At 53.4% G+C, this 57671-nt stretch carries 50 protein-coding genes, 1 tRNA gene and 2 pseudogenes (1 of these 53 running past the window's edge); 25 read left to right on the forward strand and 28 right to left on the reverse strand.

The features are described 5' to 3' along the window. Nucleotides 1–239: 239 nt before the first annotated feature. On the forward strand, nt 240–1355 hold the full coding sequence (locus GJA01_RS04450) for a THUMP domain-containing class I SAM-dependent RNA methyltransferase (RefSeq protein WP_062503454.1): 1116 nt from the start codon (nt 240–242) through the stop codon (nt 1353–1355). 4 nt (nt 1356–1359) lie between these two features. Here the strand turns inward: GJA01_RS04450 and GJA01_RS04455 are convergent, their stop codons facing one another. Next, complete coding sequence (locus GJA01_RS04455; protein WP_253783227.1) at nt 1360–2379, reverse strand: LysR family transcriptional regulator; 1020 nt, start codon at nt 2377–2379, stop codon at nt 1360–1362. Between the two features lie 373 nt (nt 2380–2752). On the opposite strand from GJA01_RS04455, the gene GJA01_RS04460 reads away from it, so the two are divergent. Both GJA01_RS04460 and GJA01_RS15770 read left to right on the forward strand, forming a co-directional pair. Beyond that, the gene (locus GJA01_RS04460; protein ID WP_169925626.1) at nt 2753–5155 is read left to right on the forward strand and encodes a TonB-dependent receptor; all 2403 of its coding nucleotides are present in this window, start codon (nt 2753–2755) and stop codon (nt 5153–5155) included. A 118-nt stretch (nt 5156–5273) separates the two neighbouring features. Further along, nucleotides 5274–5919 (forward strand): annotated as a pseudogene (locus tag GJA01_RS15770) (IS5/IS1182 family transposase). Between the two features lie 135 nt (nt 5920–6054). On the opposite strand, the gene GJA01_RS04465 reads toward GJA01_RS15770, so the two are convergent. The 8 genes from GJA01_RS04465 to GJA01_RS04500 form a co-directional block, all read right to left on the reverse strand. Then, the gene (locus GJA01_RS04465) at nt 6055–6834 is read right to left on the reverse strand and encodes a cysteine hydrolase family protein (protein WP_062503453.1); all 780 of its coding nucleotides are present in this window, start codon (nt 6832–6834) and stop codon (nt 6055–6057) included. Next, nucleotides 6831–7256: a cupin domain-containing protein gene (locus GJA01_RS04470; protein ID WP_062503451.1), complete on the reverse strand. Its 426-nt coding sequence runs from the start codon at nt 7254–7256 to the stop codon at nt 6831–6833. Before GJA01_RS04470 ends, GJA01_RS04465 begins: the two co-directional genes overlap by 4 nt. Before the next feature lie 5 nt (nt 7257–7261). Next, the gene (locus tag GJA01_RS04475; protein ID WP_062503449.1) at nt 7262–8890 is read right to left on the reverse strand and encodes a CocE/NonD family hydrolase; all 1629 of its coding nucleotides are present in this window, start codon (nt 8888–8890) and stop codon (nt 7262–7264) included. After that, the gene (locus GJA01_RS04480) at nt 8890–10173 is read right to left on the reverse strand and encodes a cytosine deaminase (protein ID WP_062503447.1); all 1284 of its coding nucleotides are present in this window, start codon (nt 10171–10173) and stop codon (nt 8890–8892) included. The genes GJA01_RS04475 and GJA01_RS04480 overlap by 1 nt, the downstream gene beginning before the upstream one ends. Next, nucleotides 10170–10934, reverse strand: coding sequence for an ABC transporter permease (locus GJA01_RS04485; protein WP_062503446.1), 765 nt, complete (start codon nt 10932–10934; stop codon nt 10170–10172). Before GJA01_RS04485 ends, GJA01_RS04480 begins: the two co-directional genes overlap by 4 nt. Beyond that, nucleotides 10931–11728, reverse strand: coding sequence for an ABC transporter ATP-binding protein (locus GJA01_RS04490; protein WP_062503444.1), 798 nt, complete (start codon nt 11726–11728; stop codon nt 10931–10933). Before GJA01_RS04490 ends, GJA01_RS04485 begins: the two co-directional genes overlap by 4 nt. Further along, entirely contained in the window at nt 11725–12726 is a 1002-nt protein-coding gene (locus tag GJA01_RS04495) for an ABC transporter substrate-binding protein (RefSeq protein ID WP_253783225.1), read from the reverse strand. The genes GJA01_RS04490 and GJA01_RS04495 overlap by 4 nt, the downstream gene beginning before the upstream one ends. A 124-nt stretch (nt 12727–12850) precedes the next feature. Then, the gene (locus GJA01_RS04500) at nt 12851–13375 is read right to left on the reverse strand and encodes a DUF2165 family protein (RefSeq protein WP_062503439.1); all 525 of its coding nucleotides are present in this window, start codon (nt 13373–13375) and stop codon (nt 12851–12853) included. Between the two features lie 225 nt (nt 13376–13600). Between GJA01_RS04500 and GJA01_RS04505 the strand changes: the two genes are divergently transcribed. Both GJA01_RS04505 and GJA01_RS04510 read left to right on the forward strand, forming a co-directional pair. Continuing rightward, nucleotides 13601–14437: a creatininase family protein gene (locus GJA01_RS04505; protein WP_061931086.1), complete on the forward strand. Its 837-nt coding sequence runs from the start codon at nt 13601–13603 to the stop codon at nt 14435–14437. Further along, a complete protein-coding gene (locus GJA01_RS04510; RefSeq protein ID WP_062503437.1) occupies nt 14434–15792 on the forward strand; it encodes an FAD-binding oxidoreductase in 1359 nt (452 codons plus the stop codon). The genes GJA01_RS04505 and GJA01_RS04510 overlap by 4 nt, the downstream gene beginning before the upstream one ends. A gap of 35 nt (nt 15793–15827) precedes the next feature. Here the strand turns inward: GJA01_RS04510 and GJA01_RS04515 are convergent, their stop codons facing one another. Next, complete coding sequence (locus GJA01_RS04515; RefSeq protein ID WP_062503435.1) at nt 15828–16706, reverse strand: bifunctional 5,10-methylenetetrahydrofolate dehydrogenase/5,10-methenyltetrahydrofolate cyclohydrolase; 879 nt, start codon at nt 16704–16706, stop codon at nt 15828–15830. Between the two features lie 8 nt (nt 16707–16714). Next, a complete protein-coding gene (locus GJA01_RS04520; protein ID WP_062503433.1) occupies nt 16715–17470 on the reverse strand; it encodes an IclR family transcriptional regulator in 756 nt (251 codons plus the stop codon). Between the two features lie 148 nt (nt 17471–17618). Here GJA01_RS04520 and GJA01_RS04525 point away from each other — a divergent pair, with 148 nt between their 5' ends. The 5 genes from GJA01_RS04525 to GJA01_RS04545 are packed head-to-tail and all read left to right on the forward strand — an operon-like array spanning nt 17619 to nt 22497. After that, nucleotides 17619–18200 carry an NAD(P)H-dependent oxidoreductase gene (locus tag GJA01_RS04525; protein WP_062503432.1) on the forward strand — a complete coding sequence of 194 codons (582 nt, stop codon included), beginning with the start codon at nt 17619–17621 and terminating at the stop codon, nt 18198–18200. 26 nt (nt 18201–18226) lie between these two features. Then, nucleotides 18227–19081, forward strand: a complete 855-nt coding sequence (locus GJA01_RS04530) for a bifunctional 5,10-methylenetetrahydrofolate dehydrogenase/5,10-methenyltetrahydrofolate cyclohydrolase (protein WP_062503430.1) — start codon at nt 18227–18229, stop codon at nt 19079–19081. Continuing rightward, complete coding sequence (locus GJA01_RS04535; protein WP_062503428.1) at nt 19078–19950, forward strand: methylenetetrahydrofolate reductase; 873 nt, start codon at nt 19078–19080, stop codon at nt 19948–19950. The genes GJA01_RS04530 and GJA01_RS04535 overlap by 4 nt, the downstream gene beginning before the upstream one ends. After that, nucleotides 19947–21257, forward strand: coding sequence for a lipase family protein (locus GJA01_RS04540; RefSeq protein ID WP_062503425.1), 1311 nt, complete (start codon nt 19947–19949; stop codon nt 21255–21257). The genes GJA01_RS04535 and GJA01_RS04540 overlap by 4 nt, the downstream gene beginning before the upstream one ends. Before the next feature lie 58 nt (nt 21258–21315). Next, the gene (locus GJA01_RS04545; RefSeq protein ID WP_062503423.1) at nt 21316–22497 is read left to right on the forward strand and encodes an MFS transporter; all 1182 of its coding nucleotides are present in this window, start codon (nt 21316–21318) and stop codon (nt 22495–22497) included. Between the two features lie 13 nt (nt 22498–22510). Here GJA01_RS04545 and GJA01_RS04550 read toward each other — a convergent pair whose 3' ends face one another. Beyond that, nucleotides 22511–23521, reverse strand: coding sequence for an isopenicillin N synthase family dioxygenase (locus tag GJA01_RS04550; RefSeq protein WP_062503422.1), 1011 nt, complete (start codon nt 23519–23521; stop codon nt 22511–22513). A 317-nt stretch (nt 23522–23838) separates the two neighbouring features. On the opposite strand from GJA01_RS04550, the gene GJA01_RS04555 reads away from it, so the two are divergent. From GJA01_RS04555 to nadC, 7 genes are all read left to right on the forward strand, one after another. Continuing rightward, nucleotides 23839–24846 (forward strand): ABC transporter substrate-binding protein, encoded by a 1008-nt coding sequence (locus GJA01_RS04555; RefSeq protein WP_062503419.1) that lies wholly within the window; start codon nt 23839–23841, stop codon nt 24844–24846. After that, nucleotides 24843–26201 (forward strand): amidohydrolase family protein, encoded by a 1359-nt coding sequence (locus GJA01_RS04560; protein WP_062503418.1) that lies wholly within the window; start codon nt 24843–24845, stop codon nt 26199–26201. Before GJA01_RS04555 ends, GJA01_RS04560 begins: the two co-directional genes overlap by 4 nt. A 102-nt stretch (nt 26202–26303) precedes the next feature. Next, nucleotides 26304–27374 carry an NAD(P)-dependent alcohol dehydrogenase gene (locus tag GJA01_RS04565; protein ID WP_062503458.1) on the forward strand — a complete coding sequence of 357 codons (1071 nt, stop codon included), beginning with the start codon at nt 26304–26306 and terminating at the stop codon, nt 27372–27374. Between the two features lie 98 nt (nt 27375–27472). Further along, the gene (locus GJA01_RS04570; RefSeq protein ID WP_062503456.1) at nt 27473–28357 is read left to right on the forward strand and encodes an NUDIX hydrolase; all 885 of its coding nucleotides are present in this window, start codon (nt 27473–27475) and stop codon (nt 28355–28357) included. An 80-nt stretch (nt 28358–28437) separates the two neighbouring features. Beyond that, a complete protein-coding gene (gene nadA, locus GJA01_RS04575) occupies nt 28438–29421 on the forward strand; it encodes a quinolinate synthase NadA (RefSeq protein WP_082785248.1) in 984 nt (327 codons plus the stop codon). A 2-nt stretch (nt 29422–29423) separates the two neighbouring features. Further along, nucleotides 29424–30905 (forward strand): L-aspartate oxidase, encoded by a 1482-nt coding sequence (locus GJA01_RS04580; RefSeq protein ID WP_062503416.1) that lies wholly within the window; start codon nt 29424–29426, stop codon nt 30903–30905. Further along, entirely contained in the window at nt 30902–31759 is an 858-nt protein-coding gene (nadC, locus tag GJA01_RS04585; RefSeq protein ID WP_062503414.1) for a carboxylating nicotinate-nucleotide diphosphorylase, read from the forward strand. The genes GJA01_RS04580 and nadC overlap by 4 nt, the downstream gene beginning before the upstream one ends. Before the next feature lie 49 nt (nt 31760–31808). Here nadC and GJA01_RS04590 read toward each other — a convergent pair whose 3' ends face one another. The 3 genes from GJA01_RS04590 to GJA01_RS04600 form a co-directional block, all read right to left on the reverse strand. Then, entirely contained in the window at nt 31809–33902 is a 2094-nt protein-coding gene (locus tag GJA01_RS04590) for a phosphocholine-specific phospholipase C (RefSeq protein WP_062503413.1), read from the reverse strand. Nucleotides 33903–34011: 109 nt separating this feature from the next. Then, the gene (locus GJA01_RS04595; protein WP_062503412.1) at nt 34012–34578 is read right to left on the reverse strand and encodes a hypothetical protein; all 567 of its coding nucleotides are present in this window, start codon (nt 34576–34578) and stop codon (nt 34012–34014) included. 4 nt (nt 34579–34582) lie between these two features. Further along, the gene (locus GJA01_RS04600) at nt 34583–35197 is read right to left on the reverse strand and encodes a DUF1826 domain-containing protein (protein WP_062503411.1); all 615 of its coding nucleotides are present in this window, start codon (nt 35195–35197) and stop codon (nt 34583–34585) included. 95 nt (nt 35198–35292) lie between these two features. Between GJA01_RS04600 and zigA the strand changes: the two genes are divergently transcribed. From zigA to GJA01_RS04620, 4 genes are all read left to right on the forward strand, one after another. Beyond that, nucleotides 35293–36492 carry a zinc metallochaperone GTPase ZigA gene (gene zigA / locus GJA01_RS04605; RefSeq protein WP_062503409.1) on the forward strand — a complete coding sequence of 400 codons (1200 nt, stop codon included), beginning with the start codon at nt 35293–35295 and terminating at the stop codon, nt 36490–36492. A gap of 93 nt (nt 36493–36585) precedes the next feature. After that, nucleotides 36586–37242 (forward strand): ubiquinol-cytochrome c reductase iron-sulfur subunit, encoded by a 657-nt coding sequence (petA, locus tag GJA01_RS04610; protein ID WP_062503407.1) that lies wholly within the window; start codon nt 36586–36588, stop codon nt 37240–37242. A gap of 9 nt (nt 37243–37251) precedes the next feature. Beyond that, nucleotides 37252–38436, forward strand: coding sequence for a cytochrome b (locus tag GJA01_RS04615; RefSeq protein WP_062503405.1), 1185 nt, complete (start codon nt 37252–37254; stop codon nt 38434–38436). After that, a complete protein-coding gene (locus GJA01_RS04620; protein ID WP_062503403.1) occupies nt 38436–39134 on the forward strand; it encodes a cytochrome c1 in 699 nt (232 codons plus the stop codon). The genes GJA01_RS04615 and GJA01_RS04620 overlap by 1 nt, the downstream gene beginning before the upstream one ends. Here GJA01_RS04620 and GJA01_RS04625 read toward each other — a convergent pair whose 3' ends face one another. The 4 genes from GJA01_RS04625 to ypfJ all read right to left on the reverse strand — a co-directional run bounded on the left by GJA01_RS04625 (nt 39135) and on the right by ypfJ (nt 42039). After that, nucleotides 39135–39593: a c-type cytochrome gene (locus GJA01_RS04625; protein ID WP_061930916.1), complete on the reverse strand. Its 459-nt coding sequence runs from the start codon at nt 39591–39593 to the stop codon at nt 39135–39137. A 49-nt stretch (nt 39594–39642) separates the two neighbouring features. Next, nucleotides 39643–40509 carry a cytochrome-c peroxidase gene (locus GJA01_RS04630; RefSeq protein WP_253783223.1) on the reverse strand — a complete coding sequence of 289 codons (867 nt, stop codon included), beginning with the start codon at nt 40507–40509 and terminating at the stop codon, nt 39643–39645. Between the two features lie 23 nt (nt 40510–40532). Next, on the reverse strand, nt 40533–41051 hold the full coding sequence (locus tag GJA01_RS04635) for a hypothetical protein (RefSeq protein WP_172794460.1): 519 nt from the start codon (nt 41049–41051) through the stop codon (nt 40533–40535). A 130-nt stretch (nt 41052–41181) separates the two neighbouring features. After that, nucleotides 41182–42039: a KPN_02809 family neutral zinc metallopeptidase gene (gene ypfJ / locus GJA01_RS04640; RefSeq protein WP_062503397.1), complete on the reverse strand. Its 858-nt coding sequence runs from the start codon at nt 42037–42039 to the stop codon at nt 41182–41184. A gap of 181 nt (nt 42040–42220) precedes the next feature. Here ypfJ and GJA01_RS04645 point away from each other — a divergent pair, with 181 nt between their 5' ends. Then, on the forward strand, nt 42221–43003 hold the full coding sequence (locus tag GJA01_RS04645; RefSeq protein ID WP_010503152.1) for a class I SAM-dependent methyltransferase: 783 nt from the start codon (nt 42221–42223) through the stop codon (nt 43001–43003). Between the two features lie 141 nt (nt 43004–43144). Beyond that, nucleotides 43145–43229 (forward strand) — tRNA-Leu (locus GJA01_RS04650). Between the two features lie 19 nt (nt 43230–43248). Here the strand turns inward: GJA01_RS04650 and GJA01_RS04655 are convergent. The 6 genes from GJA01_RS04655 to GJA01_RS04680 all read right to left on the reverse strand — a co-directional run bounded on the left by GJA01_RS04655 (nt 43249) and on the right by GJA01_RS04680 (nt 53442). Continuing rightward, nucleotides 43249–46956 (reverse strand): AAA family ATPase, encoded by a 3708-nt coding sequence (locus tag GJA01_RS04655; protein ID WP_062503395.1) that lies wholly within the window; start codon nt 46954–46956, stop codon nt 43249–43251. Then, nucleotides 46956–48182 (reverse strand): metallophosphoesterase family protein, encoded by a 1227-nt coding sequence (locus tag GJA01_RS04660; RefSeq protein WP_062503393.1) that lies wholly within the window; start codon nt 48180–48182, stop codon nt 46956–46958. Before GJA01_RS04660 ends, GJA01_RS04655 begins: the two co-directional genes overlap by 1 nt. Nucleotides 48183–48291: 109 nt before the next feature. Then, nucleotides 48292–49170, reverse strand: coding sequence for a formyltetrahydrofolate deformylase (gene purU / locus GJA01_RS04665; RefSeq protein ID WP_062503391.1), 879 nt, complete (start codon nt 49168–49170; stop codon nt 48292–48294). Nucleotides 49171–49276: 106 nt separating this feature from the next. Beyond that, entirely contained in the window at nt 49277–50605 is a 1329-nt protein-coding gene (locus tag GJA01_RS04670) for a DUF2252 domain-containing protein (protein WP_253783221.1), read from the reverse strand. Between the two features lie 533 nt (nt 50606–51138). Further along, the gene (locus GJA01_RS04675; RefSeq protein WP_255312263.1) at nt 51139–51915 is read right to left on the reverse strand and encodes an SDR family NAD(P)-dependent oxidoreductase; all 777 of its coding nucleotides are present in this window, start codon (nt 51913–51915) and stop codon (nt 51139–51141) included. A 234-nt stretch (nt 51916–52149) separates the two neighbouring features. Beyond that, complete coding sequence (locus tag GJA01_RS04680) at nt 52150–53442, reverse strand: NAD(P)/FAD-dependent oxidoreductase (protein WP_010503341.1); 1293 nt, start codon at nt 53440–53442, stop codon at nt 52150–52152. 443 nt (nt 53443–53885) lie between these two features. Between GJA01_RS04680 and GJA01_RS04685 the strand changes: the two genes are divergently transcribed. Beyond that, nucleotides 53886–55163, forward strand: coding sequence for an MFS transporter (locus tag GJA01_RS04685; protein WP_099282279.1), 1278 nt, complete (start codon nt 53886–53888; stop codon nt 55161–55163). 16 nt (nt 55164–55179) lie between these two features. Here GJA01_RS04685 and GJA01_RS04690 read toward each other — a convergent pair. Then, nucleotides 55180–55927, reverse strand: a pseudogene (locus GJA01_RS04690) (IS5 family transposase). Between the two features lie 174 nt (nt 55928–56101). On the opposite strand from GJA01_RS04690, the gene GJA01_RS04695 reads away from it, so the two are divergent. Further along, complete coding sequence (locus GJA01_RS04695; protein WP_062502618.1) at nt 56102–56986, forward strand: DNA/RNA non-specific endonuclease; 885 nt, start codon at nt 56102–56104, stop codon at nt 56984–56986. A 10-nt stretch (nt 56987–56996) separates the two neighbouring features. On the opposite strand, the gene GJA01_RS04700 is transcribed toward GJA01_RS04695, so the two are convergent. After that, nucleotides 56997–57650 carry a phosphoribosyltransferase gene (locus GJA01_RS04700; RefSeq protein WP_062502617.1) on the reverse strand — a complete coding sequence of 218 codons (654 nt, stop codon included), beginning with the start codon at nt 57648–57650 and terminating at the stop codon, nt 56997–56999. Beyond that, on the reverse strand, nt 57647–57671 hold the final stretch of the coding sequence (locus GJA01_RS04705) for an amidohydrolase (RefSeq protein WP_062502616.1). The gene runs 1238 nt beyond the window's last position; only the last 25 of its 1263 coding nucleotides appear in the window; its start codon lies off the right edge, out of view; it ends in the stop codon at nt 57647–57649. The genes GJA01_RS04700 and GJA01_RS04705 overlap by 4 nt, the downstream gene beginning before the upstream one ends.

Here is a 57671-nt window from a genome sequence, read left to right on the forward strand (position 1 = left end):
GTTCACGACATGGGACGAAATTTGACGGAAAGGCCGCTGGCTTCACGTTTGTGACCAACGCAGGGGGCTTCCAATAGTATGGTTATTTACGCTTCACCTGAAAAAAGAATAACGATAGCACGATAACTTTACAATCATTTCTGGTTACTTGACAAAAATTTGCCGGAAATAAGCCCATTATACCCCTGAATGTAGCAGAAAAGATTGCTCTACACGTCGCTTCCTGTCATGGAGGCCCAATGACGAAAAACAGGCACTTTGAAATTTTTCTCGCAACGTCCCCCGGTCTTGAAGACATGCTCTGCGCCGAGGTGAAACTGAAAGGGTTCCGCCAGCCCAAAGTTGTTCCCGGGGGAGTGACAATGCGAGGAGGATGGCCTGAAGTCTGGCGCGCAAACCTTTGGGTCCGGGGTGCCAGCCGGGTTCTGGCACGCGTTGCGCAATTCCGTGCTGAATATCTGAATCAACTTGAACTCCGCTCCAAGGAAATCCCCTGGAGTGAATTGCTCAAACCTGACGTGCCGTTCCAAGTTGAAGTTTCGTGCTCATCTTCGCGAATTTATCATAGCGGAGCTGCAGCTGAACGCATTTCCAAAGCCATCACGGAGACGCTTGGAGCACCAAATTCCGAAACTGCACCTGTTATTGTTCGCGCACGGATCGAGAATAATTTCTGTACGCTCAGTCTGGATACATCCGGTGATCTTCTGCACCGAAGGGGCCATAAGGAAGCCGTTAATCGCGCGCCCATGCGTGAAACAATGGCCTCACTGTTTCTGCGCAAATGTGGATACACCGGTCAGGAACCCGTTCTTGACCCTATGTGCGGATCAGGAACATTCGTTATCGAGGCGGCTGAAATCGCAGCGCGCCTTAATCCGGGCCGCTCGCGGCAGTTTGCATTTGAACGGTTTGCCACATTCGACTCAGCTGCGTGGGAGCAGATGCGCGAAGTGAAAAGCCAGCGCACCCCGGAATTTCACTTCTACGGAAGCGATCGAGACGCCGGAGCAATTGCGATGAGCAAAGCCAACGCTGAGCGTGCTGATGTTACAGCATATACAACCTTCAGTCAGGCTACTGTGAGCGATATAACGCCTCCTGCTGGCCCGCCAGGTTTGGTAATTCTGAATGCTCCATATGGCACTCGCCTTGGCGACAAAAAGAAACTGTCAGCTTTGTATAGAGCGCTCGGTACGCGATTGCTTGAGCATTTCAAAGGCTGGCGGGTAGGAATTATCACAACGGAAAAATCACTGGCTCACGCAAGCGGATTGCCGTTCCTACCAACGAGTGCTCCAATCCCTCATGGTGGATTGAAGGTCTTTCTATTCCAGACAGACGTACTGAAGTAGTATTTTAGACAAAATGGGCCGAACTATATTCTTGAAGAAAGTACTCAACTCTTTCAATAAAAAGAGACGTGAAGGGGTTTGAAACTTTCGAACGAGCAACAATCGAAACCGTCTGAGGATGAATGCCGTTTTCTCGTAATGTGAGAAACTTGAGTTTTCCCTCGGATTGTTCCTGAATAATATCGAGCGGCGTCAGAAACGTAATATTTCCCGGCACAAGAGCCATTTGTCGCATGAGTTCAATAGAGTTGGTTTCAAGAGAAGGCGTAAAGGTCAATCCCTTCGCCGTATATAGATCCTCCAGGTGAGGACGGATCGCCATACTCTCATCTGCTACTACCAGTGGCCAAGCATTACAGTCTTCAAGACTGATGGATTCCTGATGAGCAAGAGGATGCTGCGCACTCATAACCACACCGAGGGGCACACTTCTAGACGCCTGTACGACCAGTCCATTTTCTGATGGAATATCAAAACCTATTCCGATATCGGCCTGACCATTCTTGACTACTTCGACCAGATCATGCGTGCCATAGGTACTGACATGAGTTCGTACATTTTGATGCGTATTATGAAAGTCTGTTAAAGCCAGCGGAAGAAAGGTAGAAACCGGCCCCACCATTGTGGCAATCGAGAACTCGCCACGTTTCAATCCTTTCAGATCTTCCAGAATTTGGCGCGTGTGATTCATGTTCTTCAAAGTTTCACGAACATGCGCCAGCAAGATTTCCCCAGAGGCTGTCAGTACAAGCTTTCTAGGAAGGCGCTGAAAAATTGGGGCACCAAGATCCTGCTCTAACGCCAAAATTTGCCGATTGATCGCCGTGGAAGCGACGTTCAAGTGTTCTCCAGCTTTTCTTATGGAGCCGCAACGGGCGACTGTATCCAGATAGACCAGAAGTCGGCTGTGCAGCATGGTAAAACTTTCACCCAAAAGATAAACAATAGGAATATTTAAAATTTTTTCAAGATTTTGTACCGCTTTCGCACTGAGACGCCTAAAAGGGGGTAAAGCAGCTTTCAAAATAGTAGTGGCACAAAAAACACATTAGCCATTTCTGTTGGAGAGGATGTCAGAAAAATGCACTTACCCCAAGCACAACCCTTTGAGGTAACCCAACCTAAGTATATGTTATTCAATAGTTTTTTATTTGTCTGAAACTTTAAAATCTACCAAATGACTGTATTGCAAAACATTTCCGGCATTGTGTAAAAAGATCCACAAGTGTGGCATATCTCGTAAGTGATCTCTTTTTGATATCACTGCGAGGCAATTATTCGCCTTTTGAGGCAGTGCTCGATTATGTTACGAGTCCGTTATGGGAAGGGTCTTCTGATCGGAGACCAGGTCCTGTGGAGAACGTTAAGTGTCTTGCAGCAGGGGAAGCCAGCAGGTTATGTGTCCGTATCGATCTGAAAAACAGTCTTATAAGAAGGCCCTCCTTCTTGTAACGTGTCTGGCGGGTTTTGGTTCAGTATCCGTTGCTGAACCAGTTCGGGCTGCAACCAGCCACGTCAAACACAAAACAGCTCACGCTCATGGCGCCGCAGTCCAGAGCCAGCGTGCCTCTCGTGATGCCGCTGTGACTGCTACCCCTGAACACCCCAAGATGCGTCGTCCGTCGTCGATTAACTCTACAGGGGACGAACACGTAACTGTTTCTACGTCCCGTCTAGCACGTAGTCGCGGCGGCGGAATGATGCGGGTGGAAACAGCCCCTTACGCTATCCAGACCATTACCAAAGCCTTCATCGAGGCCAAGAGCCCAACCAGTACGGCACTTGATCTCATCAAAAACCTGCCAAGTGTTAACGTTTCCACACCCGATACATCAGGCATGCAGGGCGGTCGCATTCAGAGTCGAAGCCTGACCGATGCCGACATGGCCCTCATGGTTGATGGGGCACCCGCAGCCAGCGCATCCTACATGGCGGAAGATATTGACTCTGAAAACCTTGATAGCGTCAGCATGATGCCAGGGTCTTCTCCAATCGACCTGCCTGCGACATCTGCTGCTGCCGGCGTAATGAATGAAACATCTCATGATCCCGCCCACCAGTTTGGGGGGCTGATTGATTTTTCATACGGTACCAACAATTTGTCGCGCGAATTTCTTCGTGTTGAGTCCGGTGATATTGCGAAGACGGGCCTGCGCAGCTATCTTTCATTCTCCAATACTCATGCAAGATCCTGGATGGGGGCCGGCATCAATCAGCGCCGTCACCTCGACTTTGGCATTCGTAAGGATTGGGAAAACGGTTCTTATGCGAAGCTGTTCATGTCTTGGAATTACGAAGACTTCGTAATTGACCGTTATCCAACAGCCGCTCAGTTCCATCAGTATAAGGACACGGGCGTCGGATACGGACGTAAGGCTGAATTTGATCCGACCGGAAATGATTACTGGAAAAATAATATCGATCACTGGAACCAGCTGTTCCTGAGTGCACCAATTCACGTCGTTCTTACAGACAAGCTTCAGTTCGATCTACGCCCGTACTATAACTGGGGGCAGGGCTGGGATGGTTCTTCTGGTGGCTTTGCAAAAGGCACCACGAATTATAAGTCAGGTGAGACAATTGCCTCAGGTACGCCTCTGACCAGCTACTTCCAGGAAAATGGTGCACTTGATGTAGGTGCGACAGCCAAGCTTGGCTACGATATCGACAAACATAACCATCTTGATTTTGGTTATTGGTACGAAAATCAGGATTATACCCAGCACTTCCCAACCAGCGTAACAAAGGCAGACGGTTCAAATCCAAGCCCGAATGATGCCGCATATCAGGTTTACTCTGGAAGCAACCGCTCTTACCCCGGTAATACAACCGGATATGAAATTCATTCGCTATTTCTTCAGGAAACAGCGAAGTATTTTCATGACCATCTCCTGGTCAACGCTGGGTTCAAGTATGTTATGTCCAATGTCTGGTACAGAACATATCCTGGTAACAAGCAGATGGGTCAGAACCTAACTGCGCCATTGCCCCATCTCTCGATCAGCTATCACTTCAACGATCATCATCAGGTGTATGTGAACGCTGAAGGCGACTTCCGACAGCCTTCAGCTTCTGCACTCGGCAACACGACTTATACCGGAACGCTTCCAAAGAACCAGTATTCTATCAAGGAAGAACTAGGTTACCGATATAATGACAAGTATGTCATCGTTGATCTGGATCTGTTTAATTACAATATTACAAACAGACTTCTCAGCACTTATCTGGGTAATAATCAGAGTGGCGTCGTCAATGCTGGTAATCAGACCGCACGCGGCTTTGACGCAATGCTTTCCACGCAGCCGATCTACGGGTTTAGCCCCTATGTATCGTTTGAGTACCTGAATGCCCGGATGGATACCAATATTGCAGCATCCGATGCTTCGGGAAATCTGACTGCGTTTCGGACAAAAGGAACACAGGCTCCTCTCTCGCCTCACGTCATGGCAAATTTTGGCCTGACATATGCTCATGAAGGCTTCTTTGCCAACGCCACCCTTCATTATACCGGCCCGCAATCTGTCTCTATCGCCGGAGATCAGCGCATTCCGGGTTATGTGACCAATACATTGTCTCTAGGGTATCACTTCAAGCCAGTGTGGTATGCTAAATCTCCCACCATCCGCTTGAACTTTACTAACCTGACAGGCTCCATTGTTCGTACTGGTGTAGTCGGCGTAGCCACAAATACACAGGCAGTCCGCTTGATGAATGGCAATCTTTCCAAAACGGGTTCAGGCGCCCAGTTTTATGTTGAGCCGCGCTTCAGCATGACTGGAACAATTTCCACAGCGTTCTGATAAATATTTTTACCAAACAAATATCCCCTGAAAATTCAGGGGGTATTTGTTTATAAACCCATTACAATTTAATAATAAAAATGCAAAACAATCGCTGCTTATCTAACGTGGCGAGCAGGTGACGCGGCTTAGGTTGTATTTTCCAAAGAGCCATGACAAGACCCGAGTAGATGATCGTCAGATGCTAAGCTAAATATTTTCATCAATCGCAATGGGCTTTGTTGGCGGAACTCAGTGGTATCACAAGGGCATTCTTCCCGTGGATGATGGAAGGTATGGTTGCTCACGAGCTCTTCGATCGCAAGACGATGATCGACGCGACCTATCTGAAGGCGCATCGTACGGCTTCCAATCTGCAGGTAAAAAAGATACGGGTCGTCTGATCGGCCCGAAAGGCGGAATGAACACCAAGTTTAATTCCATTAGCCCATTAACGGTGCGAACAATCACCCTTTGAGCTTCTTCATGACTGCAAGGGCAGACCATTAATTATATCAATGCCGCCGCTTTGTTCGATAAGTGCTGAAGGTTCAACGACTGCTCGTCGACCAGACTATAATGCCGACAGGTCCAAGGGTTCCTTGCAGGAAAAAGTATCAAGCCCTGTATTTAGAGGTAAACATCCTGGAACAGCGCCCTCAAATACGGCAAGCGCCGCTACAAACGTATACAGATCATGTTCGAACGTCTTCAAGGACTGGCACCGCGTTACAACCTTCTTCTACACGGTTATACTCGCTACCCCAGTAATTTTCGGAATCTAATCCATGAAGACGACAGCAAAGATGCAGGGTTATCACGTAACTAAAAGTAAAAAATTTTAGGAAGCCTCAGGATAGTGGAACACGTTACGGTATATGCTCACATATGCCCTTTCGACTTCCTGCGTATTTGAAATATTATGCTTCAGTTATAAGTTTGGATTTCAAGTTTTTCACAAGATCAGATCCGGATGCGACAAACCCATAACATTGCCGGACATTGTAGAGTGTAGCCTGCTCACAAAACTCCGGAGAGGTTGTCGCTGAGCAATCATTGAGAAGAATACAATCATACCCCAGACACCCTGCATCCGTGAGCGTACTTAGAACGCATTGATCGCTGTTGACGCCGGCAAAAAGCAGGGTCTCCACACGCAGGTTTCTCAGGATCCCTTCAAGAGGAGTATCCCAAAAGCCACTCATCCTGTATTTTGCAACATGAATATCCTCTGCCTCGACGTGTAGTTCGTCGATAATGGCAGCATTCCAGCTCCCATCTTCAAGCACTTTCCTGTCTGCTGCGCCCAATGCAGATCCGATGCCCTTATTTTCCCCGGCCGGATCGTAAACATGCAGCACTGAGGGAGGCAGGTTGAGTTTATCCGGACGATTGCCCCAGTTCAGCCAGATGACCGGAACATCATGCTCTCGCAGGACAGGAAGGAGCGTCTGTAAAGGCTTGATGGGGCGACGCGCGGCAGAAATATCGACACCAATAGAGGCGAGCCAGCCTTCAGAATGACAGAAATCGTTCTGCATATCGATGACGATGATCGCAGTTTTTGCCAGATCAAGAGTCAGACTTTGTGGAACGGATGGAAGACTGACAGTTCTGGATTTACGGTCTGGTCGTAGCAGACTGATAGAAGCCTCTGTGGCACCCCAACTGTTAGCATATGTGCTACCCAGACGTCTCATTGACTCCCTCCGCAGAGTACAGCCAGGTCTTGAGCGTCCAGCTTAACGGGAATACCGCTACGAATTAAGTCGCCAAAAGCTTCATCCGGTGTCATGACAGTCAGCGTATAAAGCTTACTGGTGCCAGTGTTCTCCAGAACATGTTCCGAGCCAGGTTTAACCAGAAGAGCGTCTCCGGCTTTCAGCTCACAGCTTTTGCCGTCACACCAGGCGCGACCCGTACCCGAAAGAACGAAAAACATTTCGTCAGCGTCTGTATGTGTATTCGGAGGCGTGGCTCCTCCGGGTTCAAAGATTTCCACGACTGCGATGGAAGAATAATCACCAGCTTTCCTATCAAACAGGATGGCAAAGTAATTGGTTGAGTCCGGCGCAATCCGGAAGGCTTCAACACTATCGGGGCTGCATTTTGCAAAAGACATGAGAGTTAGCTTTCCTGTTTGAGCCAAGGAAGAAGAAGATAGGTGCCGGAACCGCATTTCAGATGAACTGTTGTGACCCGCTGCTGATCCAGCGTCGCCGCGATGGGGCTGCCGCCTGTACCGGGATTGATCGGAAAGACCGGAAAGCAGGCGAGGGAGAGGGACAGCCTGAGCCGTTCACCCTTTTTGAGGGTCAAGCATGTGCCACGCATCGGAAGGAGAGTCTGACCGGGCTTAGCCAAGGCATAGCCTTCGGCAAGCGGGTGAACCTTTCCGTGACTGTCCACACGAGACAGAGTGGCGTGGATATCGAAGCTCTCGTATTCGCTTTCGAACTCGAAACAGCCTGTGACAGTCCCTGCCAGAAGTCTGTCCGTCTCCTGCAGGGGTGTCGTAAAGGTCAGCACGTCTGACCGAGCGTCTGTTCGCGCCCGATCTATGGGGCCGCCGGGAAAGCCAAAGCTGCCGCCACACGGCGCTGCCGGACGCCACGGATCAAGAGTGAGGCTTTCCGACAAAGCCAACACATCATCAGGCACCGCATGAGCCAAGGCGCCATCTCGGGTATCAATGGCGGCGCGCCCACTCCCATATGGAAATGCCTGTGTGTTTCCTTCTGGAAGGTCTTGCAGATCCTGCCACTGGCACGCCCCCATGTCGAAAAGGCGGACAGGAGCAACCTGCTGTTCAGGTTCTGATTTCAGCCATTGATCGAAGAACCTGATCTGTTGCTGATCAATGTCTGTAATCGCATCGTCACCAACGTCCACATCCCCGATATGGCGGTCCCAGGGGAAATGCGCCCATGGTCCGACAATGAGCCGGGTCGGCGTGTGGGGAGAAAGCGCGCGATAAGCTTCGAGCGTTCCAGGGAGATGACTGTCATACCACCCGCCGATCAGCAGGACCCCTGGTGCTAATTCTGCAATATCGCTTAAGCGACTAGCGGGAGAGATTTTGTCCCAGTACGCATCACCGGGAGGCGTGTCTCGCCAGCAGGTGTAATGACTATACTTGGCCAGTAAGGCGTCATGCGCCGGAACGGTAGGCTGACGTCCATTGAAGGACGTCCCGCGGCTGGCAGCAAACAGGATCTGCTGAGCCTCGTAGTCTCCCTTGAGACGGGCCGTTTCCGCCGCGAGCTGTGTGGCCCATCCGATGTTCGCACGCATCGCGAAAGCGCCATTCTCGTACGCCCAGTCACGATCCAATTGCCAGCCAATCATGGCAGGTGCAATCGCCTTCAGCGCCTCAGGCTTTTCGCCGGCTGCCAGTAGCTGATTGCTCCCTTGGAAGGAAAAGCCAAACATGCCGACACGGCCATTGCTTCGAGGAAGCGAAGCGGCCCAGGCAATCGTATCGGCGCCATCTTCTGCTTCATGCTCGAAAAGAATGAACTCACCACCTGAGTCTCCACGACCACGGACGTCCTGCATGACGACAATATAATCGTGACGGGCATACCATTCGGGCGGCGCATAGCAGAGAGACGTACCAATCTTCCGACCATACGCCTGACGCATGAGAAGAACGGGGAAAGGACCATCTCCTTCCGGCTCCCAGATATCCGCCACAAGACGAATACCATCCCGTGTCAGCATGGCTTCCGTACGACGCGGCTTGAGAGCAACCATCAGAGATCTCCTCCGAGAGTTTCGTAGGCTGGAGGGACGGCGTCGATGATGCGCCCGGCTCTCAGAACCGTGCGGCCTGTCTGATTGCGGCTCATCCACTCGTTCATGTTGCGGGTCGGAAAAACGATAAGATCGGCCACGGCACCTTTCTCAAGACGATGGTTGCGTCCCATCCAGTCTCCCGGCCGGGTGTTAACGGACTGCACCCAGGGTCGGCTGGTATGGTCGAGATGCCCAATGCGTGTGCCGCCCTGAAGGATTTCATGCATGTCGAAATCCCCATAGGCGTAGAAGGGGTCACGCACATTGTCGCTCGCCAGCATGACCGGCACGCCTGCGGCATCCAGTTCCTGCAACAGTGTCACACCCCGCCAGCGGGGGGTTCGACCGGGAGTCCGATCCTGAAGATACATGTTACAGAGGGGGAGGCTAACTATACCAATCCCGGCTTCGGCCAGAAGAGAGATGATGCGTATTTGAGCGACGTCATCCTGTACGGTCAGGCTGCAACAATGCCCGCACAGGATCTTATGGCGAAAGCGATGCCTGAGTGCTGCCTGAGCAACCAGTTCGAGCGCGGTACCACCTGTTTCGCTGTTTTCATCGACATGCAGGTCCAGTTCCAGCCCATACTCCGTCGCCAGACCGAACAGCACGTCCAACGCGTCTTCCGTCGTGTTGTGCTTCATCAGAACGGCACCGAGTACGCCGCCTTCTGTCTCCGCAACACTGCGTACAATACCGTCCCGGTCTTCGCCCATATAGCGTTCCGGCATCGTGAGGGAGACGCCCTGAAGCGCGATCTTTCCAGCCCATTTCTTTTGTAGTCTGCGGAGAAGGGGCCAGACCCGGGCTCCATGAACACCGAACGTATCCAGGTGGGTCCGGATCGTGCTTGTGCCATGGGCATAAGCACAGTGCAGGCTGAACTCCATGCGGCGTTCTACATCCGCTTCTGTCCAGTAAGCCTCCCGGTCTTGTGTCGTCGCCTGAAGCGCACCCATGAATGTTCCATCGGGATTGGGCGTCCGATCCCAGATGAAGGCCTTGTCCAGATGGGTGTGACTATCGGCAAAGCAGGGCCAGACCATTTGCCCCTTCAAGTCGACGTTTCCCGAGGTATGGGGAAGTTGGCCTGCCGGGACGATCTCCGCGATGTGTCCGTTCTCGAGTGCGATATCGCAGAGCTTGCTGCCTGCGAGTGCTGAAGGAAGCAGATCTTTCGGAATGCTCGCATTCAAAAGGCCAGAGAGAGACTGGCCAGCGGGAAAAGAAAAAGTCATGGGCGGTGTCTCAGAGCGAAGCGTTGCAGGCTGGCGGCGGCGGCGTAAAGAACGAGGCCAGCGACGGTAATGAGGAAAAGCGCCGCGAACATGCGCGGAATATCCATCTGAAAGCCCGACTGAAGGATCTGATAAGCCAGACCGGCTGAGTTACCGCCTGTTCCCGCAACAAATTCGGCAACAATCGCGCCGACCAGGGAGAGGCCGGTGGCAATCCGCAGACCCGCCATGAACATGGGAAGCGCGCTGGGGATGCGAAGCCGGATCAGCGTCTGAAGACGCGAGGCCTTGTGCATCTGGAAGTAAGCAGCCAGATCAGGATCAACGCTCCGTAGCCCCTGGAGTGTGTTGGAAATGACCGGGAAGATCGCGACCAGAGCCGCACAGGCCGTCAAAGCAAGCGGCGTGTTGTGGATGAGGATGATGATCAAAGGCGCAATCGCCACAATCGGCGTGACCTGCATGATGACGACGTAGGGCATCAGGCAACGCTCGATAAGAGGACTTTGCACCAGCAGGAATGCGACGAGCACGCCCCCCACAACAGCAGCGATCAAGGCAGCGAACGTGATTTCCAGCGTGATGAGCAGGGCATGGAGCAGCGCCACGCCATCGAGCATCAGGGCGCGCCATATGGCCGATGGCGATGGCATCAGATAGGGCGGGATATGCCAGAAACGGCAGATCCCCTCCCAGATCCCAAGAATAATGATACCGAGCGTGACGGGAGCCAGTAGCGAGAACGTGCGAGAGGACATCATGCGCGCATCTCCTGCTGGATCATGCTTTCGCGACTGGCGTCTTCCAGAAGAATGGCCAGTTCCCGACTGATCCCCGCAAACTGATCCGACAGGCGAAACTCTTCATTGCGCAGGATGGACTGATCGATCTCGTACTCGGCATGAATACGACCCGGACGGGCTGCCATCACCATGACGCGGCTGGAAAGAAAAGCCGCTTCATGCAGGGCATGGGTTACGAACAGCGTTGTGAGGCCGTCTTCATAGCAAAGCCGCGCCATTTCTTCGTCCAGACGATTGCGCGTGAATTCATCCAGAGCACCGAATGGCTCGTCCATCAGGAGAAGGTCAGGTTCCGTGACAAGCGCCCGAGCGATGGACACACGCATTTTCATGCCGCCGGAAAGCTGGGCCGGGTAATGTTCCGTGACGTGCCCCAGGCCTACGCGTTCCAGAGCCGCCAAAGCACGCTTGTCCGCCGTGGAGCGGTCTACTTTTTCCAGATCGAGAGGCAGACGCACATTTTTCGCGATCGTCGCCCAGGGCATCAACGTGGCATCCTGGAACACAAACGCCATGCGGCGCCCCTTGCGGCCGACGTCGCCAAAATTTCCACCCCACCAGTTCATTTTGCCACCGGATGGTGTGTGCAGATTGGCGATCAGCTTGAGAAGGGTGCTTTTTCCACAACCCGATGGGCCAATGAGCGTGACAAAGTCTCCTTTTTCAACCGTGAGATCGACGGGAGACAGTCCGCGGACGCCATTAGGGAAAACTTTTTCAATGCTCGCGAGGGAAAGGACGGGACTGCTCATGCCGGAACCGTCGCCAGACCACCGCGGACACATTCAAGCGTGTAGGCACTTTTCCATTGCGGGTTTTCTGGAACAAGCTGAGCGGCGAGCTGGATATCGTAAATGCGCTTCCAGCGTTCATCATTCATCGTCATGATAGGGGCTCCAGGCATTCCAAGAGCCTTGATTTCTTTCAGCTTCTGACGAGACCAGACGAGCTGATCAGCGCTCATATCCGGATTAGCCTTGCGAATGGCGGCATCGCCCTTACTGGCATCTCCGAAGATGTAGCGCTTCCAGCCCTCGCTGCTGGCAGCAATGAATTTCCGTAATTCCAGACCACGCTCTTCAAGTGTCTTACGAGACACCATCAGAACGTTTCCGTAAGCCGCGTATCCAAGATCATCCAGAAGGAAGAAATTGAAAGGAATGCCCGCCTTTTTCGCACCGTAAGGCTCGGATGAGACGAAAGCCTGCATGGCCATCTGCGGATTGAAGGCGAAAGGTTGAAGATTGTAGGTGTAGGGGTGAACCTGATCTTCGGTGAAGCCGTACCGTTTTTTGAGCCATATCCAGAAACTGGCGCGGCCTTCCGAACTGATCAGAATGGGATGGCCCTTGAGTTCGGCAATGTCGTGGATATCCGGGTGGGTCATCAGGCCACCGACACCCTTTTGAAAGGTCGTGCCGATCGCGACGGCCGGGATACCCTGAATGGCGCAGCGGATCGCTTCTTCGCCCTGCATGATGGCGATGTCACACTGACCGGCCATCAGAAGCTGTGTCATGTTCATCTGAGGGCCGCCCATCTGAATGGAGACATCCAGATCTTGCTGGGCGTAAAGGCCATCTTCTGACGCCTGATAGTAGCCACCATGCTCTGCCTGTGCATACCAGTTGGTCAGAAGACTGAGCGGCTTCGTCGCGGCGTTTGCTCTTGCGGTGGGCAGGGAAGACAGAGCTCCCGCAGCCATGATGCCCTGAAGCATACTGCGGCGGTTGAGCCTTGGTAATGTCATGCGCTGCCTCCCGACTTGATTTTTATAATCAGACCGTAACGGCTTTTTCGTTCCGCTGTGAAGACTTATTCTGCTGCCGGACCGATACCTTTTTCACCTCTTTGTGCACGCAAAAAGGATGCACTCAGTCTCCCTGCTGCGTGAAGACACACACACCTAGCATTGTCATGAAGAAACGGAACGCCGCTTCCTGCCCATTCCAGACATGGGACTGCCACATCGCAAACCATTCACCACCGACAACAGAAAAACCGAAGAACCAGATCATGAAACCCAATGCGGTCGCGACAGGAACCAGCGCACGGGCAGAGCGAAACTCTTCAGCCGGCGCTTTGACCGCCTGTGCCATTTGCAACGCAGCGAAGGAAAAGATGGCACCAGTCAGGAATTCCGCTGCGATGATCAGAACATAAAAGATATGCCAGAGTACGGGGGATGAAACGGCCCTCCATCTCAGCGCATTGCCCGGAAATGTTGTATCCATAGACAGGACATGACGGACAAACTCATAGTTTGAGCCGTAATCCATCATATTGTTCACAGCCACCAATAGCCCAAACACTCCAAGAGACGCGACCATGACGGTTTTAGACGCTCGACTCAGGAATATGGCGCGAGTGGGATTCATGGGCGAAGAAAAGAGTGACATGCCAGACCTTCCAAGGGATTTTCAGGAACGCTAGCGGAATGTCCGAGCAGTTTGTGCGCTTTTTTTTGCACTCATATGATCGAAAATAGATGCTTTAAAAGTTGCAAAGTTCCTGTTTCTCATATCTTTTCGTTCCGGGATAATATCATATCGGAACAGGAAATTTGTCGGCCCGGCTTGACCGGGATGCGTCATTCCACACGACGAACAACGGAAGCCAAGCCCATGACAAGCAGCCCCGAGACGGTTTTCTGGCCCAAGAAATATTGGTGTGACATGATTTCCCGCCAGTTCCGCCATCTTCCGCCAGAAACAGTGGCGATTTTGCCGGTGGCTGCTGTTGAACAGCATGGCCCGCATCTGCCAGTCTATGTGGATGCCTGCATCAACGAGATGCTGCTCGACAAGGCTCTCGAAGCTCTTCCTTCAACAGTTCCAGCGACCGCGCTTCCGATCCAGGCTGTCGGAAAAAGCGAGGAGCATGTGGCGTATCCTGGTACGTTGACGCTGAGTGCTCAGACCCTGACACAGGTTCTGATCGAAATTGGCGAGAGTGTTGCGCGTTCGGGTGTAAAGCGTCTGGTTCTTCTGAATTCCCATGGTGGACAGCCACAGATCCTTGATATTGTTGCAAGAACGCTTCGTCGAACGCATGGAATGTTTGTTGTTTGTGTGGGCTGGTCCCGGTTTGGTGTGCCGGATGGCATGTTCACAGCCGAAGAGCGCCAGTACGGCATTCATGGCGGCGACATCGAAACCTCTCTGATGCTGCATCTTCGGCCCGACCTCGTCGATATGAGCCGCGCAGACAATTTCGAGCCCTGGCCACAGAAACTGGCCGAGACCGCGAAGTGGCTGGAAGCAGAAGGCCGTGTCGGTTTTGGCTGGCTGACCCATGACATTCATCCGTCCGGGGCCGCTGGCAATGCGGGCATTGCGACGGCGGAAAAGGGCGAGGCCGTTGCCAACCAATGGATCAAGGGTTTCCTTGAGCTTCTTGCAGAAATTGCAGAATACCCACTCGACCGCATTCGCCCCATCACTGAGGATCTTGGCCGATGAGCAGTATTGAAACCTTCCTCTCGTTGCTCGGTGACATTCCTGTTCAGACGGTTCCGGCTCTCGTAAAGCGCAAAAGTCGTGATTTCTACTGGTACAGCCCGATTCTGAAGCGACAGCTCGACAGCTGTTTTGCGGATTGTATCGTGATGCCGCGTAATGAAGAGGATCTTCTCAAGATTGCCTCTGCGGCACGCGAAACAAAGACACGGCTGACCCCACGTGGAGGGGGCACCGGTAATTATGGTCAGGCCGTTCCGATGGAGGGCGGGGCTGTCATTGAAATGACAGAACTGAACAAGCTGCTCTGGGTCAAGGATGGCGTTGCACGCGTGCAGGCTGGCATGAATATGCTGGATCTGGATCGAGCCTTACAGGAGCAGGGCTGGGAAGTCCGCATGTATCCCTCCACCAAGCGGACAGCCACGATTGGCGGCTTTATTGCGGGTGGTTCAGGTGGCATTGGGTCAGTTCGCTGGGGTGGCCTATCATCTCCGGGAAATGTTCTGGCCCTGCGTCTGATGACACTTGGTAAAGAGCCCGAAGTTGTAGAGCTACGGGGCGAGGATGCTCGCAGTGTTCTGCATACCTATGGAACGACCGGCCTGATTACTGAACTAGAAATTGGAGTGGAACCTGTCGTGAACTGGCAGGATATGGCCGTTTCGTTCGCTTCCTTCGAGGAGGCTGCTGTTTTCGCAAGAGACATTGCCTTGCAGAGCGGGATTCAGAAGAAACTTGTCTCTGTTGTGGATGGCGACCTACCGCCGTTTTTTGCCTCTTTGCGCGAGCACGTCCCAGAGGGATATTCCCTTGTCATTCTCATGATTGCTCCGGCAGGGATCGAGACCGTCAAGCTTCTGGCAACAAAGGCTGGTGGTAAGCTCTGTTACGAAGCCAACACGCGGGACATGGAAAACACGTCCGGCGCAACGCCGTTGTATGAACTGACGTGGAATCACACGACACTTCAGGTGTTGAAGAAGGACCGTGGATATACCTATCTCCAGTGCGGGTATCCGGCAGATGGCACACTCGACAAGGTTGCGGAAATCCGGGCACTTTTCCCTGATGAACTGATGATGCATCTGGAATTTTTCCCGATGGGTGGTCATGTCAGTTGTGCAGCTCTTCCGGTCATTCGCTTTACGGATGAAGACCGCCTCAATCACATCATCGCGGAACATGAAAAGCGTGGCGTGAACATTGCCAATCCTCATGTAGTGACGATCGAGGAGGGCGGCATGCATCGTGTGGCCTCGCCGGATCTGGCCGCTATCAAGACGCGTTATGATCCGATGCTTCTGCTTAATCCGGGCAAAATGTTCAGCGCCAGAACGCTGGAGCCTCAGGATTAAGGCAGAGGGCCGGGAAGATCATCTTCCCGGCTTTTTTATCCCTGACGAGGCAAGTTCGGGAAGGTAAAGCTCACCCCCATACGATCAAAAGCGCTTTTGGCTGTATTAGCCAGAAGGGTGCACGTTGTGAGCGGTCCGACGCCGTCTGGAACTGCTGTAACGGCCGATGCGATGTGATCGACGGACTCAAGATCTACGTCTCCCACAACGCGCCCCTCTGCCGGGCAATAACTGATCCCGATGTCAATCAGGATAGCCCCCGGCTTGATCCACGCTTTGTTTACAAGTCTGGCCTTGCCAACAGCCGAGAACAGGATGTCTGCATGACGGCAGTGAAATTGAATATCCCGCGTATCAATATGAACCACGGAAACTGTCGCCCCTCGATCCAGCAAACACATCGTCAAGGGGCGTCCGACGACTGCTGAACTTCCGATAATGACGCAGTTTTTTCCGCGAAGGTCGCCTGCAAGATATTCCGCCGCCATCAGTGCTCCAGTGGCAGTGCAAGGTTGAAATCCAGGAGTTCCAGCCGTCACTTTCCCCAGATTAAGCGGGTGGAGACAATCCACGTCCTTATCAGCAGAGATGGCAGCAAGAACGGCATCGCGCGAAATCCCATCTGGGAGAGGAAAGAGCACCAAAATGCCATCTATTCGCGGATTTACACCCAGTTCCCGAACCGTTTTGCAGAAGGCACTCTCATCCTGTCCTGTAACATCGACAGCTTTTATGGTGATGCCGCCGTGCTCTCCCAGCGCCGCAATGCGCCGGATATAGGCCTGCGGGCCGGCCTCTGAAGAACCCGTAATCACCGCAAGTGTAGGTTTCGTGCCCGGATGAATACTGATCTGGGCTTTGAGCATTCCCAGATAGTGTTCAGCCAGGTCAGACGTATGCAAAATGGTTGTCATATGCGGTCTCACAGGGCGCTGACGAGATACGTCGCGCATCGCTGAAGGTGAGGGACAAGAGAATGCCGGATCTGTACAGCGTCGTAGCGGGTTGCCGGGAAGACAATGCTGAGAGCGCCAGCAACCTCTTTATCGAGGTTGAAGGCGGGCACGCCAAGAGCCCGTAGATCGCCCTGCGGCGAAATATCCTTAAGAGCAAAGCCCTGCGCTGCAATTTCCGTCAGGTGACGCGTCAGTTCATCATGCTCTGTTTTGGAAAGTTTGGCGGCCAGGAGAACCTGCTCCTGCGTTGCTGAAGGCAGAAAAGCACATATGGCCTGACCCGTGGCCGTCGTTGCCAAAGACATGCTGCTGCCAATGGTATGGCCCGCCATTTCTGCAGCTTTGTCTGCAGGATTATGAAACACATAAATCGCCTCCATCGCATCAAGAAGTGCGAGAGAGATCGATTCACCCAGCGCCAGAGATTCTGCCCGCAGGACAGGACCGACGAGGTGCCCGATTGAACGGCTTTGCAGAAATCCGAGACCAAGCTTCAAAGCTCGCGCCGTCAAACGATACCGCTGCTCTACTCCTTTGACATAACCGAGAGATTCGAGAGTGCGAACCAGACGCCTCGTTGCGGCCCGTGTGTGTCCTACTTTCCGGGCAACATCTGCAACAGTCATGTCCGTCTGACCGCCATCAAATGCCCTTAGAACTTCAAGGCCTTTAGCGAAAGTCAGGGAAATTTCCGTTTCAGGGACGGGTAGGGGCTGATCCATGGGAAGACGGTCCTTGGCAGAAAACCATGCATGATGTTGCGAATGTCATTGCAGGCTGAAAACGATTATGCCTAAAATAAATAAATCGAACAAGTGTTCGTATATCGAACATATTGTTTCTAAAAAACATCCAATCAGGAAGCGCCTTGTGAAAGTCCACGTCATTTTTGCCCATCCCTTGGAAGACAGCTTCAATGCTGCCTTATTCAGACTGGTGACCCAGACACTGGAAGCGGAAGGGCACGAAGTGGACAGTCTGGATCTGTACCGGGATAATTTTGACCCTGTGCTCAGCCCGCAGGATCGCATCGAATACCATGACGTGACGATCAATCAGCACCGTGTGGCCGATTATGTGAAGCGCCTGCAAAGCACGGATGTTCTTGTTCTATGCCACCCGGTCTGGAACTTCGGCTGGCCCGCGATCATGAAGGGCTATTTTGATCGCGTTTTTCTACCGGATGTATCCTTCAAGCTGCTCGACGGTAAGCTCTCACCTGGCTTTACGAACATCAAGAAAGTCATGACGGTCACGACATATGGATGCCCCCGCCACAGAGCCTTTGTTCTGGGAGACCCGCCACGGAAGAACGGAACCCGTTTCCTGCGCGCCGTGATGAACCGTCGTGTCAGCGTGGATTATCTGGGGCTTTACAACATGAACAACACGACGCTGGATGCCCGCCGGACTTTCATGAAAAAAGTAATCCGTAAGCTGAAAGCCATCTGAACCGGCTCTTTGCAGGAGGACATGCTGTGACTGCTCGTTTCTTTGATCTGGAGGCTATGGGGCTACGGCTTCTGGAAGAGAGCCGTAGCAGAGCAGTGACGCTCCAGAGACAGGGTATCGTCCCTTGTCTTGCTCTTGTTGAAGTGGGAGACGATCCCCAGAGTGCAACCTATGTGACTCGCAAGATCGAAGACTGTAAGAAGGTTGGGATTGACGTCCGAAAGGTGGTTCTTCCACAGTCGGTCACGCAATCCGCGCTTCTGGCGCAGGTCCAGATGCTGGATGCAGATAATGCTGTCAGTGGTATTCTGGTACAACTCCCTCTGCCATCTCATCTGGATGAAGGCGCGGTCATTCAGGCCATCAGCCCTCATAAGGACGTTGACGGGCTCCATCCCGTCAATCTGTTGTCCCTGACCACTTCTGAGCCATCCGTTATTCCCTGCACCGTAAGAGGCATTGACGCTCTCCTCTCAGAAACTGGCTTCATCCGTGATGGGGCGCGTGTTGCCATCCTTGGAAGGGGAAAGCTTGTTGGGCTGCCTGCCAGCCTCTTGCTCTCTGGACAATCGCGCAATACAACCATTACGATATTGCATCGTAAAAGTAAAAATCTGAGAGATATCCTGAAAAATTCTGATATCATTATAGCAGCAGCTGGCTCCGCTCATCTGGTTACACCGGATATGGTCGGAGCAGGGGCTGTTGTGATTGATGTCGGCATGAGATGGCCGGAGGGCACCCTCCGTGGGGATGTTCATCCAGATGTCGCCGAAGTCGCAGGATGGATGACACCCCCTGACCGAAGCTTTGGCGTCATGACGCGCATGATGCTTCTGAAAACCGTTCTGGATCTTGTTGAAAAGAAGGGGGCCGCATGATCAGATCACTTGATCAGGTTCGTGCAGATCTGATGAGAGAAAGCTCAATCGAGCTTTTGCCGTCCCGTATTCTTGAACTCTCAGGAGTTTTGCCAGACCTTGATCGCGGCTCGCGAGTTTTTGTGACATGGCTGCCCGGCGTACCGTTCGTCGATGTTCTCGCCGCCTGTGACCTGTTAAAACTCTGCGGGTATCTCCCGGTCCCACATGTTGCCGCTCGTTCGATAAGAGACACTGAGCATCTCCGGGACATCTGCGCCGCACTGATCGAACGCGACATTCCACGCATGCTTCTAATCGCAGGCGGGGCAGACAAACCTGCCGGGATTTTCACAGACACCGTTCAGGTTCTGGAAACGGAAATTCCTGCCCAGGCCGGGATCAGAACGGTCTATGTGGCAGGCCACCCGGAGGGGCACCCACAGGCTTCGGAGAAGCAACTGGAGCAGTATCTGCTCCGGAAACAGGAGCTGGCCCGGGCGCAGGGTCTGAACATGCAGATTATCACGCAGTTCTGCTTCGATGCAGCGCCAGTTCTGGATTGGGAAAAGCGCCTTAGGGCCGCAGGGATAAAATTGCCAATCAATCTTGGCGTGTATGGCCTGACGACACCCAAGACGCTGGTTCGTTACGGTTTGGCCTGCGGTGTCGGACAATCCCTGCGCTTCATGCAGAAACAGCGCTGGAAACTGCATCGCTGGTTCACTCCCTGTAATCCGAAGGGTATGGTGGATGCGATCGCTGGATCCATTGCTGAAACCCCGGATACACTCTTCCACGGATTACACTTTTATCCGTTTGGAGCCATCGCCCGTACGCTCGAATGGCGCCGTAACCTGTCCTGTTCAGGCACTGGAGAACCGTCATGACGCATAAGCCCTTCGTTCTCACATCCATGGCAGCACTCCTTATACTGGGAGGATGTGCGGAGACGGGAGACAAGGCTCCTGTGTCTCATGACGAACACCTTAGCAGTGATCTCTACGGAGACGGCGGCGTCAGCGCGTTTTATCGTCCCCAGACAGCCATTCCGTCGATGCCGGGCCAGTTGATCCAACAGGAAGATATGGATCCGACAAAACTCCCAAAAGGCACTAGCCGTGGAATCAGGATCCTCTACTCCTCGACGAACGGTCTGGGAAAGGGTGACCCGGTTGCAGTTTCCGGACAAATTCTGCTGCCACAAGGCAAGATGCCAGAAAACGGTTGGCCGGTTGTTGCCTGGGAGCATGGAACCACAGGCATTGCGGACGTCTGCGCTCCATCTTGGCGGGGATATTCCAGCCGTGACAAGGCCTATCTGTCTCGCTGGCTCTCTGAAGGCTTTGCTGTGGTCGCCAGCGACTATCAGGGGCTGGGCACACCGGGGCCACATCCTTATCTTCTGTACCGACCGGAGGGGTACAGCGTTCTGGATGGTCTGCGCGCATCTCTAAGCGGACTTCCGGGACAGATCAGGAACTGGATTGTTCTGGTCGGCCAGTCTCAGGGCTCTGGGGCTGCATTGGGCACAGCCTGGCTGGCTCCTTCTTACGCCCCAGACCTGAAAATCCACGGCGTCGTCGCAACTGGCCTTGTCACGGGCTTTGCGTCTTCGCCGACGGCCAAACACTCCCCCATCCCGGAAGTCTACACAGACGCAACGAAAATGGACTCTGCTTTCGCCATGCTTCGGGTGGAGGGATCGGATCAATCTTTACATCCGGAGACGGACAGCCAAGCCGTTATGACCGATGCCGGTCACAAGATGTCTGAAATTGCGCGCCATGCCTGCCTACACAATCTTTTCGACAAGGCTGACGAGATGAAGGTGCAAAGCGATGCCTTGTTCAATGACAAGCTACCCACTTTTGAGACCGGGCATGACAGCGCGTTCACCATTCCTAACGCCCGGCTCAACTTTCCTGTCTTCGCTGGCACCGGATTGGCGGACGGTGAGGCGGGTGTGAATGGTCAGTACAATGCCGTGGCAGCAATGTGCGACGCCGGGACGCATGTTCTGTGGCAGCGTTATCCGGGCGTCACGCATAATGGCGCGGTCAATGTCTCGCTGAAGGACTCTGTTCCCTATGTGAAGAGCCTTCTGGCTGGGCGAACGCCTCCACAGAACTGCTCTGCCATCACTGTCCCTGGACCTGTCGAAAAGCCACTTCCAAACATTCCATGGAACAACTGAGAGCCTGAAAACGCCCCGTAGCCAAGCCGGTGGCCGGCTCTTTCTAGGATATGAGACCATGCAGACCACGGATGACAGATCAGGCTATCACCTCTTTCTCGTTCTGATAATTTACGTCTATTCGGCCGTATCCATGGCCGTCGTGGGGTTGGTGGTTCCGTTTATCAGCGCCATTGCGGAAGCAAGGCACGTCTCGCCGGGACCGGTCGGAACGAGCCTGTCGTTCTTCTCCGTTCCAGCAGCGTTCACGTCGTTTCTTTTCGGCATGATCGTTGATCGCATCGGGGTGAAAAAAGCTTTTCCGATTTCCATTGGACTGACACTGATCGGCGATACGCTTTTGCTGTCCACCTCCACGCTTTGGAGTCTACGGATTGGCCTGATGCTTTGCGGATGCGGTTTTGCTTTCGCGACCGCGGGCTCTCCTGTTCTGTTTATGCGGTATCTGCCGGAGAAAAGCCGATCCCGTGCCCTGGCATTCTGGTCCACCTTCGCTCCTGCGGGATATTCTGCGGGATTACTCCTCGCTATTCCGTTCCTTGCAGGCGGACGATGGCAGGCAGCCTGCCTGTCCCATATAGTGCTAATGCTGGTCATTCTGGCGGTCGGCATTCTGACTTTGGCCAGACTGAAAGAGCCATTAACGGCGGAAATTTTTTCCGGCCCCGTTAAAAAACTCTCCCCCTGGCTGGTGACCGCACTCGGCCTCTCGGTCACGCTCCCGAATGGTATCGCGTATGGGACAAGCCTGATTGCGCCATCCTATCTGGCACGTGTGCATCATGTCAGTCTGGCGGCGTCTGCGGCCGAAGTGGCAATCGTAAAGATCGTCGTGATGATGGCTGGAGGTCTGATCGTCAGTCTTTGTGTGGGGACGGAACGTCGATCCCGCATCATGTTCTGTGTCATGGCGGCGATCGGCATGGCCGCACAGTGGATGCTGCTTTTCCCCGGCAGCACGATGGTGATCGCCTCTCTCGGACTGTTCATTTGGACTTTCGCCTATAGCGGCCTGAGCGGAGCAGGAATGTCCCTGCTACCCGTCGTTGCCACAGACCGGAAGACGCGTGGCGCAGTCGCAGGCACAGTCGGGCAGTTCATTTCTGTTTCAGCCGTCCTGATGCCTTATCTTTATTTTTCCACCACACTCTGGACCAGCTATGCCCTGTTTGCATTCTGCGCCCTGAGCGTGGGCTGTCTGACCATTTTTCAGGTCAGGCAGCATCGCGTCGCAGCCTAAAGGTCCCGCCGCGTTATGAAGGCCTGGTTTTTTGCAACGCGGCGAAATTGGCCTGAAGGCGCTCAAGAAGATAATTCTGGGCCGAGATAGGCGCGTATTTCTTATCCGGCCCCTGAATGATCGCATCGCGGTTAGCCTGACAGAAAAACGGAATGGACAACCGTTCTCCAAGATACTCACCGGGTTTCGGCATCCGCACACGGTGCAGGGTGGAGAGGAGTTTGTCATCACTCCAACGCATGAGCATGTCACCAATATTGCAGGTCACGTAACCGGTGGCTGGCTCAACGTCCGTCCACGCCCCACTATCAACATCCTTCCCCGGGCAGACCTGTAATCCGCCTTCACCCGCTCGTTGATGCAGCAGGGTCAGGCAGTCAAAATCTGAATGTGCTCCGGCGCGCCAGTTTTCGAAGTCTGCAGGCTTGGCATTTGCCATGTTCATGTAGTGGATAAGGCGCAGGGTACACTGATAATCTGGCGAAGAAGGTTCATGCCGCGATGTGAAAAAATCCTCATCGAAGCCGAGCTTCATCGCAAAACACGACAGGATTTTCATTCCCAGCACCCAGTTCTGATGTTCGAACTGCGTGAGAAATCCTTGAAAACCGGCAATATCCGCATCGTGCGGCCACAGCCCCGCCATGCGCGGAAGCGTAATCTGGAAGGACTCTTTATGATCAGGCGTACCCGTTGAGGGCCGGACCTGTTCCCGAAACTCCCAACCGGCATTGGTGCCGGGTTTCAAGGGGAATGCCGCTTTTGTCTGTGTCGGAAGAGCAAAAAACTGCTCGGCCAGCGAAAACGCCCGATTAATATCGTCCTGCGAAATGCCGTGATTATAGACCTGGAAAAAGCCGATTTCCGTCGCAGCAGCCCACAGAGCATCAGCTATTTCCTGCTTGCGCTCTTCGAATGACGACAGGTCAATTCTGGGAATATCTCTGACGATACTGGTTCCAACTCCGCCAATGCGGCGCTCGGTCTCAATTTCACTCATGAGTGTCTTGGCTGAGGTGCTCATCTGCTCAGTCTCTCCTTATGCCTGACGAAAGACAGCAGGGACCACGCGTAAAATGAATGGGGGACAAACGGGGGATGACTCCGAACATATTCCTCCATCCAAGCCTGTTGCGCAGACCTGCTGGAGCAATGCCCAAAATCTTCTTGAAGATCCCGACCGCTTATACTCGTTCAAAATTCAAAACATATCAAAGACCGCGCTGTCAATTCCAAAGCGTCGTCATCAAAACAGCATCAGATCAAACGCAAATAGAGACTTCCGGAAAAATCATTTCGGTTCATAAACTGTGTGCATAGCGAATGGGAGAATGTCCCCTTATGTCCAGAATCATGCTTGGTCGCCGCCAGTCTCTCCTCGGTTTGACCGCCGGTCTTGGCGCGCTTTCCATGCCGTTCGTTCAGACAGCACGTGCTGCTGGCACGCCCGTAAAGCTCGTCACATCATGGTATGCACAGGCAGAATTCGGCGGTTTTTATCAGGCGCTTGCCAAAGGATATTATGCACGGGAAGGGCTGGACGTCACAATTGAGGCAGCCAGCCCGCAGATGAATGTTCCGCAACTTCTTGCAGCCGGACGAGCCGACTTCATTACCGGATATGACTTCCAGCTTCTCTCTGCTGTCGCGTCTGGTATTCCCCTCGTTGCCGTGGCGAGTACGTTCCAACATGATCAGCAGGGGCTGATGACGCACGCCGGAGTTACTGATCTTCAGCAGCTTAAGGATCATCCCATCCTGATTGCCTCGTCGTCCCATGCGACCTTCTGGCCATGGCTCAGGAAACGCTTTGGCTATGCGGAAGAGCAGGCGAGGCCTTACTCTTTCAACCTTCAGCCTTTCTTTTTTGATAAAACCATGGCCGTGCAGGCTTACGCGTCATCCGAGTTGTGGGATGCGAAATTGAAGTACGTGCCAGTCGAGTTCTTTCTGTTCAAGGATCTGGGATATCCGCCATATGGCGCCCCAATGGTCACCACCCAGCAGATGGTGAAGACAGACAAAAACAAGGTGAACAGCTTCGTAAAAGCATCGCTACTTGGCTGGAGCGACTATTTTCAGGATCCCACTCCGGGGAATGCTTTGATTCTGAAAGCCAATCCAAACATGACGCCTGAGCACCTGACATTCGGTTACGAAGGGCTGAAGAAAGCGAACGTCCTTCTCTCTGACGATGTCCGGACAAAAGGGCTGGGCGCAATGACGACTGCCCGATGGCAGGCGACACGGGATTTCATGGTCAATCAAAACCTTCTCCCAGCTGATGCAGACTGGAAAAGCGCCTTCACAACAGAATTTGTAGATAACCTCCGGATCATGCCCACATGACGCTCCTTATCCACAACACCTGCGGTATTCTCACCGGCCTGAAAGGTGACGCAGCCAGAAGAACGGGAAGTCTTCGCATCCGTGATGGAAAAATTGTCGAAATCGGTGACCTGTCTCCTCATGACGGAGAAACAGTGCTTGATGCGAAAGGCGGCGTTGTCTCACCCGGCCTGATCAGCACGCATCACCATCTGTTCCAGAGTGTTCTCAAGGCAGTCCCGACGGCCATCAATAAGCCGCTTGAGCCTTGGCTGCGTCTTGTTCCTAACACCTACTGGAGCCGTATCGATGAACGGGCCCTGAATGTTGCTGCGCGGATCGGGATGGTGGAGCTGCTCCTGTCAGGTTGTACGACAGTCGCGGATCATCATTACCTGTTTGCAGACATGTACGCTTATGACCCCACTGCAGTTCTGTTCGATGCTGCCGAAGATCTGGGCCTTCGCTACGTTCTGGCGCGGGGAGGAACAACACGGACCAGAAAATTCGATACGGACGAGGTTATTCCTGCCCCGACGGAAACCTTGGATACCATGCTCAAGCGCGTCGATGCGCTTGTCAGCCGGTATCATCAGTCCGGGCCGAACGCGAAACGCCGGATTGCTCTGGCACCCAATACGCCCACGTGGGGCGTCACGCCTGATGAACTACGCCAGATGGCCGTGGCGGCACGAAGTATGGGCATTTCCCTGCATTCGCACCTGTCGGAGACGGAGAATTACGTCAGGTTCTGCCTGGAAACATACAATATGCGGCCTGTTCAGTTCGTGGCGGAGCATGGCTGGGTCGGAAATGATGTGTGGTTCGCACATCTGGTCCATCTGGATGAGAGCGAACTCAGGCTTCTTGCCCAGACGGGCACCGGCATGGCGCATTGCCCACAAAGCAATTGTCGACTTGGTTCAGGAATTGCGCCCGCGCCCGCTCTGGATGCCTTGGGAGGGCGCGTCTCTCTGGCTGTTGATGGTGCAGCGTCCAATGAAGCGTGTGACATGAGTGCAGAAATGCATTGCGCGTGGATGGTCCATCGCGCGGTTCAGGGAGCAGGAGCAGTGACCGCTGAAGACGTCATGCGTTGGTCCACCTCTGAAGGAGCTGCCATTCTGGGGCTTTCGGATGTGGGTCGGATAGAAGTGGGAGCGACGGCAGATGTGGTCATTCATGGTCTGGATGCCCCTCGGTGCGCAGGGATGCATGATCCGCTGATAGCGCCGGTCGTCTCTGGGGCTACGACTGTTCGGCATGTCCTGATGGATGGAAAACCCGTTGTGGTGGACGGAATGATTCCAGGGCTGGATCTGGAAGCACTCCTGGCAGAAGCGAAAAGCGTTGTAGGGTGCCTCGCAGTGTCGTGACGGGAAGCAATACAAGGCATGACCTATGGCTTCAGGCCATCCTCTGATAGTCTTGCTGTTTTCATTCGAATTCCCATCTGTCTTCCCAGAAAAGGAAATTCCATGCTGACCTGCGTTGGTTATGCCGCTTCCAGTCCGACGTCTCCGCTGACGCCATTCGCATTTGAACGCCGGGACTGTGGTCCAATGGATGTTCAGATTGACATCACCCATTGCGGTGTCTGCCATTCTGACATTCACACAGCCCGAAGCGAGTGGGGACCAGCGTCCTATCCGGTTGTACCCGGTCACGAGATCATCGGGCGTGTCAGCGCCGTAGGGCGTGACGTCACCCGCTTCAAAGCTGGGGATCTGGTCGGTGTGGGCTGCATGGTTGATTCATGCCGCTCCTGTGCGTCCTGTGAAGCTGGGCTGGAGCAGTATTGCGATACCGGCCCAACCTGGACCTATAACAGCCCCGATACGGCGTTCCCCGTAGAAGGTGCCCACACATACGGCGGATATTCTCGTGCGGTTGTCGTGGATGAGGGATTTGTTCTTCGAATTCCCGAAAATCTGGATCCAGCCGCTGCGGCACCTCTTCTCTGTGCGGGTATTACGACCTGGTCTCCACTGGCGCACTGGAAGATCGGTGCTGGCCATAAAGTCGGTGTTGTCGGGCTTGGCGGCCTTGGACATATGGCTGTCAAATTTGCCGTGGCACTAGGGGCCGAAGTGACACTGTTCACGACGTCTCCCGGCAAAATCGAAGACGGCAAGCGTCTCGGCGCACACCGGGTTGTCATCTCCCGTGATGCCGATACCATGGCAGCAGAAGCGAACCGGTTTGACTTCATTCTGGATGCCGTCTCCGCCGACCACGACATCAATGCCTATCTCGCGCTCCTGAAACAGGACGGGCACATGGTTCTGGTCGGTCTTCCGGAAAAGCCGATGTCCATCGGGGCTTTCAGCCTCGTTGCAAAGCGCCGCAGTCTTGCAGGCTCGGCCATTGGTGGCATCCAGGAGACGCAGGAAATGCTTGATTTCTGCGGGAAACATAACATCACCAGCGATATTGAAGTCATTCGGATGGAGGACATCAACAATGCCTATGAACGCGTACTGCGTTCCGATGTGAAGTACCGGTTTGTGATCGATATGGCGTCCATGCCAGCAACACTCGAAGGCTGATGTCGTTGTGCGAAACAGATGATTTCCAGTCTGTTTCGCAAACATTGAACGTTATGAGCGTGAAAACTGATCCTGTGGTGAAAAGGCACGATCTCGGCATGGATCACCACGTAGCAACCTGCCGCGCCGAACTGGTTGCCGTTCTGACAACATTGCGGAACGGCATGCCAGAAGTACTGACCCTTCAGGATGGCCATTGCCTGCCAGCCGGGCCTTTGGAAACCGAGCATACTTCTCTTCAGCGCGGTTTGAGGCACTGGGTCGAGCAACAGACAGGCTTTCGACTGGGGCATGTGGAGCAGCTATATACGTTCGGGGATGCGGCACAGGCCCAGCAAGACAGGCTGGTTCGTATTTCCTACATGGCCCTGACCCGCGGCGGACAAACACAGAGTGGCTGGCAAAGCTGGTACACTTATTTCCCATGGGAAGATCGCCGTACCAATGCCTGCCACACAAGCCTTAAGACCATCCAAGATCACCTGAAAAGCTGGGCTGGCGATCAGACCGACAGGCTTGAACGCTGCAATCAGGTGTTTGGGCTGAATGGTGAGAACTGGAATGACGATACCGTTCTGGAACGCTATGAACTGCTCTGGGAAGCGGGGCTGGTTCCGGAAGCCGGGCCGAACAGCGTACCGCAGATTAATGGCCAATCCATGCTTTGGGACCATCGCCGCATTCTCGCGACAGCACTTTCACGGCTGCGCGCAAAAATTCGCTATACGCCAGCCGTTTTCGAACTGGTTCCCGAAGAGTTTACTCTCCTGCATCTTCAGCAAGCCATGGAAGCTCTGTCGGGTCGTCTCATGCACAAGCAGAATTTCCGACGCCTTGTGCAAAATCAACAGCTTGTAGAAGAAACGGACCGCTACGAAAGCGGTGTGCAGGGACGTCCTGCACGGCTCTACAGGTTCCGCCGGGAGAATTCTGAAAACTGTTATCTTTCGGGTGCCGAGCTCCCTTTGGACTACATCTCCTGAAAATGTGTTGCGTGAAAGCATTGCTGATGGAGTAAGATACTATATGCTCAATTAGAGCATAATAGATCATGGAGTCCATCATGGGCGGTCCAAATGCCTTGCAAAGCCGAGACAGGCTGTACGAACCCGTCTCCCGCCTGATGGCCTGGGAGGACTGGGAGAGGCTTTATGCGGATGATATCGAAGCCATTCTGCGTTTGAAGCAGGAGCGGAATGCCGTCATTCTCGCTCACAATTATCAGACCCCCGAAATCTTTCATTGCGTGGCCGATATCCGTGGAGACAGCCTCGCCCTTGCGCGGGATGCTCAAAATTTGGATGCGGATGTGATCGTCATGGCAGGCGTTCACTTCATGGCAGAAACCGCCAAGCTCATGAATCCCGACAAAACCGTTCTGATCCCCGACGAGCGGGCGGGTTGCTCGTTAGCGGAGAGCATCACGGCTGAAGACGTTCGGAAAATGAAAGAGCGTTATCCAGGCGTTCCGGTCGTGACTTACGTCAACAGTACCGCGGACGTGAAAGCCGAAACAGACGTCTGCTGCACGTCTGGAAACGCGAAACGCGTTGTCGAGAGCCTGAACGTGCCGCGTGTCATCATGATCCCGGATGAGTTTCTGGCACAGAACATCCAGAACGAAACCGGCATTGAAATGCTGACCTGGCCGGGCCACTGTGAAGTCCATGAGCGCTTTACGCCACAGGAAATCCGCCAGTATCGGCGCATGCATCCGGACGTGACGGTCATAGCCCACCCGGAATGTCCGCCTGAGGTGGTGGCTGAAGCTGATTATTCAGGCTCGACAGCCAACATGATTGACTATGTGGCCACACAGAAGCCGGAAAAGGTGCTGCTCGTGACCGAATGCTCGATGAGCGACAATCTGGCGACACTCAATCCAGAGACGGAGTTTGTGCGCCCATGCAACCTGTGCCCGCACATGAAGCGCATTACGCTGGCTGGCATTCGTCGCGCTCTGGAAAATATGGAAACACCTGTCACCATTCCTTCCGCCCTTGAAGCACCTGCCCGAGCGGCCGTAGAACGGATGCTGGCAATCTAGCCATGAGCAAGGCTCTTCTGAGCGCTCTAGCCGGCCAGCCCGTGATTGTTGGGGCAGGATTGGCCGGCCTGTCCGCTGCACTCCATCTGCGCCAACCCTGCGTCATCCTCACACCGTCACCATTAGGACTGGAGGCCACCAGCTCTCTGGCGCAAGGAGGGATCGCGGCAGCCATCGGTTCGAATGATTCACCGGAGTTGCATGCAGCGGATACGCTGGCTGCTGGCGCGGGTCTGAGTGTGCCTGAGGTTGTGAGACGCGTAACAACCGCAGCGCCTCAGGTTATCCAGACTCTGCTGGACTGGGACGTTCCATTCGCGCGGAAAGACGGAGTTCTCGACCTGCATCTGGAAGCTGCACATTCCCGCAAGCGTATTCTGCACATCGGAGGCGATGGGAGCGGGGCGGCCATTATGCAGACGCTCATCAGACGCGTGCAAGCCCGCAAGAACATTACAGTGCTGGAAGGCACCAGTCTGAAGGCGCTGATGGTTCAGGATGGCCGCCTGCGAGGTGTCCATACATCCGCAGGTTTCCTGCCCACATCTGCGTGTCTCGTAGCCTCAGGAGGAATAGGGGCGCTCTACAACGAGGCGACCAGTCCATCCACAATAAACGGATCAGGTCTTGCTCACGCTGCTCGAGCGGGCGCACGGGTGGCTGATATGGAGTTCACCCAGTTCCATCCTACAGCGCTGAAAACTGGTTCGATGACGGGACGGCGCCCACTTGTCAGTGAGGCCGTTCGAGGTGCTGGGGCCATTCTTGTAGATGAGAGAAACGAACGTTTTACGGACGAGCTACAATCCCGGGATGTCGTGGCCAGAGCCATTTTTGCTCATATCTGGGAAGGGCATGACGTTTTTCTGGATGGGCGCCGTCTGCGGGGGACAGTGTTCAGTCAGCAGTTTCCGGCCATTACCGCAGCCTGCCATGCCATTGGTGTCGATCCAGAGAAAAGTCCCATCCCGGTAAGTCCAGCGATGCACTATCACATGGGCGGCCTGGATGTGGACGCGCGTGGACGCACCTCTGTTTCCGGCCTCTGGGCGGCAAGTGAAGCAGCCTGCACCGGTCTTCATGGTGCAAACCGTCTGGCCAGCAATTCCCTGCTGGAAGCCTTCCTGACGGGGCAATGGGCAGCGGAAGATATCGACCATTTCGGCTATCAGCACATACCCCTTCGCTCTGTACCGACCCGTCAGGCTCACTCGCAGTTTTCAGGCCAGATACCGAAACTCATGAGCGAGTATGCTGGAATTCTCAGAGACGAAACCGGCCTTCAGACGCTCCTTCATGCAGCCCTACCGGACGTCGAAACAAGCGATGAAGCCCTTGTGGCGGCCCTTGTGGCTCAGTCCGCGCTCAAACGACGCGAGAGCCGAGGAAGTCACTACCGGACAGATTATCCTGAAATAACAGATCCTTACAGAACAAGTCTCACTTTATCAGATCTCCCTGTTCCTGAAAGATTACTCTCATGACATTCCAGACTTTTCTGCCAGATCTTCTCTGGGAGCCTCTGGTCCGTACAGGGCTCCTGGAAGACCTTGGAACGGGCGGCGATGTCACGACGCAGGCGCTACTAGACCCGGACCGACCATTGCAGGCCATCTTCCGTGCCCGAAAAACGGGTGTGCTTGCGGGCCTGAAAGGGGCTGAACTTTCTTTCACGCTCCTTGATAAAAGCGTTCGGTTCCTGCCTCAGAAAAACGATGGGGAACAAATCGTTGCCGGTGATGTTCTGGCAGTTGTCGAAGGAGTGGCTGGAACCATTCTCGCTGGCGAGCGAACCGCCTTGAACCTTCTGTCTCATCTCAGTGGCATCGCAACAGCCACGCGCGAAATTGTGGATGCAGTTCGTGGGACCGGCGTACGCATCTGCTGTACGCGCAAGACGCTACCCGGAATGAAGACCGTTCAGAAATATGCTGTTCGGGCCGGTGGAGGATCCAGCCACCGCTACAGACTGGATGATGCTATCCTGATCAAGGACAACCATCTGGCACTCTGTGGCGGCGTGTCTGCTGCTCTTGCCAAGGCCCGGAGCCGCGCGGGTCATCTCATGAAAATCGAGCTTGAGGTTGATACACTGGAGCAGCTTGAAGAGGCTTTGTCCGCAGGGGGAGCAGACGCGTATCTTCTCGACAATATGAGCCCGGACCAGTTGCGTCAGGCTGTCAGGTTAATTGATGGACGAGGGGTCGCGGAAGCATCAGGCGGCATCACCCCTGAAACAGTTCGTCCGATTGCGGAAACCTGCGTCGATATTATTTCCCTCGGCTGGCTGACTCACACCGTCAGGGCTCTCGATATCGGACTGGATATTGAGGGCTAAGAACGGCCTCTTGAGGACTACCCGGAAGTAGTCCTCAAGAGGTTTATGCTCAGCCGTTGGTTTGCTGAGCCATGACCGCACCCATGACAGGGTCTGTAATACTGGCACGGCCGGTTTCCACATGACCTGCGAAGCGTTGATGATTATCGGTTTCTCCATCAACCAACACGCTCACATCATACCATTGATGGCTTGAAGTCAGATCGAGAGGCACAGCCAGTGCCTGACCAGCTGCTATGGAAAGCGACCTGTCTTCCGCACCGTAAGCGTTATCCTTGAACAGGATATTCTTACTGACCGTACCAGTATTCCTCAGGTCAAGAACAAGCTGTCCTGTTTCTTTCTGGTGGTGAGCCCGTAGCACTAGCGTTGATGGGACAGCACGCTTGAAATATCGCGCGAAGCCATTCGGGCCGAGCACCGTGAAGTCATGCTGGCCTTCATGCGAAATATCCCAACGATCCTTGACGGATTTACCGGGCTCCACCGTATGACGGCGCGGCGTTTCGGTTGTTCCGTCCCGATAGACATAGAAGCTGGCACCGACCGTTCCCGTATTCCGAATCTCAAACGCCACCGCGTCAGGGGTGTCTTCAACCAGATCCACAGCCAGATTGTATGGCAACGGACGGGCAGGGCGCGCGCCACGCTCCTGATCTCCGATATCGTCAACTGTGCTCTGATGAGGAATGACCGGGTTGGGCAGCTTGCAGGAAGCGTCCGCGATTTTCTTGTATGCAGCTGTATCGGGGAGCGGGACTTTCACGTGACTCTTGCGAGAGAAGTCAAACGCGCTTGTCAGATCGCCGCAAACCGCACGACGCCAGGGCGTAATGTTGGTTTCCTTGACGCCAAACCGACTCTCAATGAAGCGAATGACCGAGGTGTGGTCAAAGACTTCCGAGCAGACAAAGCCACCAGTGCTCCACGGGGAAATGGCAAAGGCAGGAACGCGCGGACCAAGGCCATACGGCAGATTGTCAGGCTTGTAGCGCTGTGTTTCAAAGTTCTGGAGATGCCTGTGGATCTCACCTTCAGTGGACACAGTACTCAGGCCGGGCAGAACCGGGGTAGGAGGCTGTGGCGGCGGCATGTGATCGAAATAGCCGTCATTCTCGTCATACATGACCAGAAAGACTGTCTTGGCCCAGACGTCAGGATTTGCCGTCAGGGCATCAAGAGCATGGGCAATAAATGTTGCCCCGTATCCCGGTGTCCAGCGCGGATGTTCGGAGTAAGCTGCTGGAGGCAGTATCCACGAAACCTGCGGAAGCTTGTCGGCCAGTACATCCTGTTTGAGATGATCCAGTGTCCGGGCCGTCATGGCGCGATCATGTAGCGCGGAGCCTAGCTGTGCCTCAGCAAAATTCTTGAAACACATCAGCACGTTGGTACCGAAATTTCCGTTTTCGATATCCGCGCCAGAAAGACCCTGCTGATACACCTGCCAGGAAACACCGGCATCCTGCAGACGCTCCGGATAGGTTGTCCAGGTAAACGGATCTGGCACCTTGGGGTAAAACTCCCGGTCTACCCAGTCCACGTTGTCGAGAATTGGGCCGCCACCCGTGGCATTCGGATCGACCATCCCGGACATCAGATAGAAGCGGTTTGGATGCGTCTGGGTTGGTGTGGAGCAGAAGTAATGGTCGCAGACCGTGAAGGCATCCGCCAATGCATAATGGAAGGGAATATCTTCGCGCGTGTAGTACCCCATCGTCATATCTTTTTTGTGACGAGGCCACTGATTGTTCCAACCCTTGTTGATCGCCGCGTGCGTGGGCGACCAGCTATGGTCAAGGTCGATAACGCATTCCGCGCTGGACGTCTGGGTTGGGAGGTGAAACGGCGTAATCCAGCCGTTTTCGGCCTTTTGTCGTTGCTGCCACCAGATGGGTTCACCGCCGGGGCCGCGAACAACATGCCGATCTCCGTAACCACGAACGCCTGAAAGATGGCCAAGATAATGGTCGAATGAACGGTTTTCCTGCATCAGCACGACAATATGCTGCACATCCTCAAGCGTTCCGCTCTCACGGTGCGCAGGAATGGCGCGAGCACGCTGGATCGAGGGCAAAAGAGCGCTCAGGGAAAAGCCGGCACCAAGGCCCAGAAGGCCGCGACGGTCGAGTTTTACGGTCACCGGATCATCTCTTTCGAATAGTCAGAACTGGACGCATCGTTACCATGCCTGATGTTTGAAAATCACGAGGCAAGAGCACGATATTTTATGTTTGTTTTGTGAATGGGCTTTAGAGAACAGACAACGCAAGATACACAGCCTGTGGACTAGCCTCGCAACTGACGCGCACCCTGTCCCCACTCCAGGAAGGAACGAACGCAAGATCAAAAGGAGATAGGCTACTGGTCGGATCGTAGCCATTGAACGTGCCCGACTTCCAATGGAGTTGCCCGGATCCATAGCAGCAAAACGCTCGCAGCTTGGCTTTCCCGAACGGCTGCTCTGGCTGTTGTTCTGATGTCAGCCGCAAGACCATCCGATCTGAGACAGCAAATGCGGCTGCCAGAGCTGCTGTCTGCTCGACATCTTCAATCATGAAGGCCGGATAGCGCTCACGGATGGCGGACCTCTTCAACTGACTCAGAATATCATTGAGTGTTCCATCCAGAAAAAGATCTTCTGCAGGAAGCTGATGACCCTGCAATCTCTGCTGCCAGTCGTTCGGCACTTTCCGGGTCCAGACAATCATATCCAAATCCGTCCTGGCGAGATCTACGAGAATTTCCGGTCGACTTGAGGCTCGAACACGCGGAGCATCGGCGAGGACAGGATCAGGCCAGCTTTCAATGACAAACATGATATTAGGCCGCAATCATTACAGGAGCGTCCATGGACGCTCCACACGCACCAGCTTCGTCAATTGTCAGAAGAAGCCTCTGGCGTTTCTCAATCGGAAGAGCCGATAAACGTGGCGAGCGATGGCGGACACTGGTTGCTTCAGACCATCCCGGAAAATGCTTTCCTTTGAGAAAAACAACGGCTCCATCCGGAGCCTGATGAATGGTCAAACCTCCATCTGCCGTCCATTCAACACCAGGGCCGACATAAGTGCGGAGCAATCGCAGCCCCACACAGTCAACATGGAATTTTCGGCAACTGTCCGTTGTCACTTTTTCAAGCCGAACGCGTAACGTTTTATGCCCGGAAACCTCCTGATATCGACTTGCAAGATCAATCATATCCGCCAGCAAAGGGAGGGTTTCATCCGGGAAAGCTTGCGTAAGACCACTACAGATTGTCTCCAGCGTCCCTTGAGCCATGGCCAGACGCGCACCATTCCGGAGATGACTCTCAAAGGCTCTTCTGATGGCTTCAGTAAGTCTTTGAGAATGAACGGCAATCGTGCGTTCCGGGGAGAGTATTTCCCTGAAAGACGATTGGCTGACCAGTTGGTGACGCGTCGGGCATGATGACATCGCAACAAAATCACTCTACACATTGATATGTTATATCATAACTATATAAGCCTTTCACGCAAGACCGTTCATTCCATCAAGGAGCTTTTGTCATCATGGATGACCGATTGCCCGTTACCGTTCTCTCCGGCTTTCTTGGAGCCGGAAAAACAACACTTCTCAATCATATCCTGAACAACCGCGAAGGGCGGAAAGTCGCCGTCATCGTCAATGATATGAGCGAAGTGAACATTGACGCGGATCTGGTGCGACAGGGAGGGAGTGATCTCTCCCGTACGGATGAGAAACTCGTCGAAATGAGTAATGGATGCATCTGCTGCACCTTGCGGGATGATCTTCTGAAGGAAGTCGATCGACTGGCTCGTGAAAAGCGGTTCGACTATCTGCTGATCGAATCAACAGGCATCGCAGAACCACTGCCTGTCGCCGCAACCTTCGAGTTTCGGGACGAGGACGGCCGTAGTCTCAGCGATATTGCGCGCCTCGATACCATGGTGACAGTTGTGGATGCGGTGAATTTGCTCCGCGATTATGGTTCAACAGACTTCCTGAAAGATCGGGGAGAGGTCGCAGGTGAAGACGACGAACGGGCACTTGTTGACCTTCTTGTGGAGCAGATCGAGTTCGCCGATGTGGTGCTTCTGAACAAGGTTGATACTGCAACACCTGAACAGAGGGACGCAGCTCGACTCATCATCAGATCTCTCAATGCAGATGCCGAAGTCCTCGAAACCAGTCAGAGCACTGTTTCTTTGGACAAAGTCCTGAACACTGGACGTTTCGACTTTGATCGGGCTCACCAGCATCCGACGTGGTTCAAGGAACTCTATGGTCATGCCGACCATGTGCCAGAAACGCAGGAATACGGAATTTCGAGTTTTGTTTACAGAGCCCGTCGTCCGTTCTCCCCACAAGCCTTTGCACAATTTATCGAACAGTCATGGTCAGGCGTTGTGCGCGTCAAAGGCTATTTCTGGCTTGCAACACGACCGGACTGGGTTGGTGAACTGAGCATTGCCGGTGCGCTGGCCCGCAATCAGGCTGCAGGGCGATGGTGGAGCAGCGTGCCGCAGGATTCCTGGCCTGATGATGACGCCTGGCGCGCAACACTCGCAAAATACTGGGACGATACATATGGAGATCGGAGGCAGGAACTGGTCTTTATTGGCGCAAACATGGATGAAGCAGATATTCGGGCCGCATTGGATAACTGCCTGATGCCAGAAAATGCGGATGGCATTTTCATGCCCTGGCACTATGACACTCTCCCGGATCCATTTCCTGTCTGGGAATAATGACAATCATACGAAAACAATAAACCGCTTTGAGATTGACACCTCCCATGGTGCACTCCGATGATTGGGGCCGGTCCATTTCGAGCGGAACCCATGACACAAGACGATGCCTCCCTGACTTCTGACACCCCCCACTCCAAACCAGAGCAGGGACCTCGACGCAGGGATGTGCTGGCTACCGTGACTGTTGGCATGGGATGCGCTGGCGCATGTGCCCTGGCTTATCCCTTTCTGGACAGCCTGAACGGAACGCGCAGTAACCGTGTTGGCGAGAGCGACATTCTGGACGTGGATCTCTCTCTACTAAAACCGGGCCAGCAGAGTGTTGTCACATGGCGGGGCTGGCCCGTTTTTGTGCAGAAAAGAACGCCGGAAATGCTGAAAAAACTTCAGGATCCGGCGCTGCTTCAAAAATTGCGTGACCCTGAGTCCCGTATCCCGCAACAACCCAAAGATGCAGCAAACTGGCATCGGTCCATTACCCCCGACATCGGCGTCATGATCGGGATCTGCACGCATCTGGGCTGCGTTCCAACATTTGATGCTCCAACACAGGCCGAACCCTCCGGGAAATACCTTTGCCCCTGTCATGGATCGCAGTTTGACAGCGCTGGTCGAGCTTTTAAGGACGCGCCTGCGCCGTACAATCTCCCGGTTCCGCCTGTGACGATGATCTCTGACAAACATCTGCGTATCGGCGAGAGTAAAGGCGATCCTGACTTTGATATCGCCAATATCCGACAAATCTGAGCGCACCCCATGACTGAACGTCCGCAATCCGTATCGACATGGTTGAATACCAGACTTCCAATCTTATCTGCTTTTCGGCGTGAGTATGTTGAATTCTCCATGCCGCGGAATCTCAATTATCTCTGGAATTTCGGGGCTTTCGCTGTCGTTTCGCTGACGCTTCTGATCCTCAGCGGTATCTTCCTCGCTCTCAATTACACACCGACGCTTGCCGACGCCTTTTCAAGTGTTGAAACCATCGACCGGCAGGTCGCATCAGGCTGGCTCATCCGATCTGTTCACATGGGCGGCGTATCCATGCTGTTCGCAGCCCTGTATGTGCATATTGCACGCAGCCTGTATTACGGCTCCTACAAGGCGCCGCGTGAACTGGTCTGGCTGACAGGGTTGGGACTACTGCTTCTGGTTATGATTACGGCGTTTGCCGGTTACGTTCTTCCCTGGGGACAGATGTCTTACTGGGGTGCGACCGTCGTGGTGAATGCCGTCAATACAGTTCCACTTGTTGGAAAACCTTTGGCATCCTGGCTTCTGGGCGGGGAAGGACTGGGCAATGTTGCGCTGCACCGTCTCTTTGTCCTGCACTTTGTCACGGCATTTTCGATCATCGGCGTCATTGTCCTGCATGTCGCAACTCTACACGTTACAGGGTCCAATAACCCGACCGGCAAGGATTTGACGGAGCCTGACCAGACCGTGCCGTTCCACCCCTATTACACGACGAAAGACGGTCTGGGTCTTTGCCTTTTTCTGTTGGTGTATGCGGCGCTGATTTTCTTCGCGCCTGACTTTCTGACGCTGAGCGACAATTATGTTCAGGCCAACCCGCTCATAACACCTTCGGATATTACACCTGAGTGGTATTTTGCCCCGTTCTACGCCATCCTTCGGGCCGTCCCCTCAAAACTCGGTGGTCTTATTCTTGCAACAGGCAGCATCGTCATTCTGTTCGCGCTACCTTGGCTTGACTCTTCGACGATCAGATCAGCCCGTTTCCGACCTTGGCTCCGAGTGGCTCTGCCTCTTTTATTTCTTGCTTTTTTGGCTCTTGGTCTGGCGGGGATGAGCCCTCCAAGTCCTTTCTGGCTCTGGATCAGCCGTGCCGCTGTCGCGTACTGGTATGTCTATTTTCTGGGCCTGCTTCCTATGATTGCACGTCGAGAACAGGCCAGCCGCCGAAAAGAGCATTTTTAATGAGACGTCTCTTTATAGCCAGTATGCTGGCGTTTCCGGCTTTTGCAGCTCATGCCTCTACACCTGAACAGCGAGGCCTCGAGGTTTTTCGGCAGGTTTGCAGCTCATGCCACAGTCTCAATCATGTTACGTATGCCGATCTGGGAGAACTGGGCCTGTCTGTCTCGGATATCAAAGCCTATGCTGCCCAGCATGAAATCCCCGATGGCCTGGATGATGATGGCGATCCAAAGACACGCCCCGCTCACCCTTCAGATGTTATCGGTTCTCCCTACCTTACAGCCGGTATGGCACGCATGGCCAATCACGGCGGTCTTCCACCAGATTTTTCACGTCTGGCTATGACACAGAAAGGTGGGATCAGGAGAATTATTGATATTCTTGTCTCTTATACATCCCCGCCAGAAGGGAAAAAACTTCCCCCCGGTTCGTATTACAATACCGCGATGCCTCATCTTCACATCGCCATGCCTCCGCCACTCCATGACGGACAAATCAAATATACTGATGGGACAAACCCTACCGTTCCGCAGATGGCGCACGACGTTGGAGCATTTCTCTCATGGGCAGGGCATCCACACCTTCATACCAGACATAGGACGGGACTGTTCGTCCTGTCCTATCTGGCTATCCTGAGCGGCTTTTTATTTGTTCTCAAACGACGGGTCTGGGCAAAACAAACAAAGAAACTGCCTTGATCAGGGCAGGGGATGCAGAGCATCCAGCGCTTCACGCTCTGCCAGAATATCCTTGGCTTTTTTGGGAGTGTCGCGCTGCGACTTGAAATCGTCTGCAGAAAAAACCGGTGGCGTACCAGGCGTATTTAACGAAGAAACATAGGTTAAAACTGCCGCCAGATCCTCGTCACTCAGGGATTTGAAGGATGGCATATAGCCCATGTAGCTCACATCTGAAGCTTCAAGCGGTCCATGAAGACCGTTCAACAGAACATGAATCAGATAGGCTTTGCCCTCAGGGGAGCCCGCGATCTTACCAATCCGACCACTAAGGGGAGGAAACTGGCTAGGAGAACCAATCCCCGCAGCTTGATGGCAAACGCTGCACCGACTGTTGTAAATTGCCAGACCATCTTCTGCATGAGCCACGGAGAGTGCCGCCAAAGCAGCTGTCAGAAAAAAGGTGGTACACTTGAGCATAGACGTCACCCTGAATGTCCTATCAGCAGATCATGGACGCAATGATCCTTCATTGTGCAATCCTGACAGGGCATTGTTCGGCAGGCAAGGCGAAGTCCTGACGTGAGAGAAATGTCTGATCCGTTAAAAGAGACAGAAAAGCCGTAATGCTGGCTATTTCTGTGTCAGATAAAGCATCTGTATTCGGATGAGCCTGAATGGCAGCCGCCAAAGTAGCCGCGGACCCATCATGCAGATACGGGGCTGTGACTTCCACATTACGAAGAGACGGCGTTCTGATGGGGCCATCCTTGCGCTTTCCCAGAACGTGAAAATGGTGATCCATGAACAATGGTGGATTATGACAAACCGAGCATTTTCCTTGCCCGAAAAATAACATCTCCCCACGCTTCTGCTCGCTTGTCTCCTCATGATCCGGCTGATCCCAAACAGCGTGGTTTGACACCAGGGTGCGCTCAAAAGCCGCAAGCGCTGTAGAGAAGTGCTTCATGTCCATAGCACTCTCTGGAAATGCGATTGAGAAAAGAGCCCGATAGCAGGAATTTGCCGAAAGTCGCTGATTGAGCTCGGCCATATCGGTCATGCCCATCTCAACAGGATGGTTCCCGCTTAGGGGAATAAAGATCTGTCTTTCCAGAGAAGTGACGTGTTGATCTGTCCATGTCAGGCTATGGAATAATCCTACATTGGCGAGGGAGGGAACATTACGGATACCCTGTTCGTCCGTCACGCCGGGATGTGTGGGATTTCCATCAGAAAAAGCATGTCTTTGCTCATGGCAGGTAGCACAGGACATACTCCCATCCAGAGACAGGTCTGCATCGTAGAAAAGACGATGCCCCAACTCTGTCTTAGCCCTCTCGGGAGACAGAGAGGCTGCACAAGCCATTGCTGGCAGGCAGCTCACTGTCACCATGAGAAAAAACAGACCAGAAAACGTCACGGAACAGAGGAAACCATAACGGGAATATCTTGCTGCCCACTTCCGGCAAGCTGTAGCGTGTAAGTGCCAGACTTAAGTGGAAAATCGACCATCTTGCGAATACCGGAACAATCTGGTCCGTGCTGATGGTGAGTCGAACTGGCTGGAACAGTCCCTTGCAGGACATCAATCCATGTCTTGTTTGGGAGCATAACCCTGTATGTCCCATCTTTAGGCGCCTCAAAAACCACCATGCCACTGAAACTGACACTTCCGCCTGGCTCTGCCGGACGCTCTACAAAATGCACATCCGGAGTGTGAGCGAGCCGGATTGTAGCGGCATGTCCCAATGTCAGCCTGCTCACAGAGAGAGCACCAGCCTGAGTTGCGGCGTTTAAAGGGGAGGGATTGCTCCATCCTTCATAGCCAGCAGGCAGGGGATGCGGACCGCTCTTGCAGCTTGCGTCGTCAGCCAGTGCAGAACCTGCATGACAGGCAAACAGAGCCATGGAAAGGGGAAGCAAAATGCGCTTCATGATGAATATCCTGATCAACGGCAATTCAAGCATGAAGCATCATATTTTCGCACTTTTCCAGACTCATGACGGCATCGAAAGATGTCATCTCATTCTGTGGCGTGCCAGTCTCAGGTACACTCGGACGATATCAAAGGCTCGGCGCGCTGAACGTGTCACAGCGATTGATGTCACCACTGCTCAGACCGCGTTTGAACCAACTGACGCGCTGGGCTGAAGTGCCGTGTGTAAAGCTGTCAGGAACGACATATCCTCTCGCCTGACGCTCCAGCCGATCATCACCAACAGCAGCAGCCGCATTCATGCCTTCCTCGATATCCCCTGTTTCGAGAAGATGTTTGGCGTCATTCGCCCGCTTGGCCCAGACACCAGCAAAGCAGTCGGCCTGAAGCTCCACACGTACAGAAAGCCCGTTGGCCCCTTTTTGAGACGCATCGCCCTGTCGGCTGACCTGTTGCATGATGCCAAGCTCATTCTGAACATGATGCCCGATCTCATGGGCAACAACATACGCTCTTGCAAAATCGCCGCCCGCTCCAAGCCGGTTCTGCAACTCCTGAAAGAACTGGAGATCCAGATACACCTTGTGATCCGCCGGACAATAAAATGGCCCAACCGATGTCTGTGCATAGCCACAGGCGGATTGTACGCCACCACTGAAAAGCGTCAGCCGGGGCTCATGATATGTGCGTCCCATCTGCTGGAAGTATGCTGTCCAGACGTCTTCCGTTGATCCGAGAACACGGGCAATAAACTGCTTGCCAGCATCATTGGCTGGACGCTGAACCTGCGCAACTGTCGAACTGTCGGATGACGGGCCAGTCTGCAAAAGGTTCAGGACGATGCGGGGGTCTACACCAAAATAGAGCGCACCAATCACGAGAATGACGCCACCAATACCGCCAATCCGCAAGGGCGTGCGACTACCCCCACCGGAACCTCTCACGTCGTCAATGTTGGTGCTTTCCCGCTGATCGTCCAGACGCATGGGTATCCAGTCCTGTTTTTACTGCCGGTAGAGAGCGTTGCCAGAAAGTGCCTGCCAACGGTTGAAAGAAACATATCCGAAAGCGGAACAACGCCTCTGCTCTCAGAAATTTTCCCAGATGAGTAAAGACTTTTTTCAGTTTTGAAGCCACAGTTGTGAGATTCACGACTGGAGCACTTTCATGCTGTCGAAATATGCCTTCCTGTGTCTGTTTCCTCTCCTGACCGTTACGTCCGCGCTTGCCGGGCCAACCCTGGATCAGGCTGTACACTCTCCGAAAAGAACGCCCGCTTTTGTAGCGCGTGATGCGGTCCGCCATCCCATTGAAGAATTGACTTTTTTCGGGTTGAAGCCAGACGCTCATGTTCTGGAAATCTGGCCATCAGGAGGGTACTGGACGCAAATTCTGGCGCCTTATTTGTATGATCATGGCACATACACCGTCGCGTTAGGCCCTGCTGACCTGAAAAAACAGGCTATCAGCAAACTTCAGTCCGAACGTCCAGACATTTACGGACGGATCAGAACCACGCAATTTGACGGGCAGCATCTGGATTTTGCGCCTGCAAACAGCGTTGATCTCGTCCTGACATTCCGCAACATGCACAACTGGATGGAAGCCGGAAACGCGCCGGAAATGCTTGCCGCCATTCACAGGGTCCTCAAACCGGGTGGCATACTGGGCATTGAGGATCATCGTGGGAATACCACGGCACCTCAGGATCCGATGGCAAAAGACGGATATGTTCGGCAGTCTTACGCAATCGACCTGATCCAGAAGGCCGGGTTCAAACTGGTTGGCAGTTCTGAAATCAATGCCAACCCGAAAGATACAGCCAACTGGCCCAAAGGGATCTGGACGCTGCCTCCCACTTACGCACTGGGAGCAACGGACCATGCAAAATATGAAGCCATTGGGGAGGGCGACAATTTTGTTCTGAAGTTCCAGAAGGTTAAAGACTGAACTTCAAATCCCGAGCATCCTGTAAGAAAGAGCCTGATACAGCCAGATCTGTATCAGGCAGCGGGGTCAACATTTTCAATGCCATAACTACAAATGCCATTGCCGATACCGAAGAGTTCGTATAGACCCACCCCACAGTCCGCGGGCATGGTGGAATTGGTAGACACGCCAGATTTAGGTTCTGGTGGCGCAAGCTGTGGGGGTTCAAGTCCCTCTGCCCGTACCATCGCATAAAATTGTCAGTCCTAATCGACGACAATCGCGATCTGGCTTTTTCCACCTGATAAAGGCGTTACCTCGATTTTTACGGGGATGCGTTCCTTGAGTTCTTCTACATGGCTGATCACACCAACGCGGCGCCCCTGCGCCTGAAGGTGTTCAAGCACAGCAACCGCCTGTCCCAGGCTTACAGAGTCCAGCGCTCCGAACCCTTCATCTATAAACAGGCTTTCGATCCGAATGCCGCGCCCGGTAGACATTTCAGAAAGTCCCAAGGCCAGCGCAAGACTGACGAGAAAGCGTTCCCCACCGGAAAGATTCTGCAATCCTCTAACCAGCCCTCCCATATCATTATCAATGACTTCGATCAGCATTTCCCCTGCGGGCGCCCGTTGAAGGGTATAACGGGGTTTAAGATCTGCAAGGCGTTCGTTTGCAAAGTCGAGAAGATGATCAAGCGTCAGGCTTTGTGCGAAATTACGGAACCTCTTTCCCTGAGCGTCACCCAGCATCTCTCCCAGCCGCTCCCAGACATGACCATCCGCACGCTTTGCTACGAGTTGCGCCCTAAGTTCAGCTGTGTGAAATCGTGTTTCGTCGTCCTGAATAATCCGCGCTTCCAATCGGGTCAGCCCGGTTTGAGCATCTACGACGGCTGCTTTCGCCTTTAGAAGCTGCTGCTCCAGATCAGCAATCTCAAAAACTGCCTGCCTGCTGGCGTCGTGCTGTGCGTAATCACTTTCACGGGGCCTCAGGGCCGCGCACGCATCACTATGGGCCTTGTTCAGTTCAAACAGCGCCCTCTCTTCAGACGTGGCATAGTCCACTCCAAGAGCCTCGGCCTCTCCAATATCTACACGGCTGAACCCCTCACGCTCCAGCCGAGCATCAAAGCTTTCGCCTAAATCAACCAGCTCTTTTCGAGTTTCTTCAAAAAGCTTTTCCGCCCCCTCACGACGCGCTCTTGCGCCCACCGCAAGCTCTGATGCAGCGTTCCTGGCATTCTGTGCCTTCTGAAATGCGTCTTCAGCGACTTTGACTGCTCCGGCAAGAGCCTCAACAACGTTGTCAACAGGTTGCCCCTCAAGCAAGCCCGAACGTCTTTGAAGCAGAACCTGATAGACATCGTTCCTTGCCTGCCAGTCTGCCTGGATCTCTGCCAGAGATGTTCTGGCTGCCTGGACTTCACCTTCAGCACGCAAATGTGCGGCATGCAGGCTTGGCCAATCACTTTCCAACTGGGAGAGCGCATCAGTCCTCTGACGCCACGCCGCAAGAGTACGAGACAGCCACATGGCTGGATCTTCTGACAGATCACGCCATGCAATGACGTCGGAAAGTCTGTCGTCCAGGCACTTTTCCAGACGCGTCTGCTCTGCGTCGACCTGAAGACGCAGTTGGCGCGCCTCTTTCATTCTGTCTTCTGCGACCCGACAATGAGTTTCAGCGTGCTCGTGAGACTGTCGGGCTGTATCGTGATGCGTTCTTGCTGTGCGCTCTGCTGCTCGAACCTCATCAAGTGCCAGTATTTTTGCATGAAGTGCCGCCTGCTCCTGACCGAGAGCCGTCAGGCGTTTTTGCGTCTCGTCGGTTAAGGCGTGGCCGGACAGCTTGTTGTCCAGACCATAAGCCCGACACTCTCGCTCCAACTGCTCCACACCTGATATCCACGCTGCCTGACAGGCCTCTTTCGCCATATTCTGGTGACGCTGCTGGTCATATAGCTTGCGGAGTTGCTCGTGCACCGTCTCACTCAGGGTCGCCAGAACCGTTGCACGATCACGCACGGTCTCAAGCGCGGTCGCAGCATCGTCTGTCCTTTTCCGCGCGGCGTCGACTGCGCCGCCAAGCATGGCATCCAATGCGTCAAGATGATGGGCCGTCGCCCCACAAACCAGGCAAGGCTCTCCCTCCACCAAGGCTGCTCGCATCATCATGGCTGCGTCACTGGTTGTATTTCTACAGTGTTCCTCCGAACGTTTTGCCTCTTTTAGAATAGCTGAAAGAATTGGGATTTCCGTCTCTAGCTGAGTGAGTTCACTCTGATAGTCTGCCTGTTCAGCAGTCAGACGCTGAATATCATAAACTGTTTTTCCATAATTCGTTTCAGAGTTCTGTACGTCTTCATGAAGACGATTTACTTCCAGATTTTTTCTCTGAATGGCTTCCAGTGCACGAAGAGATAAGGTCAGATGCTCAAAGTGTTCCTGGCGAGGCAAATCTGCTTCAGCCTGCCATGTCGCTTCCTCGGAAGATTTCAGAGCCTGAGCGGCATTTTCGAGCGCTTCTTTGGCATTTCGGGTTTGTGTTACGGCTTCCAGATGCTGACAACCCGCCAGATGTTCTACTTCTTCAAGTCCTGAGCGTTGAGAAAGCAGGGTTGCGTGAGCCTTGAAATCAGAAATCAGGTCAGCTTCAAAAGGAGACAGTTTTGCAAGGTTGGAGTGCTCTCTCAACCAGGCCGTGAGTTCGTTTTTCCTGAGTTGAACATCAAGAACCGTCTGCGTGATTTTTCTTAAAGCCGTATCAGCACTCTGAAAAATATCAGTCTGCTTGCCGAGGCTTTTCGTCGCAAGGTCGAGCCCTTCCGTGACATGCTTTAACTCCATGTCCAGTTGTCGGGCTTCGTGAAGAGCAGCAGCAGCGTCCTGCTGCGCAGACTTGGCAGCATCGAGAGCCTGTGTCGCAGTTTCAAGCTCATTTTCAGCACACGTCATGGCATGACTGACACTTTGTTCAGTCTGTCGGGCTTGAAAAGCGGCGTCTTCTGCTTGACGGACTCTGCCTTCGGTATCTTTCAGCCTTTCCCAAGCCGCCATATGGGTCAGAGCCTGCTTGTGGCGTTCCAGCGCAGTAAAGCGAGGGGCTGCATTGTCGCAGGCCTGCCGCGTCGCTTCGCAGGCCTGAAATGCGGCATCACGCTTGGCTTTAAGATCCGATAGTCTGTCATGCCAGTCCTGGGCGGTCTGAAATTGTTCACAGATCGCCAGCTTTTCGTCATGAGCGACTTTTGCCGCCTGTCGTTCTTCTTCCAGTGACTGGCGCGCCTCTGTGTCGAGGCCGTTCATCGCCGCAATCTGCCTTTCCAGAGTGTCATATCCCGCTCTAACATCACGGGCTTTCTCAAAAGCGATCCTGCCAACACGACTGTAGATATCAGCGCCTGTCAGCTTTTCGAGCAATTGTGCCCGTTCATCGCCATCTGCCTTGATGAAGGCTTCAAACTCTCCCTGAGCCAGCACAACAGCCCGACCAAACTGTTGTGCATTCAAACCGACGAGCCGCAGGATTTCCGCTTTGGTTTCTGTCTTTTTCCCGCCCAGCCGTTCCCCGGTATCAAGGCATTCCAGATCAAGCGTACTGGTTTGAAGTTTACCTTCCGCACGGTCCCGGGCGCGGCGGACGGCCCAACGACTGCGATAGCTTCGACCGTCTCGCCCGACAAAATCGAGCTCTGCGAAACCGTGGCTGGAGCCATGCCGCAAAATCGCCCGAGGATCCTGCGGGCCAATCTCATCCTGCGTGATCTGACCTGTTTTGGGAGCACTTTCCAAACGGGGAATGGTGTCAAAAAGGGCGAGACTGATGGCATCCAGAAGCGTGGATTTCCCAGCCCCCGTCGGGCCTGTAATCGCGAAGATGCCGGCATCAGCCAGAACCCCCGTATTAAAGTTGACCTCGAATGATCCAGCCAGACTGGCAAGATTACTGCCACGGATTGCAAGGATCTGCATCAGTCTGCCTTCGAAAGAATAGGATCTGCGGTTTCTGCCAGAAGCAGAAGTTCGGCGAAGGCGCATTCCAGCGCTGCGTCCGGGCTCGTGGCGTATTTCCGCTCATGAAGTGCCCCGAAAACCTTTTCGGGCTGAAGGTCGGCCAGTTCCTGTCTTTGATCCGCCAGTGATCCCAAGTGCCCGCTTTGCTGAACAACACGGTTGATCCGCGTCAGCCTAACGGATTTCCCCTCCAGCGCATTCAGTATCCGGGCTTGCAGATGAGGCTCAGCAGTCTCCATGAGAACAGAAACTTCCAGAAACGGCTGCTGATCGCGCGGGAGTGTTTCCACAGGAAGAGCCTCAAGCTCTTTCATGACAGCATCAAGACAACGCGGAGCCCCATTGGGGATACGCAGGAAAGGAACAGCCCGGGGAATTAAAAGTTCTTGGACCACCCGCGTACCCGGCGTCAGCGTTACCAAGGTTACAGAATGCTTATAGTTGCGTTCCGTCACGGAGAGCGGGAAGGGAGAACCTGCGTAGCGAACCAGTGACGGCCCAGCAATCTGCTGCGGTCGATGCAGATGCCCGAGAGCACCATAGGTGACATCTGTGCTGAACAGGGACGCGGCGTGCGCTTCTTCGCCCCCTATGACGATCCGACGCTCTGACAGCTCTGACACATCCCCTCCGGCGACATGCAGATGCCCGGTGAGAACAACGGGAAGACCATTCGTCCGCGCCAAAAGCTGCCGGGTTGTTTCCGCGTAAAGCTCTTCGAGGCTTTCTTTTCCAAGATCGCCGGGGCGACAGAAAGGGATTGCTCCGAGCCAGGCGGCAACCCGACCCTCCGAATTCTCAAGCGGGATGCAGATCCGTTCGAAATCTGGCTGACGGTTCTTTTTCGGAAGACTGCCGACAAGATAAACCCTCTCATCAACGAGGGCGCCTGGAAGATCAATCCGCAGGGCACTGTCATGGTTTCCCCCGATCATGATGATCTGGAGATGCCGCAACCGGTTTCTGGCGTTTGCTATGAAGGCATAGAGTCTCTGCTGTGCCGAGACGGGCGGGTTCGCCATGTCATACAGGTCCCCTGTGACAAGCAGAACGTCACAGGCCTGTTCTTCGAGTTCATCCAGAAGCCAGTCAAGAAAAGCATCGTGTTCTGCCTCACGCGAGTGACCTGAAAGTTCGTGACCAAGATGCCAGTCGGATGTGTGAAGAATTTTGACGGGTTTCAAAGACTGTTTCTACCAGAACTGCTCAGGACATGACGCGCCATGCTGACACATCGGAAAAGGCATGTCCAAGCACTTCCGGTCTGTCAGACGGCACGGCCGTCGAACTGTTTCAGGGGGTGAAAACGATTGTCTTGTTTCCGTTCAGGATGGCCCGACGCTCCACATGATACCGGACGGCACGGGCCAGAACACGGCGTTCAATATCCCGGCCTTTGCGGATCAGATCGTCCGGATCGTCTGCGTGAGAAATCCGTTCCACGTCCTGCTCGATGATCGGGCCTTCATCGAGATCGCTTGTCACATAATGGGCTGTGGCCCCGATCAGTTTGACCCCTCGGCTGAACGCCTGATGGTAGGGACGGGCCCCCTTGAAACCCGGCAGAAACGAGTGATGAATATTGATGCAACGCCCGGAAAGACGCGTTGCCATCTCATTCGACAGGATCTGCATGTAGCGGGCAAGAACAGCCAGTTCCGCACCACTTTCCTGAAAGACGGTCCAGATCCGCTCCTCCTGCTCTGCCTTGGTCTCTTTCGTGATCGGCAGATGGTGGAAAGGAATGCCGTGGAAGTCCAGATCCGCGTAGGTTTCCCGGGGATGGTTGGAGATAATGCCTACAGGATCGATCTGGAGTTCGCCAAGCCGCCACCTATACAGGAGATCCACGAGACAGTGATCAAAGCGGGAAACGAACAGAAGAACCTTGAGACGCTTTGAACGGTCGCTGATGGACCAGTTCATCGAGAAGATGTTAGCCAGCCCGGCAAACTCCGTCTTTAGCGCCTCTTCTGAAAGACCATCCTTGGGAAGTTCAAAGACGATCCGCATGAAAAACCGGGTACTAGCCATGTCATCGAACTGTTGTGCCTCAGTGATATTCGCACCCAACTCGAAAAGTCGCTGACTGACCGCAGCGACGATACCCGGGCGGTTCGGGCAACTGAACGTGACGATATAGGTCGTGAGAGACGATGACTGACGTATCATGAAGGGAAGTCCGCCTAAGGAAAGCCGCCGGGCATATTGGTTAATCTGGCTTTCCTATAGTCGGTGATCCACATCAGGTAAAACCCTGCCGCGTTAGAGTTGGCTTCTATTCAGGAGCCAGCCTTCCATGTTCGAGAGCGGCAACAAAGTTTTTCCAGTCGGTTTCGGTTTGTTGGGCATAGGCTTCCGAGAACTCGGTCATTGCGTCCGAAAATCCTGCACCTTTCCCAAGATAGCCGGAAATCATGCTGGCATTTCCAGAGCGGGCATGCGCACGTGCCAGAGTGCGGCCACACAAGCGCGCATAATCTTCCAGCCCTTCCTGAGCGACATCGGTGCCGATCGCGGCGAGACGACTGTCCTTGACGCGACGCACGTAAAACTGCCGTCCGGCACCAGCCATATCCGGCGTATCGTCCCCAATGGACGCATTACTGTGCGTCCACCCCAGAAACGTGTCTGAGACTGCCTGCATGATCCGTTGACCCGTAACGACGCGCTCGCCCTGATTTTTGAACGGTGAGGGAGGGGATCCTGCCTCAAGAACCGATGTCTGGGCCTCTTTGATCTGAAGAAGCATGGTCTCTCCATCAGCCGTCGCAAACAGGCCAATAGCGCAAAACGTGCCGACACTTCCGATACCCACAACCTTGAAGATGACGTCGCGTAGATTGTAACGCTTCAGCAGAATGGCGCGCTCAGGAGGTTGCGTAGCGATGTAGCGCGCGAAAGCGAGGCGGATAGTCTCTTCCTGATCAGGCAAACGCATAACCAGAGGAGGTTTTTCTTTCAGGGACGGTCCGCTTTTATCGCTACTGACAAGACCAAAATATCCTTTGGCGGCATCCAGGCGATCGGAAAGAAGCTTTTCCGCCTTTGCTTTGACCTTCGGGTCTTCAAAGTCAGAAATTGCAGCCATCAGGTCGATGCGGTCTACCCATACTTGCAAGGGCGTCATCCCCGCCAGTCGCGCCATTTGCTGCGTGTAAGCCAAGGACATGGTTTTCACGAGTTGTCTGGCAGCTTTTGGAGAAAGGCCGCTCTCCTGACCAGAGAGCACGAGGGACGTTCCGAGGCGTTTGATATCCCATTCGAAAGGAGCATCAAGAGTCTCGTCAAAATCGTTGATGTCAAAGACCGGGACCCCTTCGGGAGAGGCGTAACTCCCAAAATTTGCGAGGTGACAATCTCCACACGATTGAACGCGAATGCCAGAAACTGGCGCCTTGGCCAGATCCTGCGCCATAACAGCCGCAGCTCCCCGTAAAAACGTGAAGGGAGAGACCTTCATTCGATCATAACGGATAGAAAGAAGAGAAGAGATACGCGTAAGGCCCTGCTGCCTCAAGATCTCAATTGGATCTACGCGATTTTCCGGAAGTGTCCATTCAGCCTGCGCGGCACGAGGCATGGATTTCCGCAATTTTGCTCCCATACAACGGCTATCCTGCCGGGATAAGAGAGTATGGTTTGCGGGTATGAAGGCGTCTTTTCCAGACATTATTCTCGTGCCTCTTGAGAGTGCAGACGACCTAATTATAGCCACAATAGAGAGCATTCAGGAAATCATGCAGCTGCTCATAAAGTTTTATAATTTAGTAAATTTTATAATAAATGCAAAAACAAAGACTTACATGAAATATTTTTGAGTTTTGAGATTTTTCTGCTGATAATTTTCCTCAATCGCTTGCATAAGTGAGCTTTTGGGTTCAGTTTTCCCTCCTGACTTAGGGTAATAACGAAAGTAACAGGACAGATGAACAAGAAGCGGCTTATATGGATCGTGTTGTCCGGGGCATTAATGACCGGCTTCTTTCTTATCGCCTGCATGACCACTACCCTGGATGCAGCGGGCCATGTTCATGCCAACTGGTTCTGGATGTCAGGCTTCATAATTTTCTCAGCAGTTCATGTTTACTGCACCTGCATGTCCAAATAGCCGCTCCACGTCTGACCTTGAGCAGAAAATCAGGCTTTATTCTGGAAAAGGTTTTCGCGAATGGCGCGCGCGTAACCCTGTTTCCCAAAATATGTCAGGACAGGCATAGAAATTCTCAATAATCCAGGCATCAACATACATAGACCGCCAAAAACCCCGTCAAGGGCAGGGAAAAAGCGTTCCAGTCTGGGCTTGTTGATCAGGGAGACAATCTCCCGCGCCACGGCGCACGGGGTAGCCGGGCAACTCACAAAGTTCAGAACAGAACCGCCTGACGCCATTTCCTGACGCAACATTTCAGTTAGAACGGCACCGGGAAAGATGGATGATACTGAAATACCGCGGTACGCCACCTCCTGAGAGAGGGAGAGTGCAAAATTACGCAGACCAGCCTTTGTGGCACCATAGATACTGCTTCCGGCCAGAGGCATTGTCGCAGCCATGGAGTTTACAAAAATAATCCGGCTTCCTCTTTCCATAGAAAGCAAAAGCTTGGAAGTCAGCACAATTGGCATCGTCAGGTTCACAGAAATCTGGCGCAGAACGTCGTCTGTCCCCATCGCCTCAACCTCGGCTGGCTGTATGATTGCGGCGCAGTGAATCAAAACAGACACAGAAACAAAGTTTTTGGCAATGTCTTCGCAGACTTGTTCCAATTTAGCTGTTTGTGAGGCATCAAACGGAACAAACGTGAATGCCTCATGGGCAATCTCTGGAGGTGTTCGCGACAGACCGACCACATGGTAGCCCTGATCCAGAAGGGATTGGGTCACAATAGCCCCAATTCCACCAGATGCCCCCGTCACAATAGCGGTTCTGGAGCCGTTTAGAGCAGTTTTTGACGCGCATTGAGAAGAGTGAAACATTTATGAAACAATCTGTGAGGACATATCCGCGTTATATCCCCATGCAGACAAAAATAAAATGCCGCATCCGTTTGACTAGAATAAATTAAGATATTTTTAGAAAATAGCTCTTTATTACCCAATCAAAGGAAATAAAGAGCTGTGGTCTGTAAAAAACAGGTACGTTATAGAAGTTCAATCCAGCCTTACCGACGGTCGTACAAAAGTTTCAATCCAGTCTGAGTAAAGCGAAATCAGCCCTCTATAGAAACCGAATAGTTCGATCTGGTGTCTACGATAGAGGAAAAGATGCGCCATCCGAGCTGAAAACCCATGAAAAAAGCCACCTCCCCAGACTGTTCCTCCGGGAAGTGTTGCCCACCCGTTGTATTTTCCCAAAGCGACAATGGCGCCTTTGTTTTTGAAAACGCACCCGGGGACCTTTACTCCACGCTCAACAAACGCGGGCAGATGTCGTGCGAGATGAAGAGCCTGCTGCCGCGCGACCTGAGCCGTAGCGGGCAGGGGGTCATCCTTGATGAATGAGCAGTCGCCTACAGCAAAAATCCGGTCATCATCAATGGAGCAGAGATTTGAATGTGTCAGGATCTGGCCTGTGGGATTTAAAGAAAGATTCCCGTAGGTCTGCGTCACTTCCGGGGCTTTTACACCCGCAGCCCAGACACGAAGCTTGGCAGGAATATGTGTACCGTCTTTGAGAATAAAGCCAGTTGAATCTGCTGCTGCCACGCGAGCAGATGTTCTTACCGTGACGCCAAGTCGCTCAAGCTCCTGCTGGGCGGCAAGCGATACCGCTTCTGGAAAAGCGGGCAGAATACGCGGACCTGACTGAAGAAGGGTCACCCTCAGTTTTGGGGGTGTTTTTCCAAACGCATGCAAGCTGTATGGGTCAACGATATCAAGAGCTTTGTGAAGTTCGGCAGCCAGTTGGGTTCCCGTAGCGCCACCACCTACAATAGCAATGTCCAATTCCGAACCGTGTGCGAAAGCTCGCATCAATTCCATACGGAATTTTTCATTAAAAACATTGGCTTCCACGAGATTGTCGATACAGAGACAATGCTGCTTGACCCCAGGCGTGCCGAAATCATTCGCACAACTTCCAATCGCGAGAATGATCGTATCATAACGGATGGTCCGGCTTTCAAGGACTAGAGAACCATCCGAAGCATGAAAAGGACTGAGAACTACCTGACGGTTCTCACGGTCAATCGAGACAACTTCACCCGGCCAGAATTCGAAGTGATGCTCACTGGCCTGGGTGATAAAGCTGATCCGGTCGTTTTCATTGGCAACCGTTCCTGCCGCAAAGCAGTGCAACATTGGTTTCCAGACATGGGAAAAGCTTTTGTCAATTAACGTGATGCGTGCCTTACGGCGCTTTCCCAAGGTTTTGCCCAGACTCGCCGCAAGCGAAAGACCTGCGACACCGCCTCCGACGATCAGAATTTCTGATTGTGGTTTCATGAATTTCAAAGCCTCCGCCCAAGCATCTGAAGCTTGAGCTGCTAAAGAACTTCGAAAAAAATACAGAATTCCACAGGAAATAATAATAATATTTTCATGAGCTTCGCTAGGTATCGGAAATTTGATTATATTTTTTTACTTTGTTTTATTTATTATTTTTCAAAAAAATTGAATATATAATATATTCTGTATTTAAGGTTCAGAAAAATATTTTCATACTTCCAGAGTGTCTCTCTGATAGAGCGAAGTACAATTTCGAAATAAGATCTTTTTGAATTTAGCAGAGTCAAATTACAAAAATTTTTCGGCTAAATTTTAGTCAGATTGAGATATTATCTTCCATTAATTATGGACTTCTAGAAACAAATAACATAACCACCCCGGTTACCGGCTCAAAATGAGCTATCCGTCTTTCTTTCCCCAAGAGCAGGGATCATTTTTCTATGTTGCCTCGCCCGGACGCTGTGCCTTCTGCGCTCAGCCTCTCCCAGCTTCGTATCCTTGCGCTTGCATCTCTTGGAGGAGCACTGGAATTCTACGATTTTGTTATTTTTGCTTTTCTGGCCAAGCTGATTGCAGCTCATTTTTTTCCTGCAAGCCAGGCAGAATGGCTTCGGCAGGCAGAGGCATTCGGTCTCTTTGGGGCAGGGTATCTCGCACGGCCACTAGGCGGCCTTGTTATGGCGCATTTTGGCGATGTTTCCGGACGAAAGAAAGTTTTCACGCTCAGCGTCCTTCTGATGGCGGTTCCAACCTTACTCATGGGGCTGCTGCCAGGATATGAAACGCTGGGCGTCGTAGCTCCTTTAACCCTTTTGGTACTCCGGGTCATGCAAGGGGCTGCAATTGGTGGTGAAGCACCGGGCGGTTGGGTTTTTGTATCTGAACACGCTTCGGCAGGCCGAACAGGTCTGGCGACCGGCCTTCTGACGGGAGGGTTGACCGGCGGTATTTTGCTTGGCTCCATCATTATTCTACTCCTCCATGCCGCCCTTGCTCCCGACGTCGTATCCTCATGGGGTTGGCGTATTCCCTTCGTAATTGGAGGGATCTTCGGTTTTGGAGCCATGTTCCTGCGCCGGTGGCTGGAAGAAACCCCTGTTTTTCGGGAAATGCATGAGCGTGCGGAAACTGCAGAGACCCTCCCTGCGAAAATCCTCCTTCGTGATCATCGGCGGGGCATTCTCTGCTCCATGATGACAACGTGGACCCTGACTGCAGCCATTGTTGTTCTCGTTCTGATGATGCCTCCGCTTATGCAGACACTTCATCATGTCTCCCCCGCTGAGACGATGATTGCCAGTCTGGCTGCCACGCTTTGCCTGACAGTCTCCGTTGTGGTGATGAGCAGTTTGACAGACATTTTCCCGCTAAAGGGTCTCGGGGTCATCAGCGGCGTTGCTCTTTCTGTTGGCGCCTTGGGCCTGTATGGTATCGCGCCATACTTCCCTCATATGCTGACACTATGGGCGGCATTCAGCGGTCTATGCTGCGGATTTGTAGGACTGGTTCCAATTGGGATGCTTCGCGCGTTTCCCGCTATGGTTCGCTTTTCAGGGCTCTCACTCTCTTATAATATTTCCTACGCAGTGTTCGGAGGGCTAACTCCGGCAATTATTTCGTCCCTGACGCCGCATACACCTTTGGCCCCCGCAATCTATGTTGTGTTTACAGCCCTAATTGGAAGTATCGCCTTGTGGCGCTCCCCGGAAAACGCATGAGGCCTAGGCTCAGGACTCATAGCCAGAAGATGACGGTTGCGGCGAGGCAGATGGTTGAGAAGAAGACGGTCGGGCATCTGTCATAGCGTGTTGCGACCCGCCGCCAGTCCTGAAGTCTCCCGAACATGGTCTCGATACGGTTGCGTCGTTTATATTTCCACTTGTCGTATTTTATCGGTTTTTCCGTCCTGGAATGCAGGGCTTTATCCCTTTCTCTTCCAAGGCGTCCCTGAACCAATCAGCATCATAACCCCGGTCCGCCAGCATCCACTGTGCCATAGAAAGGCTGTCCAGTAGAGCCGCGGCACCGGTATAATCGCTGATCTGTCCCGCAGTCATGAAGAAGCTCAGCGGTCGTCCATGTTGATCGGTGACCGCATGGAGTTTGGTATTCATACCGCCTTTGGGGCGACCGATCAGGCGCCCTGGATCCCCTTTTTTAACCGCAGGCTTGAAGCCGTGCGGTGTGCCTTGAGATACGTCGCATCAATCATGATGGTCTGGGGCTCTGCCTTTCCGGCAGCCAGACCGTCCATCATCCGGGCGAAGATCTCCATGGCGCCCCAGCGCTTCCAACGGTTGTAGAGCGTCTTATATGGACCGTACTCTCGGGGTGTATCACGCCAGCGCAGGCCGTTCCGATGCACAAAGATGATGCCGCTCAGCACGCGGCGGTCATCAACGCGGGGTCTGCCGTGGCTCTTTGGGAAAAAGGGCCGCAGACGCTCCATCTGTTCATCCGTCAGCCAAAACAAGTCGCTCATCTCCAGTCTCCTCGCAGAGCCTGAATCAGATTTCCACAATCAAATCAATGGGGCCTGAGCCTAGACAAACGCCCACTTCAGCGCAGGTTGATTTTCGCGCTATGATATTGTTCTAGAAAGATAATATCATTATTCCTTTCCAGCCTTATAAAAAGCTGAAGGATTTATCAAACCATGAACATCGGGCTTGGACAGCGTATCGTTTTGGGGGCGCTGTTTGAGTTGGCAATCCTTCATGCAGCGCAGGCCGCAAGCTGCCCCCAGTTTTTCGCGGGCAATACCCCGCCAGCTCTTCTGTCAGAGACCCAGAAAATCGGGACAGTCCTGCTGTGCAATGATGGCTATGCGGTTCTCATATCCGAACAGACCAAAAGTCCGCTCTGGTCCGCCGAAAACCTGACTGAAGAAAACGTCACTCTCGCCCGAAAAACACAGCGTAATGGCAGTTTCCAGCCAGATGATCGGCTTCCCCGGACCATGCAGGCGCTGCTCTCGGATTATCGCTCCTCTGGCTATGATCGAGGGCACATGACCCCGAGCGGAGACGAACCGGACACAACCTCCCAGAACCAGTCTTTTCTGCTGTCAAATATCGTTCCCCAGACAGCCGAATTAAACCGTGGAGCATGGGAAGGGGTCGAAAGTGCCGTAAGAGGATGGGCTGAGCAGGAAGGCGAAATCTTCGTCGTGACAGGCCCTGGATATGATCCAGACCATTTCCAGAAAACGATTGGAGCCAACCGTATTCCTGTTCCGGCCGTGACATGGAAAGCAGTCTACGATCCGGCCGGAAATGGAACAGGTGCCTATGTCTGTCTCAACACACCCCATCCGACTTGCAAGATCACCTCTGTGGCCATGCTGACCCAACTTGTGAATATTGATCCGTTCCCGTCCTTACCGGCCTCCCTCAAAGATCACGTCTCAGCGATGCCGCCTGTGCGGCAAAGCCCATATGCCCTTGCTCACCGTTCGAGCGGGAAGAAACTTCTGAAAGAGTGGGGTACCAAGGCGGCCCAGAAGGCGCTGCGCGCCCTTGTGCAGGCCCTCAGACCATAACAGCGGGCACCTAGTCCTGTTCAACCCAGCCACCATCACATGGTTCAAAGAGTGGCGATGAAAAACAGCTCATGACAGGAAATGAAAACTTACCCTGCCAACGCTGGCTCTGCGTCATGACGCAGAGAGCCGCATACGGCGAGGCATCAGCCTTGCCCAGAACTTTGACGGCCGCCTCCAGAGAAAATCCCGTACTGACAACATCATCCACGATGACAATCCGCTTTGCACACCGAAGCAAGGGAAGCAGGTTCGGATCCAGATAGAGTCGTTTGGTCTTATCCGGGCTGGTGATGGATGACAGCGGCGCTGAAAGGCTGTCATCATACCAAAATTTGCGGGATGTGCTTAACGGGACGTAGCGTTCAAGCCCACAGGCCTTTGCAACCGTTGCAGCCAGACCCAAACCGAGCGTTGGCATACCGACGACCAGATCAGGCATCAGGGAACGAGCGATTTCAGACAGATTGTCGGATAGCGCATCCATCACGGTAAAAGAAGCCTGATTCACCAGCAAAGAGGAAACAGCCTGCTGTCCATCTGGGAGAACCCGCAAAGGAAGATCCAGTCTGTGAGGTCCAATCCTTACCCTGAAACGGTCCGTATAAGGCGCTGAAAGATCTTCCTCAGGCGCAAAGTGCTGCCAGAAGGGCAGGGTACTCATGCAGACCTCTCAACGAAGGCA

This window comes from Gluconobacter japonicus (genome assembly GCF_002723975.1).
GTDB classification, from domain to species: Bacteria; Pseudomonadota; Alphaproteobacteria; order Acetobacterales; family Acetobacteraceae; genus Gluconobacter; species Gluconobacter japonicus.

Bases quoted from the DNA above. Each gene is read 5' to 3' on its own strand.
- GJA01_RS04685 (WP_099282279.1), top strand. From the start codon at position 53,886: ATGTTGCCTCGCCCGGACGCTGTGCCTTCTGCGCTCAGCCTCTCCCAG.
- GJA01_RS04645 (WP_010503152.1), top strand. From the start codon at position 42,221: ATGCTGTCGAAATATGCCTTCCTGTGTCTGTTTCCTCTCCTGACCGTT.
- GJA01_RS04505 (WP_061931086.1), top strand. From the start codon at position 13,601: ATGACAAGCAGCCCCGAGACGGTTTTCTGGCCCAAGAAATATTGGTGT.
- GJA01_RS04600 (WP_062503411.1), bottom strand. From the start codon at position 35,197: ATGTCATCATGCCCGACGCGTCACCAACTGGTCAGCCAATCGTCTTTC.
- GJA01_RS04565 (WP_062503458.1), top strand. From the start codon at position 26,304: ATGCTGACCTGCGTTGGTTATGCCGCTTCCAGTCCGACGTCTCCGCTG.
- GJA01_RS04635 (WP_172794460.1), bottom strand. From the start codon at position 41,051: ATGAAGCGCATTTTGCTTCCCCTTTCCATGGCTCTGTTTGCCTGTCAT.
- GJA01_RS04560 (WP_062503418.1), top strand. From the start codon at position 24,843: ATGACGCTCCTTATCCACAACACCTGCGGTATTCTCACCGGCCTGAAA.
- purU (WP_062503391.1), bottom strand. From the start codon at position 49,170: ATGATACGTCAGTCATCGTCTCTCACGACCTATATCGTCACGTTCAGT.
- GJA01_RS04485 (WP_062503446.1), bottom strand. From the start codon at position 10,934: ATGATGTCCTCTCGCACGTTCTCGCTACTGGCTCCCGTCACGCTCGGT.
- GJA01_RS04460 (WP_169925626.1), top strand. From the start codon at position 2,753: ATGTGTCCGTATCGATCTGAAAAACAGTCTTATAAGAAGGCCCTCCTT.
- GJA01_RS04555 (WP_062503419.1), top strand. From the start codon at position 23,839: ATGTCCAGAATCATGCTTGGTCGCCGCCAGTCTCTCCTCGGTTTGACC.
- GJA01_RS04620 (WP_062503403.1), top strand. From the start codon at position 38,436: ATGAGACGTCTCTTTATAGCCAGTATGCTGGCGTTTCCGGCTTTTGCA.
- GJA01_RS04535 (WP_062503428.1), top strand. From the start codon at position 19,078: ATGATCAGATCACTTGATCAGGTTCGTGCAGATCTGATGAGAGAAAGC.
- GJA01_RS04550 (WP_062503422.1), bottom strand. From the start codon at position 23,521: ATGAGCACCTCAGCCAAGACACTCATGAGTGAAATTGAGACCGAGCGC.
- GJA01_RS04630 (WP_253783223.1), bottom strand. From the start codon at position 40,509: ATGGTGACAGTGAGCTGCCTGCCAGCAATGGCTTGTGCAGCCTCTCTG.
- GJA01_RS04545 (WP_062503423.1), top strand. From the start codon at position 21,316: ATGCAGACCACGGATGACAGATCAGGCTATCACCTCTTTCTCGTTCTG.
- GJA01_RS04580 (WP_062503416.1), top strand. From the start codon at position 29,424: ATGAGCAAGGCTCTTCTGAGCGCTCTAGCCGGCCAGCCCGTGATTGTT.
- GJA01_RS04490 (WP_062503444.1), bottom strand. From the start codon at position 11,728: ATGAGCAGTCCCGTCCTTTCCCTCGCGAGCATTGAAAAAGTTTTCCCT.
- GJA01_RS04515 (WP_062503435.1), bottom strand. From the start codon at position 16,706: ATGACAACCATTTTGCATACGTCTGACCTGGCTGAACACTATCTGGGA.
- GJA01_RS04695 (WP_062502618.1), top strand. From the start codon at position 56,102: ATGAACATCGGGCTTGGACAGCGTATCGTTTTGGGGGCGCTGTTTGAG.
- GJA01_RS04670 (WP_253783221.1), bottom strand. From the start codon at position 50,605: ATGGGAGCAAAATTGCGGAAATCCATGCCTCGTGCCGCGCAGGCTGAA.
- GJA01_RS04475 (WP_062503449.1), bottom strand. From the start codon at position 8,890: ATGGTTGCTCTCAAGCCGCGTCGTACGGAAGCCATGCTGACACGGGAT.
- GJA01_RS04470 (WP_062503451.1), bottom strand. From the start codon at position 7,256: ATGTCTTTTGCAAAATGCAGCCCCGATAGTGTTGAAGCCTTCCGGATT.
- GJA01_RS04540 (WP_062503425.1), top strand. From the start codon at position 19,947: ATGACGCATAAGCCCTTCGTTCTCACATCCATGGCAGCACTCCTTATA.
- GJA01_RS04510 (WP_062503437.1), top strand. From the start codon at position 14,434: ATGAGCAGTATTGAAACCTTCCTCTCGTTGCTCGGTGACATTCCTGTT.
- GJA01_RS04680 (WP_010503341.1), bottom strand. From the start codon at position 53,442: ATGAAACCACAATCAGAAATTCTGATCGTCGGAGGCGGTGTCGCAGGT.
- GJA01_RS04625 (WP_061930916.1), bottom strand. From the start codon at position 39,593: ATGCTCAAGTGTACCACCTTTTTTCTGACAGCTGCTTTGGCGGCACTC.
- ypfJ (WP_062503397.1), bottom strand. From the start codon at position 42,039: ATGCGTCTGGACGATCAGCGGGAAAGCACCAACATTGACGACGTGAGA.
- GJA01_RS04655 (WP_062503395.1), bottom strand. From the start codon at position 46,956: ATGCAGATCCTTGCAATCCGTGGCAGTAATCTTGCCAGTCTGGCTGGA.
- GJA01_RS04500 (WP_062503439.1), bottom strand. From the start codon at position 13,375: ATGTCACTCTTTTCTTCGCCCATGAATCCCACTCGCGCCATATTCCTG.
- GJA01_RS04465 (WP_062503453.1), bottom strand. From the start codon at position 6,834: ATGAGACGTCTGGGTAGCACATATGCTAACAGTTGGGGTGCCACAGAG.
- GJA01_RS04615 (WP_062503405.1), top strand. From the start codon at position 37,252: ATGACTGAACGTCCGCAATCCGTATCGACATGGTTGAATACCAGACTT.
- GJA01_RS04700 (WP_062502617.1), bottom strand. From the start codon at position 57,650: ATGAGTACCCTGCCCTTCTGGCAGCACTTTGCGCCTGAGGAAGATCTT.
- GJA01_RS04450 (WP_062503454.1), top strand. From the start codon at position 240: ATGACGAAAAACAGGCACTTTGAAATTTTTCTCGCAACGTCCCCCGGT.
- nadA (WP_082785248.1), top strand. From the start codon at position 28,438: ATGGGCGGTCCAAATGCCTTGCAAAGCCGAGACAGGCTGTACGAACCC.
- GJA01_RS04520 (WP_062503433.1), bottom strand. From the start codon at position 17,470: ATGGATCAGCCCCTACCCGTCCCTGAAACGGAAATTTCCCTGACTTTC.
- nadC (WP_062503414.1), top strand. From the start codon at position 30,902: ATGACATTCCAGACTTTTCTGCCAGATCTTCTCTGGGAGCCTCTGGTC.
- GJA01_RS04595 (WP_062503412.1), bottom strand. From the start codon at position 34,578: ATGTTTGTCATTGAAAGCTGGCCTGATCCTGTCCTCGCCGATGCTCCG.
- GJA01_RS04495 (WP_253783225.1), bottom strand. From the start codon at position 12,726: ATGACATTACCAAGGCTCAACCGCCGCAGTATGCTTCAGGGCATCATG.
- zigA (WP_062503409.1), top strand. From the start codon at position 35,293: ATGGATGACCGATTGCCCGTTACCGTTCTCTCCGGCTTTCTTGGAGCC.
- petA (WP_062503407.1), top strand. From the start codon at position 36,586: ATGACACAAGACGATGCCTCCCTGACTTCTGACACCCCCCACTCCAAA.
- GJA01_RS04480 (WP_062503447.1), bottom strand. From the start codon at position 10,173: ATGACTTTTTCTTTTCCCGCTGGCCAGTCTCTCTCTGGCCTTTTGAAT.
- GJA01_RS04570 (WP_062503456.1), top strand. From the start codon at position 27,473: ATGGATCACCACGTAGCAACCTGCCGCGCCGAACTGGTTGCCGTTCTG.